Annotated in this window: 57 protein-coding genes and 4 pseudogenes; 33 read left to right on the top strand and 28 right to left on the bottom strand. The window is 59.9% G+C overall.

Going from position 1 to position 55680, the window contains the following annotated elements:
- Nucleotides 1-372 precede the first annotated feature (372 nt).
- Nucleotides 373-693 carry a UvrD-helicase domain-containing protein gene (locus tag PAF18_RS17520; protein ID WP_353620700.1) on the bottom strand — a complete coding sequence of 107 codons (321 nt, stop codon included), beginning with the start codon at nt 691-693 and terminating at the stop codon, nt 373-375.
- Nucleotides 694-813: 120 nt separating this feature from the next.
- Between PAF18_RS17520 and PAF18_RS15880 the strand changes: the two genes are divergently transcribed.
- The 4 genes from PAF18_RS15880 (at nt 814) to PAF18_RS15865 (ending at nt 9531) form a co-directional block, all read left to right on the top strand.
- Nucleotides 814-1389 carry an IS110 family transposase gene (locus tag PAF18_RS15880; RefSeq protein WP_271118223.1) on the top strand — a complete coding sequence of 192 codons (576 nt, stop codon included), beginning with the start codon at nt 814-816 and terminating at the stop codon, nt 1387-1389.
- Nucleotides 1390-1455: 66 nt separating this feature from the next.
- Nucleotides 1456-5061: a YobI family P-loop NTPase gene (locus PAF18_RS15875; RefSeq protein WP_271118222.1), complete on the top strand. Its 3606-nt coding sequence runs from the start codon at nt 1456-1458 to the stop codon at nt 5059-5061.
- A gap of 507 nt (nt 5062-5568) precedes the next feature.
- Nucleotides 5569-7986, top strand: coding sequence for a hypothetical protein (locus PAF18_RS15870; RefSeq protein ID WP_271118221.1), 2418 nt, complete (start codon nt 5569-5571; stop codon nt 7984-7986).
- Between the two features lie 864 nt (nt 7987-8850).
- Nucleotides 8851-9531: an SOS response-associated peptidase gene (locus PAF18_RS15865; protein WP_271118220.1), complete on the top strand. Its 681-nt coding sequence runs from the start codon at nt 8851-8853 to the stop codon at nt 9529-9531.
- Here the strand turns inward: PAF18_RS15865 and PAF18_RS15860 are convergent.
- Entirely contained in the window at nt 9525-10721 is a 1197-nt protein-coding gene (locus tag PAF18_RS15860) for a DUF1173 family protein (protein ID WP_271118219.1), read from the bottom strand. The genes PAF18_RS15865 and PAF18_RS15860 overlap by 7 nt on opposite strands.
- A 72-nt stretch (nt 10722-10793) precedes the next feature.
- On the opposite strand from PAF18_RS15860, the gene PAF18_RS15855 reads away from it, so the two are divergent.
- From PAF18_RS15855 to PAF18_RS15820, 8 genes are all read left to right on the top strand, one after another.
- Complete coding sequence (locus tag PAF18_RS15855; protein WP_245727362.1) at nt 10794-11096, top strand: type II toxin-antitoxin system VapB family antitoxin; 303 nt, start codon at nt 10794-10796, stop codon at nt 11094-11096.
- Nucleotides 11096-11515, top strand: a complete 420-nt coding sequence (locus PAF18_RS15850) for a type II toxin-antitoxin system VapC family toxin (protein ID WP_271118218.1) — start codon at nt 11096-11098, stop codon at nt 11513-11515. The genes PAF18_RS15855 and PAF18_RS15850 overlap by 1 nt, the downstream gene beginning before the upstream one ends.
- A gap of 50 nt (nt 11516-11565) precedes the next feature.
- Entirely contained in the window at nt 11566-11727 is a 162-nt protein-coding gene (locus PAF18_RS15845; protein ID WP_271118217.1) for a hypothetical protein, read from the top strand.
- Nucleotides 11727-11924 carry a hypothetical protein gene (locus tag PAF18_RS15840; protein ID WP_271118216.1) on the top strand — a complete coding sequence of 66 codons (198 nt, stop codon included), beginning with the start codon at nt 11727-11729 and terminating at the stop codon, nt 11922-11924. The genes PAF18_RS15845 and PAF18_RS15840 overlap by 1 nt, the downstream gene beginning before the upstream one ends.
- A gap of 343 nt (nt 11925-12267) precedes the next feature.
- A complete protein-coding gene (locus PAF18_RS15835) occupies nt 12268-13929 on the top strand; it encodes a TnsB C-terminal domain-containing protein (RefSeq protein WP_078543004.1) in 1662 nt (553 codons plus the stop codon).
- 5 nt (nt 13930-13934) lie between these two features.
- On the top strand, nt 13935-14831 hold the full coding sequence (locus PAF18_RS15830) for a TniB family NTP-binding protein (RefSeq protein WP_091846272.1): 897 nt from the start codon (nt 13935-13937) through the stop codon (nt 14829-14831).
- Complete coding sequence (locus tag PAF18_RS15825) at nt 14828-15118, top strand: TniQ family protein (RefSeq protein WP_271118215.1); 291 nt, start codon at nt 14828-14830, stop codon at nt 15116-15118. Before PAF18_RS15830 ends, PAF18_RS15825 begins: the two co-directional genes overlap by 4 nt.
- A gap of 176 nt (nt 15119-15294) precedes the next feature.
- Nucleotides 15295-15867, top strand: coding sequence for a recombinase family protein (locus PAF18_RS15820; protein ID WP_047998169.1), 573 nt, complete (start codon nt 15295-15297; stop codon nt 15865-15867).
- Between the two features lie 113 nt (nt 15868-15980).
- Here PAF18_RS15820 and PAF18_RS15815 read toward each other — a convergent pair whose 3' ends face one another.
- The 6 genes from PAF18_RS15815 to PAF18_RS15790 are packed head-to-tail and all read right to left on the bottom strand — an operon-like array spanning nt 15981 to nt 20380.
- Nucleotides 15981-16574, bottom strand: coding sequence for a class I SAM-dependent methyltransferase (locus PAF18_RS15815; RefSeq protein WP_271118214.1), 594 nt, complete (start codon nt 16572-16574; stop codon nt 15981-15983).
- Between the two features lie 10 nt (nt 16575-16584).
- Entirely contained in the window at nt 16585-16740 is a 156-nt protein-coding gene (locus PAF18_RS15810) for a hypothetical protein (protein WP_271118213.1), read from the bottom strand.
- Nucleotides 16740-17771, bottom strand: coding sequence for a cytochrome d ubiquinol oxidase subunit II (gene cydB / locus PAF18_RS15805; RefSeq protein ID WP_271118212.1), 1032 nt, complete (start codon nt 17769-17771; stop codon nt 16740-16742). The genes PAF18_RS15810 and cydB overlap by 1 nt, the downstream gene beginning before the upstream one ends.
- Before the next feature lie 5 nt (nt 17772-17776).
- Nucleotides 17777-19225: a cytochrome ubiquinol oxidase subunit I gene (locus PAF18_RS15800; protein ID WP_271118211.1), complete on the bottom strand. Its 1449-nt coding sequence runs from the start codon at nt 19223-19225 to the stop codon at nt 17777-17779.
- Between the two features lie 57 nt (nt 19226-19282).
- The gene (locus tag PAF18_RS15795) at nt 19283-19714 is read right to left on the bottom strand and encodes a DsrE family protein (protein ID WP_271118210.1); all 432 of its coding nucleotides are present in this window, start codon (nt 19712-19714) and stop codon (nt 19283-19285) included.
- A 33-nt stretch (nt 19715-19747) separates the two neighbouring features.
- The gene (locus PAF18_RS15790) at nt 19748-20380 is read right to left on the bottom strand and encodes a peroxiredoxin (protein ID WP_271118241.1); all 633 of its coding nucleotides are present in this window, start codon (nt 20378-20380) and stop codon (nt 19748-19750) included.
- A 120-nt stretch (nt 20381-20500) separates the two neighbouring features.
- Between PAF18_RS15790 and PAF18_RS15785 the strand changes: the two genes are divergently transcribed.
- The 14 genes and pseudogenes from PAF18_RS15785 (at nt 20501) to prpB (ending at nt 31846) form a co-directional block, all read left to right on the top strand.
- Complete coding sequence (locus tag PAF18_RS15785; RefSeq protein WP_271118209.1) at nt 20501-20971, top strand: Rrf2 family transcriptional regulator; 471 nt, start codon at nt 20501-20503, stop codon at nt 20969-20971.
- The gene (locus tag PAF18_RS15780) at nt 20968-21633 is read left to right on the top strand and encodes a Crp/Fnr family transcriptional regulator (RefSeq protein ID WP_238373322.1); all 666 of its coding nucleotides are present in this window, start codon (nt 20968-20970) and stop codon (nt 21631-21633) included. The genes PAF18_RS15785 and PAF18_RS15780 overlap by 4 nt, the downstream gene beginning before the upstream one ends.
- Before the next feature lie 98 nt (nt 21634-21731).
- On the top strand, nt 21732-21947 hold the full coding sequence (locus tag PAF18_RS15775; protein WP_238373321.1) for a YgaP family membrane protein: 216 nt from the start codon (nt 21732-21734) through the stop codon (nt 21945-21947).
- A gap of 1 nt (nt 21948) precedes the next feature.
- Nucleotides 21949-22380, top strand: coding sequence for a YeeE/YedE family protein (locus PAF18_RS15770; protein ID WP_238373320.1), 432 nt, complete (start codon nt 21949-21951; stop codon nt 22378-22380).
- A 3-nt stretch (nt 22381-22383) separates the two neighbouring features.
- Complete coding sequence (locus PAF18_RS15765) at nt 22384-22815, top strand: DUF6691 family protein (protein ID WP_238373319.1); 432 nt, start codon at nt 22384-22386, stop codon at nt 22813-22815.
- A gap of 29 nt (nt 22816-22844) precedes the next feature.
- Nucleotides 22845-23726 (top strand): MBL fold metallo-hydrolase, encoded by an 882-nt coding sequence (locus PAF18_RS15760; protein ID WP_271118208.1) that lies wholly within the window; start codon nt 22845-22847, stop codon nt 23724-23726.
- A gap of 35 nt (nt 23727-23761) precedes the next feature.
- A complete protein-coding gene (locus PAF18_RS15755) occupies nt 23762-24253 on the top strand; it encodes a bacterioferritin (protein ID WP_147101616.1) in 492 nt (163 codons plus the stop codon).
- 79 nt (nt 24254-24332) lie between these two features.
- The gene (locus tag PAF18_RS15750; protein WP_271118207.1) at nt 24333-26012 is read left to right on the top strand and encodes a bifunctional protein tyrosine phosphatase family protein/NAD(P)/FAD-dependent oxidoreductase; all 1680 of its coding nucleotides are present in this window, start codon (nt 24333-24335) and stop codon (nt 26010-26012) included.
- A gap of 93 nt (nt 26013-26105) precedes the next feature.
- Complete coding sequence (locus PAF18_RS15745; RefSeq protein ID WP_271118206.1) at nt 26106-27848, top strand: SulP family inorganic anion transporter; 1743 nt, start codon at nt 26106-26108, stop codon at nt 27846-27848.
- A gap of 19 nt (nt 27849-27867) precedes the next feature.
- Nucleotides 27868-28767, top strand: coding sequence for an MBL fold metallo-hydrolase (locus PAF18_RS15740; protein WP_271118205.1), 900 nt, complete (start codon nt 27868-27870; stop codon nt 28765-28767).
- A 2-nt stretch (nt 28768-28769) separates the two neighbouring features.
- A complete protein-coding gene (locus tag PAF18_RS15735; protein ID WP_271118204.1) occupies nt 28770-29129 on the top strand; it encodes a rhodanese-like domain-containing protein in 360 nt (119 codons plus the stop codon).
- Between the two features lie 561 nt (nt 29130-29690).
- Nucleotides 29691-30275 (top strand): annotated as a pseudogene (locus PAF18_RS17590) (transposase); the annotation flags it as partial.
- A 328-nt stretch (nt 30276-30603) separates the two neighbouring features.
- Nucleotides 30604-30930, top strand: a pseudogene (locus tag PAF18_RS15725) (citrate/2-methylcitrate synthase); the annotation flags it as partial.
- A gap of 4 nt (nt 30931-30934) precedes the next feature.
- Complete coding sequence (gene prpB, locus PAF18_RS15720; protein WP_090525255.1) at nt 30935-31846, top strand: methylisocitrate lyase; 912 nt, start codon at nt 30935-30937, stop codon at nt 31844-31846.
- Between the two features lie 64 nt (nt 31847-31910).
- On the opposite strand, the gene PAF18_RS15715 is transcribed toward prpB, so the two are convergent.
- The 4 genes from PAF18_RS15715 to PAF18_RS15700 all read right to left on the bottom strand — a co-directional run bounded on the left by PAF18_RS15715 (nt 31911) and on the right by PAF18_RS15700 (nt 35450).
- A complete protein-coding gene (locus tag PAF18_RS15715) occupies nt 31911-32405 on the bottom strand; it encodes a flavin reductase family protein (protein ID WP_090525257.1) in 495 nt (164 codons plus the stop codon).
- Complete coding sequence (locus PAF18_RS15710) at nt 32402-33442, bottom strand: methionine synthase (protein ID WP_271118203.1); 1041 nt, start codon at nt 33440-33442, stop codon at nt 32402-32404. The genes PAF18_RS15715 and PAF18_RS15710 overlap by 4 nt, the downstream gene beginning before the upstream one ends.
- A 25-nt stretch (nt 33443-33467) precedes the next feature.
- Nucleotides 33468-34445 carry a DUF1852 domain-containing protein gene (locus PAF18_RS15705; protein ID WP_090525261.1) on the bottom strand — a complete coding sequence of 326 codons (978 nt, stop codon included), beginning with the start codon at nt 34443-34445 and terminating at the stop codon, nt 33468-33470.
- A gap of 132 nt (nt 34446-34577) precedes the next feature.
- Entirely contained in the window at nt 34578-35450 is an 873-nt protein-coding gene (locus PAF18_RS15700; RefSeq protein ID WP_090525264.1) for a LysR family transcriptional regulator, read from the bottom strand.
- A gap of 696 nt (nt 35451-36146) precedes the next feature.
- Here PAF18_RS15700 and PAF18_RS15695 point away from each other — a divergent pair.
- Nucleotides 36147-37343 (top strand): IS256 family transposase, encoded by a 1197-nt coding sequence (locus PAF18_RS15695; protein WP_271115968.1) that lies wholly within the window; start codon nt 36147-36149, stop codon nt 37341-37343.
- A 449-nt stretch (nt 37344-37792) separates the two neighbouring features.
- Here the strand turns inward: PAF18_RS15695 and PAF18_RS15690 are convergent, their stop codons facing one another.
- Both PAF18_RS15690 and PAF18_RS15685 read right to left on the bottom strand, forming a co-directional pair.
- Nucleotides 37793-37981, bottom strand: coding sequence for a multicopper oxidase domain-containing protein (locus tag PAF18_RS15690; RefSeq protein ID WP_353620699.1), 189 nt, complete (start codon nt 37979-37981; stop codon nt 37793-37795).
- Nucleotides 37978-38322, bottom strand: coding sequence for an ArsR/SmtB family transcription factor (locus PAF18_RS15685; protein ID WP_035714448.1), 345 nt, complete (start codon nt 38320-38322; stop codon nt 37978-37980). The genes PAF18_RS15690 and PAF18_RS15685 overlap by 4 nt, the downstream gene beginning before the upstream one ends.
- A gap of 56 nt (nt 38323-38378) precedes the next feature.
- Here PAF18_RS15685 and PAF18_RS15680 point away from each other — a divergent pair, with 56 nt between their 5' ends.
- The 3 genes from PAF18_RS15680 to PAF18_RS15670 are packed head-to-tail and all read left to right on the top strand — an operon-like array spanning nt 38379 to nt 40981.
- Nucleotides 38379-39233, top strand: a complete 855-nt coding sequence (locus tag PAF18_RS15680; RefSeq protein ID WP_271118202.1) for a cation efflux transmembrane domain-containing protein — start codon at nt 38379-38381, stop codon at nt 39231-39233.
- Entirely contained in the window at nt 39230-39730 is a 501-nt protein-coding gene (gene lspA, locus PAF18_RS15675) for a signal peptidase II (protein WP_035714444.1), read from the top strand. Before PAF18_RS15680 ends, lspA begins: the two co-directional genes overlap by 4 nt.
- Nucleotides 39731-39733: 3 nt before the next feature.
- Entirely contained in the window at nt 39734-40981 is a 1248-nt protein-coding gene (locus tag PAF18_RS15670; protein WP_271118201.1) for a cytochrome P450, read from the top strand.
- Here the strand turns inward: PAF18_RS15670 and PAF18_RS15665 are convergent.
- The 8 genes from PAF18_RS15665 to PAF18_RS15630 all read right to left on the bottom strand — a co-directional run bounded on the left by PAF18_RS15665 (nt 40965) and on the right by PAF18_RS15630 (nt 47696).
- Nucleotides 40965-41624, bottom strand: a complete 660-nt coding sequence (locus tag PAF18_RS15665) for a cation diffusion facilitator family transporter (RefSeq protein ID WP_082849320.1) — start codon at nt 41622-41624, stop codon at nt 40965-40967. The two genes, PAF18_RS15670 and PAF18_RS15665, sit on opposite strands and share 17 nt — an antisense overlap.
- Before the next feature lie 111 nt (nt 41625-41735).
- Complete coding sequence (locus PAF18_RS15660; protein ID WP_067631010.1) at nt 41736-42350, bottom strand: class I SAM-dependent methyltransferase; 615 nt, start codon at nt 42348-42350, stop codon at nt 41736-41738.
- Nucleotides 42351-42354: 4 nt separating this feature from the next.
- Nucleotides 42355-43056 (bottom strand): cytochrome c biogenesis CcdA family protein, encoded by a 702-nt coding sequence (locus tag PAF18_RS15655; RefSeq protein WP_434802273.1) that lies wholly within the window; start codon nt 43054-43056, stop codon nt 42355-42357.
- Between the two features lie 115 nt (nt 43057-43171).
- Nucleotides 43172-43693: a TlpA family protein disulfide reductase gene (locus PAF18_RS15650; protein ID WP_067631003.1), complete on the bottom strand. Its 522-nt coding sequence runs from the start codon at nt 43691-43693 to the stop codon at nt 43172-43174.
- A complete protein-coding gene (locus PAF18_RS15645) occupies nt 43690-44268 on the bottom strand; it encodes a DsbE family thiol:disulfide interchange protein (RefSeq protein WP_236737094.1) in 579 nt (192 codons plus the stop codon). The genes PAF18_RS15650 and PAF18_RS15645 overlap by 4 nt, the downstream gene beginning before the upstream one ends.
- Nucleotides 44269-44587: 319 nt before the next feature.
- Nucleotides 44588-46102: an MFS transporter gene (locus PAF18_RS15640; protein WP_271118200.1), complete on the bottom strand. Its 1515-nt coding sequence runs from the start codon at nt 46100-46102 to the stop codon at nt 44588-44590.
- Complete coding sequence (locus tag PAF18_RS15635) at nt 46099-46641, bottom strand: TetR/AcrR family transcriptional regulator (protein WP_271118199.1); 543 nt, start codon at nt 46639-46641, stop codon at nt 46099-46101. Before PAF18_RS15635 ends, PAF18_RS15640 begins: the two co-directional genes overlap by 4 nt.
- Before the next feature lie 203 nt (nt 46642-46844).
- Nucleotides 46845-47696 carry an arginase family protein gene (locus PAF18_RS15630; RefSeq protein ID WP_271118198.1) on the bottom strand — a complete coding sequence of 284 codons (852 nt, stop codon included), beginning with the start codon at nt 47694-47696 and terminating at the stop codon, nt 46845-46847.
- 303 nt (nt 47697-47999) lie between these two features.
- Between PAF18_RS15630 and PAF18_RS15625 the strand changes: the two genes are divergently transcribed.
- The 3 genes from PAF18_RS15625 (at nt 48000) to PAF18_RS15615 (ending at nt 50789) form a co-directional block, all read left to right on the top strand.
- Nucleotides 48000-49190 carry an Aq_097 family APC-type transporter gene (locus PAF18_RS15625; RefSeq protein WP_271118197.1) on the top strand — a complete coding sequence of 397 codons (1191 nt, stop codon included), beginning with the start codon at nt 48000-48002 and terminating at the stop codon, nt 49188-49190.
- Nucleotides 49191-49389: 199 nt separating this feature from the next.
- Nucleotides 49390-49929, top strand: coding sequence for a recombinase family protein (locus PAF18_RS15620; RefSeq protein WP_090525268.1), 540 nt, complete (start codon nt 49390-49392; stop codon nt 49927-49929).
- Between the two features lie 119 nt (nt 49930-50048).
- Nucleotides 50049-50789, top strand: coding sequence for an AAA family ATPase (locus PAF18_RS15615; protein ID WP_090525270.1), 741 nt, complete (start codon nt 50049-50051; stop codon nt 50787-50789).
- Nucleotides 50790-50825: 36 nt separating this feature from the next.
- Here PAF18_RS15615 and PAF18_RS15610 read toward each other — a convergent pair.
- From PAF18_RS15610 to PAF18_RS15585, 6 genes and pseudogenes are all read right to left on the bottom strand, one after another.
- Nucleotides 50826-51224 (bottom strand): annotated as a pseudogene (locus PAF18_RS15610) (IS6 family transposase); the annotation flags it as partial.
- A 22-nt stretch (nt 51225-51246) separates the two neighbouring features.
- Entirely contained in the window at nt 51247-51378 is a 132-nt protein-coding gene (locus PAF18_RS15605) for a hypothetical protein (protein ID WP_353620698.1), read from the bottom strand.
- A pseudogene (locus tag PAF18_RS15600) lies at nt 51375-51590 on the bottom strand (type II toxin-antitoxin system ParD family antitoxin). Before PAF18_RS15600 ends, PAF18_RS15605 begins: the two are co-directional and overlap by 4 nt.
- A 97-nt stretch (nt 51591-51687) precedes the next feature.
- Entirely contained in the window at nt 51688-52968 is a 1281-nt protein-coding gene (gene repC, locus PAF18_RS15595) for a plasmid replication protein RepC (RefSeq protein ID WP_090525741.1), read from the bottom strand.
- A 219-nt stretch (nt 52969-53187) separates the two neighbouring features.
- Nucleotides 53188-54204 (bottom strand): ParB N-terminal domain-containing protein, encoded by a 1017-nt coding sequence (locus PAF18_RS15590; RefSeq protein WP_090525740.1) that lies wholly within the window; start codon nt 54202-54204, stop codon nt 53188-53190.
- Complete coding sequence (locus PAF18_RS15585) at nt 54201-55559, bottom strand: ParA family protein (RefSeq protein ID WP_176805220.1); 1359 nt, start codon at nt 55557-55559, stop codon at nt 54201-54203. Before PAF18_RS15585 ends, PAF18_RS15590 begins: the two co-directional genes overlap by 4 nt.
- Nucleotides 55560-55680: the final 121 nt, after the last annotated feature.

Raw genomic sequence — 55680 nt, 5'->3', positions numbered from 1 at the left:
GTCGGGGTGCCCATGATGGGCGAAGGTTTCAGGCGAGAAGCGCGCAGCGCGCCCTCTCCTGAAGCCTTGCCAGGTGGCGAACCGGGTCGGTGAATTTCCAAGGGCGGCGCAGCCGGGACCGGAGCCACGCGCAGCTGCACGGAACCGAAGCCGCCAGGCGCAGGTGGAGGAAGCGAGCATGGCGAGGACCCGCCCCTTGGAAAGAGGGCCGGAACAGGCCCTCAGTCCAGGACGCGGCGCGCGTCAGCGCGACGTGGCCCAGACAAAGCCGGGGCGTTCGGCCCTGGCCGAATCCCCCGGCCGACAGAAGCCCGCGCATCGGCGCGGGCTTCAACATCCTGATCGGCGATAATCGTGGGGTGCGGCGGTGAATCAATTGACCCCGCGCCAGTGACCGTCACCCGGATGGGCCGAGACGGGCAGGGCAGGGCGACTAGGACCGGCGCGCGAGGATCTGGCTCGGGACGAGACAGACCGCAGAAGCCGCAGCCAGTCGCATCGCCCTGACTGGCTGGGGGCGCAGGCCGGCTTGCCGGACAAGCCTAGGGCACGGTCCCCGGACAAAGGACGGGGAGACGCCGGGTGCATGGAAGCCATCAAACGGGCCGATATACGCTCTCTTAATTCAGCGGCGGAGGCTTCCGTGAAGGTAACGGCCAGAATGCGCTCCGGGCGCACGATGCCCCGCTTTATCCAATCTGTAACCCATTAAGCAGGACACAAGACATGGTGTGATTGCGGCGGTCGCTCTCCGGGGGCGAACGAGGTCCGGTATGTTGGCCTCATGGATATAAGCCGTGAGGAGAACGACCTATGGAATACTATGTCGGTTTGGATGTGTCGCTGAAAGAGATTTCGATCTGCGTTGTAGACAGGGATGGCAAGACTGTAGCGCGTGGCGTCTGTCCCGCTGATCCCGAGGGGGTCGCGGGCTGGTTTCGCAACCGCGAACTTACGCCGCGACGGATCGTGCATGAAAGCGGAATGCTATCGATCTGGTTGCAGCGCGGCCTCGCAGGTCTCGGCCTGCCTGCGACCTGCATTGATGCCCGGAAGGCACACAAGAGCTTGTCGGCGCGGCTCAACAAGTCGGATGCCGCCGACGCCGAAGGTCTGGCACAGCTTGCGCGCACCGGTTGGTTCACACCGGTTCACATCCGCAGCGAGGAGGCGGACCGGCTTCGCAGCTTGGTAGGCGCGCGGGAACGGTTGATCCGGTTGCGCAAGGACCTCGAAGGTCACATTCGTGGCGTCCTCAAAACCTTCGGCATCCGTATGATCGGCATTGGCCAGGGACGGCAGCGGCACCTATCTGAGATAGCGGCCATCCACCCTGCCGCAGCGAAACCCTGGCAAGCATTCGATGCACAGCGGACCTTTCGCCCTTAACGCGAATGGTCGAGTAAATTATACATTCAGCTGGGACAAGATTTCGAACATGGTGGTCAGCCCTTTATGAGTAATGGTGTTACTAAAATCGGTCGCTGGATCTCCGACAAGTTCATCGAGATAGCGGAAGCGCTGCGCCTACGATCCGCTTCGTCGGTAAAGCCAGCGAAATTCGTCGATCTCGCCCCAACCGATGAGGCTGACCAAGGAGGGGTGTATTCAGCCGCATTGAAATTCGCGACCGACAGTCCGAACGTATCCAACATCGCGCTCACAGGGCCTTATGGCTCGGGCAAAAGCAGTATCATTCGATCGTTCCTGAAGTCCTATAACGGCCAAGCCTTACCCATCTCTCTCGCCGCCTTCTTACCGGAAGCCGTCGATGAGCGGCCACCGGTGAACAAACAGGAGATCGAGCGTAGTATCCTCCAGCAACTGCTCTACGGGGCGGATGCAGACAAACTGCCCCTCTCGCGCTTCAAGCGCATCCAAACGCCAGGATTCTGGTCAATCTTTCGATCACTCTACATTCTCACCGGACTGCTGGCTCTCTGGCATATGTTCGACAAACGCGCAGCGATCTTTGATGGATCGTATTTCAAACCGTTCGACCTCACGAACGGGCTCGACATCTCCGTAGCCGCTTTCGCACTGATCTTTCTTTGGTCTGCGATTCATCACTTCTACGTCGCCAGCTTCGGCGTTTCGCTCAAGAGCGTTTCGTTGAAGGACATTCAGATACGACCGTCTTCGGAAGACCAGGATTCTATCCTTAACCGTCACCTCGACGAGATCATCTATTTCTTCCAGTCGACGCGTTACGACCTCGTCATTGTGGAGGATCTTGATCGCTTCGACGATTCCGATATCTTCGTCACCCTTCGCGAGATCAACAGCCTCGTGAATGGCAATGTGGGCGTGAGACGCCGGATCAGATTCCTCTACGCGCTGCGCGACGACATGTTCGTCAACACCGACCGGACAAAGTTCTTCGAGTTCATTATACCCGTCATTCCGATTATCAACAGCTCGAACTCGATTGATATGGTGCTGGCGCAGGGCAAGCGGCTGGAGCTGGACGGAAGGCTCGATAAGCAGTTCCTGCGCGAAGTGTCCCGCTACCTAAGCGATCTCCGGCTGATCCACAACATCTTCAACGAGTACGCGATCTATGTCGCCAATCTGGAAGCAGATGGTGAGAACATCCTCGATCCCACGAAGCTTCTTGCCGTGCTGATATATAAGAATGTTTATCCTAGGGATTTCGAGCGATTGCATCGACGCGAAGGGTATCTCGCTGGAATTTTGGAGCGTAAAGACGAGCTCATCGCCGCGCGTGAACAGAGCTGTCGATCCGAGATCGCCGACCTCGAACGCGATATCGAAGCGGCCGAAAAGCAGATTCCGAAGGATTTGCGCGAGCTCCGGCGCATCTACGCGATGGCTCTGCTCGAAACGCTGCCAACCAATATCGCAGGGTTGAGCCTGACCGGACAGGCATATGTCGGGCCCACCCAATTATCCGAGCACAAAGATTTCGAACAATTCGTCACTGTTCAAACTATTTACTACAACACTTCCAATGGTTTTCGGTATCAGCATAATAACGCTGCTTTTCAGGGAAGCGTCGACCCCGAAGCAAGTTATGCCGAACGAGTGAGACGCATCGAACACAAGGCGGACACCCATAAGAAAACTGCGCATCGGAGGATCGCCCATTTAAGAAACGAGATCAAATCGATCCGGACGAGCAAGTTCAGCGTCCTGCTGCGGTCTAGCACGCAAGAAGTCGAAGACCTCTTCAAGGGTCTCGGCGACGGCGGCGATCTCGCCCGTTTCCTGCTCCTGGAGGGCCATCTCGACGACAGCTACTATCAGTACACCTCCCTGTTCCACTCTGGACGGCTTTCGCCGAACGACAACAAGTTCCTGATACAAATCAGGGCTTTCAACACACCTGAGCCCATCTTCCCGATTGACAATCCCAGCGAAGTCATCGCGGGAATGAGGGAGGACGATTTCAGTCTAGATTATGCGCTGAACGTCCGGCTTGTAGACGCGCTCCTGGCAAGCGATGAGCATAAGGAGCGGCTCGGGAGAGTCTTCGCGCATCTTTCGAACGAGTTTCTGAACCAGCAGGAGTTCTTCGAAGCCTATTATGCGACGGGATCGCACGTTGCCGATTTTTTGAGGCAGTTCGTTGACGCGTGGCGCGGTTTCGTACCGGTGGCCCTTGAGAGCCCCTCCGCAGTCTTGCATATCGCGAGCCTCATCGAACATCTTCCGCCGGTTTTGCTGGCTCGCGAACGCAAGGAGCACCCCGAGATTCGGTCATTCGCGGCCGACAACCTCCGCGACATTCTTGACCTGTTGGAGGGCGTGGATCCGGTCAAGCTCGAAGAGTTGCAGATCGAGACGAAGGATCTCGCCGCCATTGATGGATATCCGAACATTGCTCGCAAGCTTTATGAGGTCGGCCATTACCGCCTGAACGATGCGAACTTCGACTACATTTTTGGCTCTATCCTCGGCAAAGAAATCGGCCCGGCCTTGCGTAAGCGGCATTACACGGCGGTTCGAAAATCCGGAGCCGAACCGCTCCTCGACCGGGTGGAAAATGATTTTGAAGCGTATTTTGCAAACGTGCTGCTAGTTATGGACGATGATGATGTGGAGGATATTGACGCGATTCTAGCTGTGATGTCCCACGATACGCTTGATGCCGAAGAGGTAGAAACCTTCGTCCTACGCCAAACTAAGCTACTGCCGGCATTCGAAGAAGTGCCCGTGCGCTTTCAGGCCATGGTGTTCCGCAGGACCCGCATCGTTCCTAGGTGGTCCAACTGTCTTGCCTTCATTCAGTCTGAAAATTTCGAAACCGAAGCTCTTATCGCCTTCCTCAATGATGAGGTGGTCCGCGCAGCTCTTCTGGACACGCCGATCCCGGACACGGAGGAAGCGTTACCTCTCCGACAGTTTCTATTCAATGCAGTTGTTCTCACGGATGAGGCATATCGTGCATATGTCCGGGCGCTACCAAAGGAGTTCAAGAAATTTCCAGATGCCGTAAGCGCCAACAAGCGCCAGATACTGATCGATGAGCAACGCGTCACGTTCAATGCCGAGAATCTAGCGGCACTTGATGGCGAGGTTGATCTTCAAACGGCATTCGTCGCCCAGAACATCGCCTCCTATCTTCGCGACCCCAGCTCTTTCTCGGTCGACGATGATTTCCGGGAGCGATTGCTTGCCACCGATATCTCGGACGACGAGAAGCGTGCGATCATTGGTTTGATGGACTTGAGCGGTCTTCCCAGCCTTCCCGACCGTGCGGGTATCGTCGGGCCAATCCTGTTGCGGACTAATTGCACGCTGCCTTCGCTCACGACTGATATCGTCAAGGCAATTATCGTGAACGCAAAGCCAGTAGGCACACAGATACGGCTGCTAAACCTCCTTCACGAAAAGCTCGATAAGAACGAGGTTCGTGAGGTCTTGGGGCAGCTTCCGGACCCATATTCGAAGATCCAAACGGGATATTCACGTCCGGCGCTCAGAAGGACGAATGAAAACAGCGAACTGGTCAGGTGGTTGGATGAGCGCGACATCATCTCTTCGGTAGGATCGTCGCTTTGGTCGACGGACATCATCGTTCATCTGTATCGGTCATAAGGTCATTACCCATGACGTTTCAAAATGCTGCAAACCGCACCAACGGCGGTTCTGGTGAATGCTGCAGGGCAGCGCGGCACCCTCACGAACGGCGGCAAAGGGCCGGTCGTGTCATCCGGCCCCGATGGAGTGGCCAGGCGGCACGCCGCAGTGCCGCATGACCGGTTCGAGCCCTTACTGACTGCGACAGCGGCGCCCTCGTTGGCAGATGCAGGGAGGCGGGCATCGTCGTAGCCGGCCCTTTGCGGACCTTTGTGCGAGGTGTAGCTGATGACTGGAGCCAGCCCATTTCTGCCGATCACAGCTGAAGCGGCAACGTAGAGAGCCAGGCTGGTCGCGGTATCTGTCCATGATGGGCACGACTGCAGTATGCTATCAGATCAACCTGACCAGACTACGACCGATTGACACCGATGGTTGACAGATGGCACTCAAACACGCTGTTCTTTTCCGCGGACGGATAAGGGGACTTAGAAATTGCATTCCAAACATGAACTCGCCGATGGATTGCGGCAGATCAAGGAGATCTCTGAGGAGTTTCCCGAAAGCAGCAAGCATTGGAATGAGGCGCAAAATAGATTCCAATTCATTGATCGTTTGCTTTTGGAGTGCCTGGGCTGGGACCATATCTATCTGGAAGTTGAGAGCACAGACGAATCTGGCGGCAGGGCTGACTATATTCTCGGGAAGCCCCCACGGGCCGTACTAGAAGCGAAGCGCGAAGCCAAAATATGGAACATACCTCCCGGCGGAAGCCCGAACCGACCTCGCGACCTTAGATCGTTAATCGAAGCCTGCAAGAACTTTGCAGATATTGTACGTCAAGTCATTCCATACTGCTCCTACCGTGGGATCCCCGTAGCTGTTGTATCGAACGGTCGACAACTTGCTGTATTTCAGGCGATAACCGTTGGGGAGCCACCCACACATGGACAGTGTTTTTTGTTCAACGGACTAAAGGATCTCGTTGGAAGTTTCCCGCTGCTTTGGGAGCTCCTTTCCCCAGAAGGAATATCAGAGAGCCGAGCATTTCAAAGGCTTTCGCAATTGAGAAGCCCTAGAATGCCCGCGAAAGCTTCGAGCTCAATACCTGAGCCGTTCAAGCACAGGTATAGAGATGATATGCAGGAGAGTCTTCAGCTTATCGGCTCTCTTTTGCTTGAGGAGATCGAAGATAATCCGCGGACAAAAGAGGACTTCTATTCTGAGTGTTACGTCTCTCTGGAAGCAAACAACAGGCACCTTCTTCTAAGCAAGAACATTATTGAAAGAAGGTATAAAAGATCAGGAGAAGAAGCTTCATCTCCCGCACCGCTTACGGCTCCTTCGGTAAGTGATTTGCTGGAACGCGCGGCCCCTCGGATCGGCTCCCGTCCCATAGTAGTCCTAGGTGACGTTGGTGTGGGAAAATCTTCATTTTTTGAAAACCTGGAGATCAATACCGCAAAAACTTCATCGTCTAGCATCTATATAAAAATCGATCTGGGGAAAAAGGCCAATCTAACAGAAAGCGTCAAATCGTTTGTCCTCGCTGAGATTCCTCGTGTTCTTTCTGGAGGTTATGGAATTGATATTTTCGAGAGAGATTTCGTGGGAAGCATATATCATAAACGGTTGGCTGAATTTGACCGCAGCACGGCGGGCGCGTTGAAGGCAATTGACCCTCAGGCATACGAGATAGAGAAAATAAAGTTCACTCAGGGCTTAGTCGAAGCTAGAGATTCCCATCTTCATGCAAGCCTCTCCTTCCTCTCTGGAGGTCAGGCAAAGCAAATCACGCTTGTCATAGATAATGCAGACCAGCGTAGCTATCCTGTTCAACAAGAGGCGTTTCTCATAGCTCAGGAGTTGGCTGCAACAAGGAACCTCGTTGTATTCGTTGCTTTGAGGCCAAGCACTTTCCTGACATCAAAAACGACAGGTGCCCTATCTGCCTATCAAAATAAAATTCTTTCGATTTCCCCTCCCCCCATTGATGAGGTTGTCGTCAAGCGGCTAACTTTCGCCTTGAGGGTTGCTGAAGGAAAGGCTGCTCCGGCAGCACTCGACGGAATCAGACTCAACCTTAACAACGTCGCGACATTCCTCAAGGCTACGCTTCGATCAGTGAAGTCCAACGATGATATCCGCCAGTTCTTGAGCAACATCAGCGGCGGCAATACTCGCGCAGTTATTGAGATGATCACCGGATTTTGCGGCAGCTCGAACGTAGATTGCAGGAAGATAATCCAGATCGAAGAAAGGTACGGGAACTACAAAGTTCCGCTTCATGAGTTCACAAAGCACGCCCTGCTTGGGGAATATTCGTATTACAACCCGAGATCATCTCAGCTGGCGACAAATATCTTCGATATCCACTCAGCGGATTCTCGAGAGCACTTCTTGATGCCTCTAATCGTGGCCTTCCTATCCTCAAATCAGGGCGTGAGAGACAATGATGGGTTCTTCTTTGGGGAGGATATAAGAGCCGAGCTTTCTAGGAACGGCTTCGCAGATGAGCAGATTGCAGAGTCTTTGCGTCGCGCTGCTGAGGGCCGCATAATTGAGACGCCGCACTCTCATTTTCGCGAGATTCCAGTAAGCGAAGGCGTCTCACCGTTTTCGTTCAGCTATAGATCAACGTCGGTTGGATTGTATCACATCAGACATTGGTGCGGAAGCTTTCCATATCTGGACGCGACATCCACCGACACTCCAATTCTTGAGCCAGAAGCCAGGAGACTGGTCTTTGATCTCGCATCTTCATTCAATATTAATGATCGCTTCCGAAAGGCGAATGCCTTCAAGCATTACCTTTTGGAAACTTGGAACACGTCTGCCTTTCCTGTGAATTACTATGATTTCCGGGGGGTTCTAGAGGCTAACAACAAAGATTTCCTTGTGATCGAACGCCTGCAGGGAAAACCAAGAACAGGATGGCGGTAGGCTTTAGTCCTCACTTATGAGCGTGATGTCGCACACATTCCAAGAACGCGAACCACCTGCGTTTACCGTGCGATACTTGAGGAAGCCATCGGAGGTCGTGAACGCGGTGAAACAGGGAGTTCATCTATGTTTTCGCATCATGGTTCATCAAGATTCTGTTGCGAGGCATGTGGACCAGGTGCGCATCTCTGTCGTTCGTCCACGACGCAGCGAACGACCGCTCCCCGCCCGACATGTTGATCGCAGCACAACCGCGAAGGCAAGAATCGCTGCGATATTTGAGGTCTTCGCGCTTCCCGCCTTCGCTACCACTGCAGTCGCGATCTCTTTTGTCGGTGCCGAAGGGCGTGCACGTGGGTGCCGAAGCTTAATGCAAGCGGGTGCCGATCTGAGTGAGAACCAGCACCAGGGGATATGCAGCACAATTCAAGAACGGTGGTGGCCCGTTGAACTGACACAGAAAGCCTGGTCAGCAGCGCCATGGGCGGGGTGTCGCTCCGAAATGCGCCGTTGCGACTCGGCGGATGTTCGCAATATGTTCCATCAATGCCCGCCCGATCACCTTCAGGTAATCCGTTCCGAAACCCGCGCCTTAGCGATCAGGCGAGGAGCGGGATGCTGCTGACGGTGAAGTGTACGCGCTGCGGGCGCGTTGCTCGGTTTTGGGCGAAGGACCTGATTGAGGTGATCGGGCCCGACCACCAGGCCCATATCCCGCCGTTTCCCTGCGCGCGCTGCCGGACGAAGGAATGGATCAATTGGTCCTGGTCCGTCCCGTCAGCAACAGAACTGGCCGCAGGCTTGACCATAAGGCGTCCGGTCAGGAAGGTGACGCGGTGGATCTGGCGAAACGAGGACGCGTGAATGTGCAATCTGTACGCGAATACGACGGCGCAGGAGGCAATGCGGGGACTGTTCAAGGTCGCGACAGAGCGCGACCGACTCGGCAATGAACAGCCTCGCCCAGCTATCTGGCCGAAATATGATGCGCCGGTCGTGCGCATTGACGGAGACGGTGAACGTGAGCTGGTGCTGATGAAATGGGGCTTTCTGACGCCGAAGACCTCGGCGAAGACGGGAAAGCCCCTGAAGCCGGACGCCTGGAACAATGCCCGAGACGACAAGGTGGCCAGCTCGGGCCTGTGGAAGTCGTCATTTGCTGGCCGGCGGTGCCTGGTGCCGGTTTCGGCGTTCCGCGAGGCCAAGGGCAGAAATCCAGCAACGGATTTCTGGTTCGGCCTCGCAGCCGAAGCCGATGACGACCGCCCGCCCTTCGCCTTCGCTGGTCTCTGGCGCGACGGCCAGCCAGGCGTCGACGGCGAAGAGGGTGACTGGCTGACCCATACGGTTGTGACGACGGTGGCAAACGAGCTTGTCAAGCCAGTCCACCCGACGCGGATGCCGGTGATCCTCGATCCCGGCGATTACGATGCCTGGCTCGACGGATCCGAATCCGAGGCCGGAAAACTGCTTCGACCCTATCCAGCCGAAAAAATGCGGATCGTGCGACAGGGCGTCGGCATTACATCTGACAAGGATCAGTGACCGCCGCCAGCCGGGGCCGGCAAGGCGGGCATCTCGATTTCATCGGCCGGCCAGAACCACGGCTGATAAACGCCGTCCTCGGCAATATCATGCAGGGTTTCCTCGTCGTCGGCCGACAGCCCGTCTGGCGGGACATAGAGCGCGATTGGCGCGCCGGTGTCGAGCAAGAGGGCATTCGCGACCGGCGCCGACGATTGAAGATTGTATTTCAGCGACTTGGCATAGGCGCGGTCCTTCAGTGCCTCAACAAGCTGATGCTCGCGGTCGCCGTCGAACGGGATCCAGTGTTCATTGACCGTCATGCCGGCAATCTCCCGGATCTCGGCATAGTTATTGCGGATGCTGAACGTCGCAATCAGGATCAGATGCCCGTCGCCTGCAGCTTCTATGGCATGGATCTTGTCCGCAAAAAGCCTGTCGAAGCGCGCCGCCAGGTCATCGTCCATAAAAAAGGCAAAATCCGGCAGATGCTTCATCTTCAGCTTTCGGCCATATTGTGACGGCTCGATCGACTTGAACTCTGCGACGACAATACCAAGCGGGACAGGCTTGCCGCGCTGCGGGGCCAGCCCGCGCAACCAGCTGCGCCGCTCCAGGGCCAGTTCATCTCGGCGTTCGTGATTGTAGACTGGCGGCACCATAAGGACCGACGCGAAGGGCTGCGCCTTGGTCCCGGTATTCTGTGCCACCCCGGTCAACTCGCGATGGATAATCCACCAGTTCCGGCGCTGCCATTGCGGACGCCACTTTGTGAGGCCGGCGGCATCCCAGAGATAGTGAAGCGTGCCGAGCAAAGAGAGTTTCTTGGGGTTGGCGACGGCAGAGGATGCCTCAGTGTCACCGCCGGGCGCCGGTACGCTGCTGCCGCCACGCATGGATAGCGAGAAATCCAGCCGCAGCGTTGTGTCGCCGGCGTCGTCGGTGACGATTGCGGCCCCGGCGACGTGTCCGAGTCCGGACAGCTCGGGCGGCGGATCGAACGACGCGCAGCCAGGGTCGTGGGCATGGCCGGTTCCTGGCATCCGCTTCAGGTAATATTCGCCGCCAATCAGGGCGACATACATTTTCGGATGGGCAGGGCTGCACAGACAAGCAGGGCGAAGCTTCTGGCTGTGTGCCCGTTCGAGAATGGTCTGAAAGTTCGGAGCGTCTGCAGAAAATTCAAAGTCGTTAATGCGATACGATGACACTTTGTGGGTTCCTCCGGCGGCCTGTTGCCGCCGTTGTAATCAATCATCAAGCAAGTCCTGGTTGACATTCTAATGTCTGGATATACATTAAAGAATATCGGGATATACCACAAGAGATATACACCAATGCCGGGACTTTTCATCAGGGATGAAGCGGTTAACGCGCTTGCTGTGGAGGCTATGAAGCTGACCGGCGCAGATAATAAAACAGAGGCTGTTCGATCTGCTTTGAAGGCTGCCATCAACGCGGCAAAGGATCAAGTTCCTTTGCTGGAACGTCTTGAATCTGCGAGAGCTATTGCCGACAAGATCGGACCAGTAAACCCTGACTACGATGCGAAGGCAGATGCTGACGCCATGTGGGGCGAATACTGATGTTCATAGATGCGTCAGCGGTGGTGGCGATACTGAACCGCGAGCCTGGATCCGACGAATTGGCAAAACGGCTTGCTGCCAGTGACAAGCCTCCGCTGTTTTCTCCGCTCGCGCGATATGAGGCGGTTGTAAGCCTGGCCAGGTCGCGTTCAGGAAAGCACAAGGCACCCGACAGCGACCAGTTCGAGGCAGCAAAGGCTGCTGTCGATCTGTTTTTTCAGGAAGCCCGCGCTAAAAGCGTGATGATCTCAGATACCCTCGGTGTAGGCGCGCTTGCGGCTGCGCAATCCTACGGCAAGGCCGTTGGGCACGAGGCCGATCTGAATTTCGGAGACTGCTTCTCCTACGCCTGTGCAAAAGGTTATCGGGTCGCGCTTCTCTACAAAGGCAATGATTTTTCAAAGACAGATCTGGCCTGAAAGGACCATGCGGCGATGAAATCTCAACCGACTGATAGCGCTGCTTCAGAATGATCGCAGATGAGGCAACGAAACGGGATCAGGGCGCCGCAGATCAAGCGGAACTGTGGGCCAACTGGTACGGCTTCGACAGCGCGTCCGAGATGAAGAAATGGGACGATCAGGCTGAGCGCGAAAGGTTGGCAGATCTCGCCGGTAAGAGGGATGAATAATGAGTGAACTGACGCCACATATCAAATGCGATGTCGAACTGAGCGTGTCTGGGCCGGCCGAGAGGACAGTAGCCTCATGGACGGCAGCGGCCTTGCGCCGGATCGCCGACAAACTGGAGCAGTGCGAGTACGAAGACGGCCATCACGAAGTAACTGATGGATCTCGCCGCCCGATTGGCAGCTGTCGTTTTTCATAAATAGGTTCAGCACTGTCTGTTGTTTTCATTGACACGCGCTTGTCATAAAAGACTTCAATACTGCTCACCAGGCAGTTCAGTGTGTTGCAAGGCTGTCAGAGAACAGTTCAGCGCGTTGCAGGAGACAGGATCGGTCATGGACCTGGAATCCGTTCCGAAAGACGTATGGCAGAAGGCCGAGGAACGGGCGGCTGTCGTTTTTCATAAATAGGTTCAGCACTGGCCATTGTTTTCATTGACACGCGCTTGTCACAAAAGACTTCAATACTGATCGCCAAACAGTTCGGTGCGTTGCAAAACTGTCAGACACCGGTTCAGCGCGTTGCAGGAGGCAGGATCGGTCATGGACCTGGAATCCGTTCCGAAAGGCGTGTGGCAGAAGGCCGAGGAACGGGCGGCCTTGCTTCGACCACTTGCCGCGCTCCATGAAGCACCAGCGCATCTTGTCCGCGCTGCAGCGATTGATCTGAAAATTTCCGAACGTTGGGCCTACAGGCTGATCCGCCGGCTCCGTGAAGAAAACGGCGCGGTCACCGCGCTCTTGCCGCGCGATGGCCGCGGTGCTCCGCGCAAGACGCGGATCGCGGGGGATCGGGAAGCGATCATCGGTCATGTCATCGAAGGCCACTATCTCAAACGGCAGAAGGCGCGCCCCTCGGAAATCGTGAGGGCGGTTCAGGTCGAGTGCCGCAAGGCGGGGATTTCGTCTCCTAGCGAAGCCACGATCAGGCGACGGGTTAACCTGATCGACAAGGGTGTCGCGTCACGGCTTCGCGAAGATGATCCGGACACAAAGCCGATCCTCGGCGCGACCCCGATCCCGAAATACCCGCTCGACGTCGTGCAAATCGATCACACGCCGGTCGATGTCATTTTGGTCGATCCGTTCGAGCGTCTGCCAATCGGGCGGCCATATCTGACGGTTGCGATTGACGTGATGAGCCGGATGATCGCGGGCTTCCATCTTAGCCTTGATCCCCCTTCCGCCGCGAGCGTCGGCCTGTGCCTCGCCCACGTCGCTGACGATAAGAAAACCTGGATGACAGCGCGCGGCGTTACGGATGTGGAGTGGCCGATTGCGGGAAAGCCAAAGAAGATCGGCGTAGACAATGCCGGCGAGTTCCACTCGCAGGCTTTCGAGCGCGGGTGCGCGCAACATAATATCGAGATCGAATGGCGACCGCCGGGGCAACCTCAGTTCGGTGGCATTGTAGAGCGTGTGATCGGCACCCTCATGCGGCGCATTCACAAGTTGCCGGGCACGACATTTTCCAACACGGCGCAGCGCGGCGCATACGACAGCGAAAGACAGGCCTGCCTGACCCTTGAAGAACTGGAACGCTGGCTGACGGTTGCGATTTGCAAGGATTATCACCTGTCCGGGCATCGTGGGTTGGACGGGGCCACACCTCTTGCCCGGCTGAAGGAAGGTCTCGTATCCTTGAGCCGATCTGGCGGCAGCATCGCTATCCCGCGTGACATGCGCAGCTATCTGATCGACTTCCTTCCGGTTCTGCGTAGAACGTTGCAACGCGACGGATTCACCGTAGATCATATTCGCTATTTCTCGAATGCCCTGAAACCGTGGATCGTCTCGCGCGACGTCCGGACGGAGGGACATCTGATCCTGCGCCGCGACCCACGAGACCTTTCGCGTGTTTATGTTCTCGACCCTTTCGACGGTTCCTGGCTCGAAGTGCCGTATCGCACACTCTCCCGACCGTCGATCACGCTCTGGGAACATCGGGCAGCGCGACGACGTGCCCAAGAACGCAATGCGGCGACCGTGGACGAGGACAGCATTTTCACCGCCTTCGCGGAAATGCAGGAGATCGAGCGCAACGCGGCCCGGCTCTCCAAGGGTGCCCGCCGCCGTCGGTCGCGACCGGTGCTGGATCGACAATCTCCTTTGGCGAAGCAACCGGAGGCTCTCGGCCTGGGCGAGCTCGCGCAAGATCAACCGGACGCTCCACCGCAACCATTCACCGACATTGAAGAGTGGTAGGGCAGATGGACCATCTTCGACCCGAAGCCCGACGCATCGCGGAAAAGCCTGCTATCGAACGGCTCGATTGTTTCGCAACCGACCGCTGGATCGGCTATTCCCGCGCGCAGGATGCCCTGAAACGCATGGACATGCTGTTGGCGACGCAACCCGGCCGTGTTCGACCGCAGAACATGCTGGTTGTCGGGCCGAGCAACAACGGCAAATCGACCATCGCCGAGAAATTCCAGCGCCAGCACCCCCGAAGAAGTTCGGAAGAAAGGGACCGACATATCTTTCCGGTCCTGTCGGTCCAGATGATGCCGGACGTGACCGCGCCCCGTTTCTACGCACAGTTGCTTGACGCATTGGGATCACCTCTCGGGAACATCCGAAAGACCGACCGGCGCAATGCACTGACACTGAATCTCATGCGGGCATGCGGGGTGCGGCTGCTCGTCATTGACGAGTTGCACAACCTGCTTTGCGGCCCATCATCGCGGCAGCGCGAAATTTTGGGGCTCATCCGGTATCTGGGCAACGAGCTGCGTATCCCGATTGTCGCGCTTGGGACCAAGGATGCATGGCTGGCTCTCCGGTTGGACGACCAACTCGAAAACCGCTTCCAGCCCTTTTTGCTATCGATGTGGGGTGACGATGCCGAGACCGGGCGGCTGCTGGCCAGCTTCGAGACAGTGATCCCCCTGCGCGGGCGGTCCGGTCTCGGTCTGCCTGCGTTGCGCAAGGTGATTGTGGAGCGCTCGGAGGGCCTGATCGGAGAAATGCACCAGCTTCTTTCGAGCGCAGCAGCGCATGCCCTGACGGAAGGACGGGAACGCATCGAGAGAGAAGACCTGCTGGGCTGCCCTTTCCAGGCACCCTCCTACCGGCGGCAGATGATGGAACGGGAACTTCGGGCATGACGGGGGAACCCGCATGGCCGCTGCACCCGCCCCCCAAGGAGATCGAGACTTTACGGCAATATGTGCAAAGCCTAGCCCGTCTCTATGGCGTCACCTTCGAAAGCTTCTGCTATCATGCTCTCAAGATTGCGCATGCGGATGAAGAGGCCCGCTCCTTCACGCAACCCACAGAGGATGTCTTGGAGCGCCTCGCTGTCGGGCTTGGTATTCCAATCGATGAATTGCGCGGTTTCGAGGCGCGCCGTCGCCGCAATGTCGCACGCCTATACGCGGAACTCGAAGCATGAATAGCCACGCCCGAGGGCCGACAAAGATATGAGTGGGCTTTCCCGCCAAAATCGTAACATTTGGGCACACCCGTGAGGGACGCATGAATGTGACAGCAGAAAATGTCACAAATGAGTGGCGCAACAGGCATTGTGACAGTATCAGGAATATAGCCACCCTAAAGTGACATTTCTACATGCCCAAGATCGGTTACGCCCGCGTCAGCTCAACAAGTCAGGATCTCGAAATCCAGAAAGCCAAACTGAAGGCGGCAGGCTGTGAAATTGTCCGCGCCGAAACCGGCTCTGGAGCATCCCGTGACGGTCGCACCGAACTGGCAACCGTCCTGGAGTTTTTGCGTGCAGGTGACGAGCTGGTCGTGCATCGCCTCGACCGCCTTGGGCGGTCAACCCGAGACGTTCTGAATCTGGTGCATGAGTTGGATGCGAAGGGCGCGTCGTTGCGTATCCTTGAACCCGAGGTGACGACGGCCGGCGACATGGGGCGCATGGTGATCACTGTCCTCGGCATGGTCGCTGACATGGAGCTGAAGTTCATTCGCGACCGCCAACGCGCAGGGATCAACGCCGCAAAGGGCAAGGGGATCTACAAGGGGCGGCAGAAGAAGGTCGATGACGCTGAAATTCAGAGACTGGCTGCAGCGGGCACATCCAAAGCCCAGATTGCCCGAGACCTGGGGGTTTCGCGCATGACCGTATATAGAGCGCTGGATACAGGAAGTGCCAAAGCGGACGCAGACCCGGATTAGGTCCGCTGGCTGCTATGCGGACAGAGCGTGAGTTCGCTGCGGTATAAATGAACGGCCGCTTTTACCGCTTGGCTATACGCATCTGGAACATCGGTTAGAAACACGCCCGCGAGTCAGCGCTTCACCGCAACGAGATCAATCAGCGCCGACATCCCGGCATGCCCCTTCCCTTCCTCGATCTCGCAGTCGTAGGCAGCGAGGTGCAGGATCCGCATGTCGCCAAACCCTTCTCGCAGCATTTCCTCGGTGTACATGTTTTCCGCGTGGGGCGGCCCGCCGGTGCCGTAGGTGATCTGCTCGGGGCGATAGCCGTGCAGCATCAGCATGCCGCCCGGCTTGAGGGTCCGCTTTATGCCCTCGAAGATGCGCGCGCGCATCGGCGGCGGCGCGAACTGGATGAAGACCGCGACGACGGCGTCGTAGGCATTTGGCGCCCAGTCCCAGCCATCGACGTTCGAGACCTCGAAACGGACCGGAACATCACGTCCCTTGGCGAGTGCCCGCGCCTTCTCGACTGCGACGTGGGAGGCGTCGAACGCCATGACGTCGAAGCCGCGCGCGGCGAGGAAGACCGAATTCCGGCCCTCACCGTCCGCCACGACGAGGACGCGGCCCCGCTCCGGCAGATGCACCGCCTGGTCCACCAAGAAGCGGGCGGGCTCCGTTCCGAAGAGGTAGCCCGGCGCGGCGTAGCGTTCGTCCCACATTGTCAGCCCCTCATCCCAGGCCCAGCCACAGGCGGATGCCGTAGGCGACCGCGATCAGGGTTGCCACGGAGGCGATCCACAGGACGCCGAACCACATAAGCCGGGTTGTGAGGCGCCGGGGCGCCTCGTGTTCGGTCCGATGCTCGGAACGGTTCAGCTGCCGCATCAGTGATACCCCGCTTCAGGATCGACCTTCCCCCGGAATACCCAGTAAGCATAGGCCGTGTAGGCAAGGATGATCGGGATCAGGATGCCCGCACCGATGATCATGAAGAGTTGAGCTCTGTACGGGGCGGCCGCTTCCCAAAGCGTGACTTCGGTTGGCACGATGTAGGGGAACATGCAGATTCCGAGGCCCACGAAGCACAGCCCGAACATCGCCAAGGCGAGCAGGAAGGGCCAGTAGTCGTGACGATGCACGTGAAGAGCACGGAACATCAGGAATGCGAGGGCAAGAACTGCAGCTCCCACCAGCCCGGCAAGCAAGATTCGGGTGCCAGCGAACCAGCGCACGAAGTATCCTTCCTGCAGGAACGGAGTCCATAGGCTGACCACGCCGATGAATGCCACTGTAGCGACTCCCAGGATCCAGGCGCGGCTGCGCATCCGATCCTGAAGCTCGCCATCGGTCTTCATGACGAGCCAAGTCGCTCCGAGGAGCATGTAACCAACCATGACGGCCAACCCGACCGTCACCGAGAAGGGCGTCAGCCAGTCCCACCAGCCGCCCGCATAGGCGCGCGCGGTCTTGTCGATGGTGATGCCCTGGAGAAGCCCGCCGAGTGCGATGCCCTGGCTGAGTGCGGCCACCGCGGAGCCGCCGATGAAGGCGACGTCCCAGACACCGCGCCAACGCTCGGTGCGCCAGCGAAACTCGAAGGCGACCCCTCGAAAGATAAGCGCCAGCAGCATGGCGATAATTGGCGCATAGAGCGCTGGTAGGATCAGCGCGTAGGCCAGCGGGAACGCCGCAAAGAGACCTCCGCCCCCAAGAACGAGCCACGTCTCGTTCCCGTCCCAGACGGGGGCAACCGAGTTCATCATCACATCGCGATGCCGGCGATCGGGCTCTACGGCGAACAGCATCCCGAGCCCGAGGTCGAATCCGTCGAGAACCACGTAGATGAGCACGGCGAGGGCGATCAGGAAGCCCCAGACAAAGGTGAGGTCGAATGCGACCCCTTCTGCGATCGGCATTGTTCTCACTCCCCCGGCTGGACGGCGTTCGGGCGCCGCATGGTTTCCTCGATGGCCGGCGTGATGCCGGCCGTGCGAATGGGGCCCTTGGTGGCATCCTTCAGACGTGGTTCGTCGAAGACGGGCGGACGGCTCATCAGACGCAGGATGTAGAAGGTGCCAGCGCCAAACACGGCGAAGTAGACCACGATGAACGCGATGAGCGAGGTGCCGACGGCGGCTGCGTCAAGCGGCGCCGCGCTCTCAGCGGTTCGTAGCATACCGTAAACCGTATATGGTTGGCGTCCGACCTCAGTTGTGATCCATCCGGCCAAGACCGCGATCAGGCCTGAGGGTGCCATAGCCAGAGCGGCACGGTGCAGCCAAGGCGCCTCGAAAAGATGGCCTCGCCAACGCGCCCAGAGAGACCACGCCCCGATGCCCAGCATAGCAAAGCCCAAAGCGACCATCACACGGAAGGACCAGAAGACGATGCCCACCGGCGGCTGTTCGTCGTCTGGAATCGTGTCGAGCCCGTCTATCGGAGCGTTGAGATCGTGCTTGAGGATCAGCGACGACAGCTTCGGTATGCCGACGGCGTAGTCGAGGGTTTGCGCTTCGTCATTGGGGATCCCGAACAGATAGAGCGGCGCGCCCTCCGGATGGCTCTCGAAATGGCCCTCCATGGCCATGACCTTGGCGGGCTGGTGTTCCAGCGTGTTGATTCCGTGGAGATCCCCGAGGAAAATCTGTATCGGCGCCACGATGGCTGCCATCCACATCGCCATGGAGAACATTGTTCTCGTGGCTTCGGACGCCACCTCGCCCCGCCTCCGGCGACGCAAAAGGTGGAAAGCCGCCACGCCACCCACGATGAATGCCGTTGTCAGATAGGCGGCCGTCACCGTGTGCATGAGGCGATAGGGGAACGAGGGATTGAAGATGATTTCCCAGAAGTTCTCCGGCAAAAACTGGCCCGTGTCCGGGTCGATGGAGAAGCCTGCGGGCGTCTGCATCCAGCTGTTCACGCTGAGAATCCAGAAGGCCGAGAAAAACGTACCGAAGGCCACGGCCGCCGTGGCGGTCATGTGCAGGCCCGGCCCCACGCGCTCGCGCCCGAAGAGCATGATCCCGAGGAAGCCGGCCTCCAGGAAAAAGGCCGAGAGTACCTCGTAGGCCATTGGTGCGCCGATGACCGGCCCGGCCTTGTCGGAGAACACCGACCAATTTGTGCCGAACTGGTAGGACATCACGATGCCCGACACGACGCCCATGGCGAAAGCCAGCGCGAAGATCTTCACCCAGTAGCGGAAGAGATCGAGATACTTGTGGTCCTTCGTCCAGAGCCACAGCCCGTTGAGCACCGCGAGGTAGCTCGCGAGGCCGACGGTGAAGGCCGGAAAGAGAAAGTGGAAGCTCACCGTGAAGGCGAACTGAATGCGGGCCAATAGGACTGCGTCGAAGGAGGCGAGCATGAGGTGGTCTCCGGGGTTGCGGTAGGACGGGCGGCGCGGCCGCCCGCTGGGCGCGGCTTAGAAGGACAAGATGCGCGCGTTCGGCGTCAGCAGCCGCGCGGCCATTGCCGCAGGGTCAGCGGGGGTGATTCCGTCGAGCAAGACCTCGGGACCTGCGCCCTTGTTCGGCAGGTAGATCGCGCAGACCTCGACCTGGGTGCCGGTTTCCATGATCTTCTGCATCAGCCCTTGGGGGCTCATGCCCTGCGGCTCCTGCGGGGCCGTAGCCGAAGGGGGCGCGTCCCTCAAGGCCAGGTCGCCGGCCGGGCCGCAGAGCAGGATGTGTGCGTCGGCACCTTGCTGAACCGCCTGCATGGTCAAAACCATACCCATCAGCTGAGTTTGCGCGTCCTCTGAGGCGAGGACCGTCACCAACTCCGGCGCTTCCTGCGCCTGCGCGGCTCCGGCGAGACCCACCAAGGCCAGCGCCGCCAATGCGATACGTCTCATGTCGTCTCTCTCCTCTTCATCCGTGAACAATAATCAGTCTTGCACAAGCGTGGTCCGCAGGTAAGGGCGGTGTGTCGTCCAACCCTGCGGGAACAGACCCTTCGCCGCGACGTCGTCGATCGAGGGCGGGATGATGACCTCGTCGCCGGGTCGCCAGTCGGCAGGCGTGGCAATCTGGTGCCTGTCGCCCGCCTGCAGGGCATCGACTGCGCGCAGAATTTCATCGAAGTTGCGCCCGACGCTCATCGGATAGGTCATCGTCAGGCGCAGCTTCTTCTTGTTGTCGATGATGAAGACCGAGCGTACGGCAGCCGTTTCAGACTCGGCGGGATGGATCATGTCGTAGAGGCGCGCGATCTTCAGCTCGGGATCAGCGACGATCGGAAACCGCAGCGTCGTGTTCTGGGTATCGTTCACGTCGTCGATCCACTTCAGATGCTCGTCGACGGAGTCGGTGCTGAGCCCGATCGGTTTGACGCCACGCTTGTCGAATTCTGCGCTGAGCTGCGAGGTCCGGCCCATCTCGGTGGTGCAAACCGGTGTGAAGTCGCCCGGATGGCTAAAAAAGAAGGCCCAGTCGTCGCCGATCCAGTCATGAAACGAGATGGGGCCGGTCGTCGTGTCAGCGGTGAAGTCCGGGACGACGTCTCCGAGAAGCAGAGGCATGGTGTTTCCTTTCAATGAGTTTGGCCACCAATTACCGTGGAGGGGGCGCGGGCTCAGTGACATTGTCACCCAGCCTGCAAAAAGTTATACACCGAGTAGAACTTTCACCGGGAGACATAGATGAAGCTCACGGCATATTCGAATTACGCGTTCCGATCGCTTCAGCTTGCCGCGCTCAGGTCACCCGAACTTGTCCGCGTGGATGACGTGGTCAGGGTGCATGGGCTGGCCCGACCGCATATAGTGAAGATCGTGCACGAACTGGGACAGGCTGGACTTGTGGAAACAAGGCGGGGAAGAGGCGGCGGATTCAGGCTGGCACGTCCTGCGGAAGAAATCGTCGTGGGGAATGTCATCCGGCTGACCGAAGGACCGCTCGATGTGGTCGAATGCTTCAACCCTGAAAAAAACACCTGTCCGTTGATCGGCATCTGCAAGCTATCGCGGGCACTGAGCGAGGCGACGAAGGCATTCATGGCGGTGCTCGACGACCTGACGCTTGCGGATATTGCGTCGAACAAGAGCGAGCTGTTGTCCCGCATCACGCCAATAGAAGAGGGCATCGTTTGGCCATCGCGGAGGGCGCGATGAGCACTGGAGACTGGACCGAACGATTTCAGGGGACCAGAGCCCTACCGCGCGGTGTGCGGGATCGGCTGCTAAAGGTCGCGCAGATCCGCAATTATCCCAAAGGTCAGGAAGTATTCGGTCCGCGCAACATTCCCGATAGCCTGTTGTTCCTGCTGGAGGGGACGATCCGCGTCTCGCAGACTTCCGAGAACGGACGTGACATCGTGCTATACCGCGTCGATGCGGGCGAAAGCTGCGTGCTGACGACGGCCTGCATGCTGGCGGAAGAGGCTTACAACGCTGAGGGTCTGGCGGAGTCCGAGATCAGCGTCGTCGTCCTTCCGAGACCTGCCTTCGACGCCCTCGTTGCCGATGAAGCGGCCTTTCGCAATTTCGTGTTCGCAGCCTATTCGCGGCGGCTGATCGACCTTCTGCGCGTTGTGGACGATGTCGCGTTCGGCCGGATCGACGTTCGGCTCGCCGAGCGCCTCCTCGCCCTGGTAGGCGGCGACAGGGAGATCGCGGCGACCCATGCGCAGATCGCAACCGAACTGGGAACGGCGCGAGAAGTCATCTCGCGCGTGCTGCACGATTTCCAGAAGCGCGGCTTCATCGCCCAATCGCGCGGACGAATCGAGCTCACCAACAAGCCGGCCCTGCGGGAGCTTGCCGACAGCGCATAGCTGATCGCCGAAGAAAAATCATCGCTGGGTGACAATATCACTGAAGCGGTGCCGCCAAACTTATAAGTCATGGTCAACTTTCAAGTCCGGAGGACGCCATGACGACCAATGTCGGAACCCTCGACCGTATCCTGCGCGCCGCGCTGGGGCTGGTCCTGCTCTATCTCGCCTTCTTCAGCGGTCTGCAGCTCTTCGCCGAGCCTCTGTTCAAATATGGTGCGGCCGTCGTCGGCGTCGTCATGCTCGCGACGTCGCTGATGAAGATGTGCCCGCTCTATTCCATGCTCGGCCTCAAGACCTGCCGGGACTGCTGAGATGGAGACTGTGTTCACTCCGATCACATCGTTCGGCGGCGGTCTGCTGATCGGCCTTGGCGCGGTCCTTCTGATGCTCGGGCTCGGCCGGATCTTCGGCGCAACCGGCGTCCTGTCGGGCGCGATCTTTGCGGAGAGCCGGGAAGAGATGACCTGGCGGCTCGCGCTGATCGCCGGAATGGTCGTCGCACCCGTGCTCATCTTCGCGGTGACCGGCACGATGCCGGTCCTGACGGTTCCGGTCAGCCCGGCGATGATCGCCGTAGGCGGCGTCATCGTGGGGCTCGGCGCCAGCCTCGGCTCCGGCTGCACGTCGGGACACGGGGTCTGCGGATTGTCGCGTCTGTCGGTCCGGTCGCTGGTCGCCGTGCCCACCTTCATGGCAACGGCCGCGATCACAGTCTTTCTCATCCGCCATGTTTTCGGAGGCTGATCAATGAAGCTTGTCTTTGCACTTTTCACGGGTGTCGTCTTTGGCACCGGCATCGCCCTCTCGGGCATGATGGACCCGGCCAAGGTCCTGAACTTCTTCGACCTCGCGGGCAGTTGGGACGCGAGCTTGGCCTTCGTCATGGGCGGAGCGCTGCTCGTGGCGGCGATCGGCTACCGACTGGCATGGCGGCGCAATGCTCCGCTCTTCGGCGGTCGTTTCCAGGTTCCCACCGGAACCGACATCGACATGAAGCTCGTCGGTGGGTCGGCCTTGTTCGGCATCGGCTGGGGCATCGCCGGCTTCTGCCCGGGCGCGGCCATTCCGGCCCTCGGAACCGGGCGCTGGGAAGTTGCCCTGTTCCTGGCCGCAGTCATAGTCGGTTTCTGGCTGCGCCGCGTCTTCGCGTCGCTGGGGCAACCGCGCGTCGCATCCTGAGGCACCGCACCATTCAAGGAGAGAAAACCATGACATACCCCGTGGACATGACCATCAAACCCGAGGTCCAGGCCTTCTTCGACGAGGCCACGAACACGATCAGCTATATCGTCAAGGACCCGTCCTCGTCGGCCTGCGCTATCGTCGATAGCGTCATGGACATCGACTACGCCGCCGGGCGGATAACCTACGACCATGCGGACGAACTGATCCGGCAGGTGCAGTCGCAGGGGCTGAAGCTGGAGTGGATCATCGAGACCCACGTCCACGCCGATCACCTTTCAGCCGCTCCCTACATCCAGCAGAAGCTTGGTGGAAAAATCGGTATCGGCGCGAAGATCATGGTCGTGCAGGAGACCTTTGGAAAGGTCTTCAACGAAGGCACCGAGTTCCAGCGCGACGGCAGCCAGTTCGACCGCCTGTTCGACGACGGCAACACCTACATGGTCGGAAACATGCCCGCCTTCGCCATGTACACGCCCGGTCACACGCCCGCCTGTATGGTACACGTCATGGGGAATGCGGCCTTCGTGGGTGACACTCTGTTCATGCCCGATGGCGGGTCGGCGCGTGCCGATTTCCCGGGCGGAGATGCGGCGACACTCTACGACTCGATCCAGAAAGTCCTGGCCCTGCCGGACGAGATGCGGCTGTTCATGTGCCACGACTACGGGCCGAACGGGCGCGACATCCAGTGGGAGACCACGGTGGGTGACGAGAAGGCGCACAACATCCATGTCGGCGATGGCAAGACAAAGGAGGATTTCGTCAAGTTCCGCAACGAACGCGACGCGACCCTCGCCATGCCCAAGCTGATCATCCCGTCGCTGCAGGTGAATATGCGCGCAGGCGAGGTGCCGACCGACAAGGATGGCAATCCGATGCTCAAGGTGCCCCTGAACGGTCTTTGAGAGATACTGCGCTTACACATCGAAAGGAGAAGACAATGTCGAACAACGCAACGGTGGAGAACCTGAACAAGGCGCTTCAAATGGAAATGAGCGCCGCGCATCAGTATCAATTGCACGCGCATGTCCTCGACGATTGGGGCCTCAATTTGCTGGCAGACAAGATGCGTGAGGAACAGGCAGAGGAAATCGGACACTCCGACCTGTTCATCGAGCGCATCATGTTCCTGAAAGGAACGCCCGAGATTGCTTTCGCAAAATCGCCCAAGCGCGCGGAAACCCTGCCGGATATGTTCAAGGCCGACCTTGCCGATGAAGAGGAGGCCATTGAATTCTATCTCAGCGCGGCCCGACAAGCCTATGAGGCCAACGATGTCGGATCGCGCATGCTCTTCGAAAGGATCGCCATGGATGAAGAAGGCCATAAGGCCTGGTTGGAGCTGCAACTGGAGTTGATCGAACGCATCGGCGACCGGGCGTACAGCGCGAAAATGGTGTCAATCATTCAAGACGAAGACCCATCCACTTGAAGCGGTCATCGGGGCCTATGGCGGCGCATCGGCGCTGCTGTGTGATCCCTGATTGAAACCAATAGGGAGGAATACGCCGATGGAACTGAAAAAGATTTCGCCGAAAGCTACGGTGTCCCCGCAGATCGCAGCCATGGACATGGCCGCGATCAAGGCTGCAGGCTATCGTGCGATCATCTGCAATCGCCCCGATGGGGAAGGCGCTGACCAGCCAAGCTTCGAAGAGATCGAGGCCGCTGCCAAGGCCGAGGGAATCGAGACGCGCTACGTCCCGGTTGAGTCGGGGATGGTGACCGATCAGGACGTTGCTGCCTTCGGCCAGGCGCTGGCAGAGGTGCAACGCCCGGTCCTGGCCTACTGCCGGACCGGCACACGCTCGGCGACACTCTGGTCGCTGCACGAGGCGAAAAGGCGACCCGTCTCCGAGATCCTCGCCATGACGAAGGCGGCAGGCTATGACATGAACGGTGTCGCGCGCCGCGTCGCCAACGGCGGCAAGACCCCGACCGATACCGGCGATGCGCACTACAAAGTGGTCATCGTCGGCGCGGGTGCCGGCGGCATCGCAGTCGCGGCAAGCCTCAAGTCGCGCAAGCCCGGCCTCGAGATCGCGATCATCGATCCCGCCGAAATTCACTATTACCAGCCCGGCTGGACGATGGTCGGCGGCGGCATATTCGAGGCACAGGAAACCGCCAAGACAATGGGCAGCCTGATCCCGAAAGGGGTCAAGTGGATCAAGGCCGCGGTCGCGGCCTTCGAGCCGCAGAACAACGCGATCATCCTCGATGGTTGCCGTGTCGTGAAATACGATCGTCTCGTCGTCTGTCCCGGTCTCAAGCTCGACTGGGGCAAGGTCGAAGGCCTTGTCGATACGCTCGGCCGAAACGGGGTGACCTCGAACTATCGCTACGACCTGGCGCCCTACACCTGGCAACTGGTGCAGGAGATGCGCGGCGGCACCGCGCTCTTCACCCAGCCGCCGATGCCAATCAAATGCGCCGGCGCGCCGCAGAAGGCGATGTATCTCTCGGCCGACCACTGGCATCGGTCCGGTCGTCTCAAGGACATCGACATCCACTTCTGCAACGCGGGCGGCGTGCTCTTTGGCGTGAAGGACTACGTGCCGGCACTGATGGAATACGTGAAGAAGTACGACGCGACGCTGGACTTCTTCCACAATCTCGTGGCGGTCGACGGGCCGGCGAAGACGGCCACCTTCGAGGTCAAGGAGGCCGAGAGGGAGCCCCGCCGCGTCGAGTTGGCGTTCGACATGATGCATGTCTGCCCGCCGCAGACAGCGCCGGACTTCATTCGCGTCTCGCCGCTGGCCGATCCGGCGGGCTGGGTCGACGTTGACCAGGCGACGCTGCGCCACAAGAGCTTCGACAACATCTGGGCGCTTGGCGACGTGATGAACGCACCCAATGCCAAGACTGCGGCAGCGGCGCGGAAACAGGCGCCGACCGTTGCCGAGAACATCGTCGCCGACATCGCCGGACACTCGGCCGTGGCGCAATACGACGGCTATGGCTCGTGCCCGCTGACGGTCGAGCGCGGCAAGATCGTGCTCGCGGAGTTTGGGTACGGAGGGGCGGTGAAGCCGAGTTTCCCGTCCTTCGTGATCGACGGAACGAAGCCAAGCCGCGCCGCGTGGTTCCTCAAGGAAAAGATGCTGCCGCCGATCTACTGGCAGGCGATGCTCCGGGGCCGCGAATGGATGGCAAAGCCCGAAAAGCTCGAGACCGCGGCCAAATAACTGAACGGCGCGCCGGCATCTCCTCCCGCCCACCGCGCGTTCGCGAGCGGGGCGCACAGGTTGCGCCCCGTTCCCCAATCCTGAGAGAACTCGATGAAGCTACGATTTGCCCGTTATCTGCCGGTCCTTACATGGGGCCGACAGTATGATCGATCCGCGCTGACGAACGATCTCGTCGCGGCGGTGATCGTGACGATCATGCTGATCCCGCAGTCGCTCGCCTATGCGCTTCTGGCAGGCTTGCCGCCAGAGGCGGGAATCTACGCCTCGATCGCACCGATCCTCCTCTACGCGGTCTTCGGCACCTCACGCGCGCTCGCGGTTGGGCCTGTGGCAGTGGTCTCGCTTCTGACAGCCTCCGCCGTCGGTCAGGTCGCCGAGCAGGGCACGGCGGGCTATGCCGTCGCCGCGCTGACGCTTGCGGGGCTTTCCGGGGGCTTCCTGTTGCTGCTCGGCGTCTTCCGCTTGGGGTTTCTGGCCAATTTCCTCAGCCACCCGGTGATCGCGGGATTCATCACCGCGTCCGGCATCCTGATCGCGACGAGTCAGCTCAAGCATATCCTCGGGATCGAGGCGGGCGGCCATACGCTGATCGAGATGGTCGGCGCGCTTCTGTCACATCTGGGGCAGATCAACCCGATAACGGTGGTCATAGGCGTCACGGCGACGGCATTTCTTTTCTGGGTGCGCAAGGGACTGAAGCCGCTCCTGCGCAGGATGGGCGCAGGTCCGCTTCTGGCCGACATCGTCACCAAGGCTGGCCCCGTGGCGGCGGTCGTGGTGACGACGCTCGCGGTATGGGTCCTTGATCTTGAAGGCCGAGGCGTCTCCATCGTCGGCGAGGTGCCGCAGGCCCTGCCGCCGCTGACCCTTCCGGGTTTCGCGCCCGACCTGATCCGTCAACTGGCGATCCCGGCAATCCTGATCTCCATCATCGGCTTCGTGGAATCCATTTCCGTCGCGCAGACGCTCGCCGCCAAGAAACGCCAGCGCATCGACCCGAACCAGGAACTCATCGGCCTCGGCGCCGCCAACCTCGGTGCGGCCTTCACCGGCGGCTATCCTGTCACCGGTGGCTTCGCGCGTTCGGTCGTGAACTTCGATGCGGGCGCCGAGACACCGGCCGCCGGCGCTTTCACGGCGATCGGCCTCGCGATTGCGGCGCTCGCCCTGACGCCGCTGGTCTATTACCTGCCCAACGCGACGTTGGCCGCAACAATCGTCGTCGCCGTGCTCAGCCTCGTCGATTTCTCTATTCTGAAGAGGACTTGGTCCTATTCGCGCGCCGACTTCACAGCGGTCGCGGCAACGATCTTCCTGACCCTGACCCTGGGCGTCGAGATTGGCGTTGCCTCAGGTGTGATCCTGTCCATCGCGCTACACCTTTACAAGACGTCGAAGCCCCATGTCGCCGAGGTCGGGCTCGTTCCCGGCACGAACCACTTCCGCAATATCAACCGGCACGAGGTCGAGACCGATGCGCATGTCCTCACCCTGCGCGTGGACGAGAGCCTCTACTTCGTAAATGCCCGGTTTCTCGAGGATCTGATCCAGGATCGCGTGGTCGACGGCGGCGCTCTGCGCCACGTGATCCTCATGTGCTCCGCGGTGAACGAGATCGATTACTCGGCCCTCGAGAGCCTGGAGGCGATCAATCACCGGCTCACGGATCTGGGGGTCGGACTGCACCTCTCGGAAGTGAAGGGTCCGGTGATGGACCGCCTCAAGACCACACACTTCCTCGACCAGCTCAACGGACGCGTCTTCCTGTCCCAGCACGACGCCTGGAAGGCGCTTGCCCAACCACTGGCCGACCCGGCCAAAGCCGCAGAATGACCGAAAAGGAAAGGACTGCATGACAATCCCATATTCGAAAAGTTCATCCCGTGGGCCTGGAAGCCCGGATGTCGTTGGTTTCTACGACGAAGCTTCAGGAAGTTGCCAATATATCTGCATCGACCCGGCAACGAAAAAATGCGCACTGATCGACGTGGTTCTCGACTTCAACCCGGCCCGCGCCCGCACCTCGACCGAGTCTGCCGACTGGGCGCTCGACTGGATTGAGCGCGAGGGTCTGACGCTCGAATGGATCCTCGACACGCACCCTCATGCCGACCACCTGATGGCCGCGGCGTATCTCAAGCAGAAGACCGGCGCGCCGAACGCCATAGGCGAGAAGGTTCGGGAAATCGCGGGGCTCTGGCGCGACTTCTACAACACGCCGGGCGCATTCGACCCGGAGGCCGATTTCGACCGGCTTCTTGCCGACGGCGACACGTTCCGCATCGGCGATCTTGACCTGCACGTGATGCTCTCGCCAGGCCACACGCTGGGATCGATCACTTATGTGGTCGGCGATGCTGTCTTCGCCCATGATACGTTCATGCAGCCCGACAGCGGCACCGCGCGCGCAGACTTCCCCGGCGGATCGGCGGCCATGCTCTACGACTCGCTGATGGCGATCCTGGCGCTGCCCGATGAGTTCCGGATCTTCATCGGACACGACTACGGCGCGGAAGGCCGCGACGACCCGGCGTGGGAAAGCACGGTGGCCGAGCAGAAAGCCTCGAACAAACATCTGGGCGGCGGCGTCGAAAAGGACGACTACGTCAAGGTGCGCGAGGAACGCGACGCGACGCTCAACCTGCCCGACAGGATGCTCCACGCGCTCCAAGTCAACCTTCGAGGCGGTCGACTACCGGAACCGGAGGCTGATGGAAACAGCTACTTCAAGATACCAGCGAACAGGTTCTGATCATGGCACAACTCGAAAACTGGACTCCCGAAAAGGTAAAGGCGGTGCTCGACGCGCAGGAGATCGTGTTGATCGATGTGCGCACCCCGCCCGAATACATAATGGAGCATATTGATGGGGCGCTGTTGATGCCCATGGCGTTCTTCCGTCCCGAGGCGCTGCCCACGCAGGACGGAAAGCGTATCGTTCTACACTGCGGTTCGGGCGCCCGGTCCGGCAAGATGGCCGAGATTACCCTGAAAGCCGGACTGTCGCCACTCGCGCATATGGAGGGCGGCTTCGGCGCATGGAAGCAGGCCGGTCTGCCCTACACCGGCACCGACATGGCCACGGGCGCGCCGAAGGAGATGAAGGCGAACTGAGTTCCGCATGGTGCGCTCTTGCAGAACGACCAATTGGAACGGTTCGGCCGTTGCAACAGCGTCCTTACCGGTTTTTGGAACGTACCGGCCTGCGGGTCTAGGACTATAGGAAACACCATGCTGCGAACGCGGCGCTATCACTGAACCCGACATTCGTTTATTGCGCAGCATCGGTCAAAGTGGGCTCCCTCAAGCCGTTCGCTGCGATCTGCGCGAACGGCTGCTTCGACGCTGCGGCCGTTCACTGAACCGTCTGTGACAGGCTGCTGAACTTATTTGTGAAAAACGACAGCGGCCTTGCTTCGGCCACTTGCCGCGCTCGATGAAGCACCAGCGCATCTCGTCCGCGCTGCAGCGATTGATCTGAAAATTTCCGAACGTTGGGCTTACAGGCTGATCCGCCGGCTTCGTGAGGAAAACGGCGCGGTCACGGCGCTCTTGCCGCGCGATGGCCGCGGTGCTCCGCGCAAGACGCGGATTGCGGGGGATCGGGAAGCGATCATCGGTCATGTCATCGAAGGCCGCTATCTCAAACGGCAGAAAGCGCGCCCCTCGGAAATCGTGAGGGTGGTTCAGGTCGAGTGCCGCAAGGCGGGCATTTCGCCTCCGAGCGAAGCCACGATCAGGCGACGGGTTAACCGGATCGACAAGGGTGTCGCGTCACGGCTCCGCGAAAGTGATCCGGGAACAAAGCCGATCCTCGGCGCGACCCCGATCCCGAAATACCCGCTCGACGTCGTGCAGATCGATCACACGCCGGTCGATGTCATTCTGGTCGATCCGTTTGAGCGTCTGCCAATCGGGCGGCCATATCTGACGGTTGCGATCGACGTGATGAGCCGGATGATCGCGGGCTTCCATCTTAGCCTTGATCCCCCTTCCGCCGCGAGCGTCGGCCTGTGCCTCGCCCACGTCGCCGACGATAAGAAAGCCTGGATGACAGCGCGCGGCGTTACGGATGTGGAGTGGCCGATTGCGGGAAAGCCAAAGAAGATCGGCGTGGACAATGCGGGCGAGTTCCACTCGCAGGCTTTCGAGCGCGGGTGCGCGCAACATGGCATCGAGATCGACTGGCGACCGCCGGGGCAACCTCAGTTCGGTGGCATTGTAGAGCGTGTGATCGGCACCCTCATGCGGCGTATTCACCAGTTGCCGGGCACGACATTTTCCAACACGGCGCAGCGCGGCGCATACGACAGCGAAAGACGGGCCTGCCTGACCCTTGAAGAACTGGAACGCTGGCTGACGGTTGCGATTTGCAAGGACTATCACCTGTGCGGGCAACGCGCTCTGGACGGGGCCACACCTCTTGCGCGGCTGGAGGAAGGTCTCGTGACCCTGAGCCGATCTGGCGGCAGCATCGCCATCCCGCGTGACATGCGCAGCTATCTGATCGACTTCCTCCCGGTTCTGCGTAGGACGTTGCAACGCGACGGATTCACCGTAGATCATATCCGCTATTTCTCGAACGCCCTTGGCGAAACAGCTCTCGCAGGGGGCCGGGTCGATGAAGATGTTCGCCATCGCGGAACGGATCGAGGCGGTGATGATGGACGCGAAGAAGATGTTCCCCAACCTCGATTGGTATTCCGCCGTCTCCTACCACCTGCTGGGCGTGCCGACGGCCATGTTCACCCCGATCTTCGTGATCGCGCGCACCGCCGGCTGGGGGGCGCATGTGATCGAACAGCGGCAGGACAACAAGATCATCCGCCCTTCGGCCAACTACACCGGCCCCGAGAACCGGGCCTTCGTGCCGCTCGCCAAGCGCGGGTTCACCCCTTTGGCGGCGGCGGAGTAAGCGCATGACCTATCTGATCGCAGACGACTTGCCGACCGCCACGGCGGGCCAACGCTTCCGCGCCTTGCTGGACCGTCCCGGCATCCTGCGCCTGCCCGGCGCCCACAACGGGCAGGCCGCCTTGCAGGCAAAGGCGGCCGGGTTCGACGGGCTCTACCTATCGGGCGCAGCGATGACCGCCTCCATGGGTCTGCCGGACCTTGGTATCATCACGGTGGACGAGGTCTGTTTCTTCATCCGCCAGATCGCACGTGCCTCTGGGCTACCGCTGCTGGTGGATGGCGATACCGGCTATGGCGAGGCGCTGAACGTCATGCACATGGTGCGCTGCTTCGAGGAGGCAGGCGCCGGGGCGGTCCATCTGGAGGACCAGTTCCTGCCAAAGAAATGCGGCCATCTGAACGACAAGCGGCTGGTCGCGCCGCAGGATATGGCGGTCAAGGTCGCGGCGGCGGCAAAGGCGTCGCGTGACCTCGTGGTGATCGCCCGCACCGATGCGGCCGCGTCAGAGGGGATCGAGGGCGCCGTGGCGCGTGCGAAGCTCTACGTCGAGGCTGGGGCCGATGCGATCTTCCCCGAAGCGCTGACCAGCGTCGAGATGTTCCGCGAGATGCGCGCCGCCCTGCCGGGCGTCAAGCTGCTGGCCAACATGACCGAATTCGGCCGCACCCCCGCGCTGACGGCGGAGGAGTTTGAAGAACTTGGCTATGACATGGTGATCTGGCCCGTCTCCTCCCTGCGGGTGGCGAACAAGGCGCAGGAACGGCTTTATGCCGCGCTGGCCCGTGACGGGGCGACCACCGCGATGCTGGACCAGATGCAGACCCGGAAGGAGCTATACGACACCATCCGTCTCAATGACTTCGAGGCGCTGGACCAGAGCATAATCGCCTCGGTCGCGCCGGAACCTGTCTGAGCGTCTCTATCAAAGCTATCGGGGCCTGCACCATGGCAGGCCCCGATCTTGATCTACACCCAGTTCAGGCAACAGCGGCACTGACGCCGCTGAATTGCCCTGCGTGATGCAGCAGCGGCCTCGCGACGGGTTCATGTTCGATATGCCGGACTTTGCCGATCAGCAGCACATGGTCTCCGGCCTCGATGGTCTGGACCACATCCGTCACCAGAACCGCCGCAGCCCCGCGCAGGACAGGCAGGCCGTGCCGGTCTTCGAACAGATCGCGCAGGCCCGGATCGGGCCGTCCGGCGAAATGCAGGGCGTGGGGGCGCATGTCCTCGGCCAGGATGTTGACCGCATAGTGGCCCGAGGCGCGTAGTCTGGGCAGCATCCGCGCCCCGCATCCCACGGAGATGCACACCAGCGCCGGGTCGAGCGAGACCGACATGAAGGCGCTGATGGTCATGCCGTGATCGCCCTCGGGCGTGCGGGTCGTCACGACCGCCATGCCGGTGGCGAAACGGCTGCAACAGGCGCGCAGCGCATCAGGGTCGAACTCCGGGAGCGTCGAGGTCATGCCGCCACAGAGGCCCCCAGCTCGCGCCGGATGACCTCGGCGCCCGCACTCAGGGCCTCCAGCTTGCCGCGTGCGACCTGCCGCGACAGGGGCGTCATCCCGCAGTTGGTGCAGGGATAGAGCTTGTCCGCATCGACGAATTGCAGCGCCTTGCGCAGGGTGGCGGCGACCTCCTCGGGCGTCTCGACCTTGTTCGTCGCGACGTCGATGGCGCCCACCATCACCTTCTTGCCCCGGATCAGCTCGATCAGGTCCATTGGGACATGACTGTTCTGACATTCCAGCGACACCAGATCGACGCCGGATTTCTGGATCGCCGGGAAGATCATCTCATACTGCCGCCATTCCGAACCGAGCGTCGCCTTCCAGTCTGTATTCGCCTTGATGCCGTAGCCATAGCAGATGTGGACGGCCTTCTGACATTTCAGCCCCTCCATGGCGCGCTCCAGCGTTGCCATGCCCCAGTCGTTCACCTCGTCGAAGAAGACGTTGAAGGCGGGCTCATCGAACTGGACGATGTCGACGCCGACGGCCTCAAGTTCCTTCGCCTCTTCGTTCAGAAGCGTGGCGAATTCCCAGGCCAGCTTTTCGCGGCTGCGGTAATGCGCGTCATACAGCGTGTCGATCATGGTCATCGGCCCGGGCAGTGCCCATTTGATCGGTGCATCGGTCTGGGCGCGCAGGAACTTCGCATCCTCGACAAAGACCGAACGGGGCCGGGACACGGCGCTGACCACCGTCGGCACGCTGGCGTCATAGCGATCACGGATGCGCACCGTTTCGCGCTTTTCGAAGTCGACGCCCTCCAGCCCCTCGATGAAGGTGGTGACGAAATGCTGGCGCGTCTGTTCGCCGTCGCTCACGATGTCGATGCCGGCGCCGCGCTGTTCGGCAAGCGTCACGCGCAGGGCGTCCTGCTTGGCCTGCGCCAGTGCCTCGCCTTCCACCTTCCAGGGCGACCAGAGTTTTTCGGGCTCGGCCAGCCAGGAGGGTTTCGGCAGGCTGCCGGCGGTGGAGGTGCGGAGCAGTTTGGTCATGGTCATGTCTTTCTTGGTCGTGGGGTCAGGCGGCGGACCGGGCGGCCCATTCGGCTAACCGCGCGCGATACGGCTTGATGAAGGTTTCCTCGGCAAATCGGCCCTGTTCGGTCGCCAGACGGCTGCGCTCCTCACGGTCATAGACCACGCGGGTCGGCGAGTAGTCCTGGTGACTAAGGCTGGGCCGATAGGTCTGCCCGGCCACGGAATTGGCGTTGTAGATCTCGGGGCGATAGATTTTCTGGAAGGCTTCCATCGTGCTGATGGTGCCGATCAGCTCGAGATTGGTGTAATCGTTCAGCAGGTCGCCCACGTGGTAAAAGGCCAACGGAGCCACGCTTTTGGGTGGCATGAAGTAGCGCACCCCGAGGCCCATCTTGCCGAAATACTGTTCGGTCAGCGAGGCACCGCTTGGCACATATTCTACCCCCAGCACGGGATGGATGTTGGCGGTGCGCTCATAGCTTTTGGTCTCCGACACGCTCAGGCAGATCACCGGCGGCTTGGGGAATTGCGCCCGGTAGGTCTCCGACGCAACGAATGCCTTGAAGATGCGGCCGTGCAGCGCGCCGAACCCTTCAGGCAACGAGAAGCCATCGCGGCCCTTGTTATGTTCGGGCAGCACCACGCTAAAATCGTAATCACGCACATAGGAGGAGAAGTTGTTGCCTACGAGCCCAGGGAGGCGCGCGCCGGTCCTGCGGTCGAGGATCGTGGTCTGCAGCACCTCGATTGCTGGGAAAGCCGTGCCGCTGCCGTCAAGGTCCAGATCGACCGAGACGATGTCCAACTCGACCGCGTAGCGATCGGCGTGGCGGTTGTCCCAGCTGGCCAGATCGTTGAACCGGTTGTCGATCATCCGCAGCGCGTTTGCCAGGTTCTGCTTCCGGTGCGCGCCGCGCGCGAGGTTGGCGAAATTGGTGGTCAACCTCGTGCCGGCCTCTGGCGTGTAGCCCTCGTCAAACCGAAGGCGCTTGATCTGGAATGCGAAGGGCTCGGTCATGGCGATCCGGTCTCCTGTCAGAGGTCATGAGGCCTTCTGCCGGATATGATACATGAAGAAAAATGACTTCTTATCGAAACTGAATGACATGAAGTCATGCGATTCTGTTGACCCCGTGCCTGGACCAGGCCGTCAGATCTCGACGGTTTCCGCAAGTTGGATGAAGCTTTCGAGATAGTTTGGCAAAGTCCCGGCCCGATAGCCCAGATGGATGGACTTGGGGATCCCGGCGCCGATGCGCACGCCTGTAACGCCCTTTACCCCCTGCAGCAGCCAGTCGGGCGTGGCGCTGACCGAGCGGCCCGAGGCGACCAGCCGCAGCATCAGATCGGTGGTTTCGACCGTTCGATGGCGGCGCGGCAGGGCGTGGGCAGGCACGAGGAACTGCGTGTAGATATCCAGCCTTTCGCGCGCGACCGGGTAGGTGATCAGCGTCTCGCGGGCCATGTCGGCGGGCGCGATCTGTCGCTTCCGGGCCAGCGGGTGATCGTCGGCGACAGCCAGGACCAATTCGTAGTTGAACACCGGCCGGTATTCGAGCCCCGGACGCTCGACCGGATCGGGGGTGACCAGCAGATCGATCTCATGCCCAAGCAGGGCGGCGAGCCCCCCGAACTGGAAGGCCGAGGTGACGTCCAGATCGACATCCGGCCATGCGGCAAGAAACGGATCCACGATCCGCATCAGCCAGTTCTGGCAGGGGTGGCATTCCATGCCCACCCGGATCGCCCCGCGCCGCCCGCGGGCATAGTCCTCCAGCACTGAAGCGCCGTGTTCGAGCTGCGGCAAGACCCGTGCGGCCAGCCCCAGCAGATATTCCCCCGTCGGCGTGAGCCGCAGCTTGCGCCCCTCACGCTCCCACAGTTTGACGCCGTGCCGCTCCTCAAACCGGCGGATGGCATGGCTGACGGCCGACTGGGTCAGGTGCAGGCGATCCGCAGCGTCGGTCAGACTACCGGTCCGGTCGATTTCGCGCAGGATGGCGAGAGGCTGGATATCGATCATGAAACTTGACTCGCTTTCATTCGATCAACCTGTAGCCGAGGTCAAATGTCATGAGCAAGATCGCCACTCTCACAAGCCAAACGGGATTTCTCCCTCAGGCGAGTTTGGCTGGCGGCGAGAGTGAAGAGCGGTGATATGGAGACGGCATCCATCTTGGGGTTCTACACCAGATAGACAGCCCGAAGCCCTACTGGGGCCTTCGCGCGGCAAACGAATAGCCGATTGGCCTTCAGACGGCATGGCGGCATGTCCGCTTCTGTTGGCGAGCGGGGTGCTATGGCGCTAACGCCTGTGGCAACTGTTGGATCTCCTCCTCCTGGCCTTCGCAGTTGCAGCATTAAACAAGCACGTGCGGCAACCGTCAGGAAGGTCCGCTTGGGCGGCCATGGTAGCTCTAAATGAAGGGCAAGCTCGTGATCATCGCAAATGCTTTGTGCTAAACGCGGCGGGAATGGGAGCCCCGCCAGCCTTGGAAGATACGGTTGCTATGAGGTTGCGTAGCATTGGACACGAAGGGCTCCTTCAGGCCGTTCGCGAAGGACCGCGCAAACGGTAGTGCCCCACCGGTTGGTGTAGGAGGCCGCGCGCGGAGCCCCTGGCGTAGCGCAGCGCGCGGCCGGGTGTGACGCTGGCGGCCATCGTCGATCTTCGGGCAGGTTCGGGTTGCGAGACCTTGAACCAAGAACGGAGATGACGATGACCGACGACAGAATGACGCTGATCGAGCTGGTTGAGAAGCAGGCTGACGGCGACCTCGTCCGCGAGATGCTGGCCTTCGCGGCCGAGCGGATCATGGAAGCGGAGGTAGAAGAGCGAACCGGCGCCGCGAAGGGCGCACGTTCGCCCCTGCGGGAGGTTCAGCGGAACGGCTACCGGGACCGGGACTGGGACACCCGTGCCGGGCGGATCGCGCTGGAGATCCCGAAACTGAGAAAAGGGAGCTACCTGCCCAGCTTCCTGGAGCCGCGCCGCACAGCCGAGAAGGCGCTCGTGGCGGTGATTCAGGAGGCCTACGTCCAAGGTGTTTCCACGCGCTCCGTGGACGATCTGGTGAAGGCCATGGGCGCGGGCGGCATGTCGAAGAGCCAGGTCAGTCGCCTCTGCGTCGAAATCGACGAGCGGGTGAACGCCTTCCTCTCTCGCCCGCTGGAAGGAGCCTGGCCGTATCTCTGGCTCGACGCGACCTACGTGAAGGTGCGTGAGGGCGGACGGATCGTCAGCCGCGCTGTGATAATCGCCGTCGCGGTCAACGAGGACGGCAAGCGCGAGGTTCTCGGCGTCGCCACCGGTCCTTCCGAAGCAGAAACGTTCTGGACCGACTTCCTGCGCTCTCTCGCAGACCGTGGCCTGCGCGGTGTGAAGCTGGTCGTAGCCGATGACCACAAGGGGCTGCGGGCTGCTGCGCGGCGAGTGTTCGATGCAACGCACCAGCGCTGTCGCGTTCACTGGATGCGCAACGCGCTCGCCCATGCTCCGACCAAGCAGCGCACGGCTGTGGCAGCCATGCTGAAGACGATCTTCGCCCAGGAAAACAAGGCGGATGCCGAAGCCCAATGGGAGGTCGTCGCGGACGCACTGCGCGAGAAGCAGGCGAGGCTCGGCACCCTCATGGACGTCTCGCGCGACGACGTGCTCGCCTACATGGATTTTCCCCGCGAGCACTGGGCTCAGATCGCGTCGACAAATCCACTGGAGCGGGTGAACCGGGAGATCAAGCGCAGGTCTGACGTCATCGGCATCTTCCCGAACGACGAGGCAATCATCCGGCTCGTCGGCGCGCTGATGCTTGAAACCAATGACGAATGGACGGTTGCGCGGAGATATATGTCTCTTGAAAGCCTCGCGCGCGTCACCGACAATCCCGACATCAGGCTGTCCGCCGTGGCGACCTGATCAGCTTTGGACCTCTCCGAAGGTCGGCGCTCTTACACCATCCCCCGGGGCACTACCGCGCAAACGGCTGTTTCGACGCTGCTGCTGTTCACTGAACCGCCTATGACAGGCTGCTGCACTTGATCTTGAAAAACTACACCCGCAGACCGGACATAAACTCCCTGCCAGAACCCATGCGCCAAAAACGGTGGTAAGCGCCGGTGACAAAAACGTACGGGTTTGGGCCCATACTGCGCTGCGGAGAACGTCCGGAAGGAGCCCTTTTTGACGAATGCTGCCGAGCGACTGGACGGCCGCTTCGGCGGACCCGCAGCTTAGCGAGGTGTTCTCCGTTCGGGTCTAGACATACTCCGTAATGCGTTTCAACAAGGCGACACCGGCACCTGATAGAACGCCGCAAGAAGACGTAAGCTCTTGACGACGCCCGGTGTCGAGCGGGTGGGGTCCTGTTATGTGACCGTAAGCTGCCCCATCATGCCCGCATCCTCGTGTTCGAGGATGTGGCAGTGATACATGAATGGTGTCTCTTCCGAAGCCAGCTTGTCGAACCTCAGCAGGATTCCGGTCGGACCCTGCACACGGACAACATCTTTCCAACCGATCTGCGCCGAGTCGACCGGCCGTCCGTTCTGACTCACGCCTCACGATAATTGTCACACGCCTCAACGCCCTCTGCGACCACGTCGAGAAGTGCGTCCACATCGCTCAGAAGAACCGTGATGCGCGGGCTGCTGATACGGTAGCGGATGAAACGCCCATCGCGATCGCTGGCGACAAGCCCGCACTCCAGCAGGCACCTCAGATGGTTGGAGACGTTGGGTTGCGAAAGTTCCGTCCGCTCGACGAGCTCGTGAACGGCCAATGGCTCGTTGCAAAGTGCACCGAGGATGGCCAGGCGGCTCGGGTCCGCGAAGCCGCGGAACAGCTTCGCCCGTCGCTCGATGGTTGCGCTCTTGCGGTCATCGACCAATTGCGCCATATCACTCCTCGCTGATATGTTGTTCTTCGATTCATCCTAGCAGGAATAGCGCGACCATGGCCAACACCGAAAATGCCGGATCGACGGCAGATGTCCCGCCCGTCCGTTACCGGGTTTCCGGTATGGATTGCGCCAAGGATGCCGCGCAGATCGAGCGGGCGGCACAGGCAGCCGGGGTCGCGCCCGGCGATGTGAAAGTGTCGGCCGCGACGCACATCATGACACTGACTGCACCCGAAGTGCGCCTGCCGGACATCGAAAAGGCAGTCGCGGTGACAGGCTATGGCTTCGACCGGATCGAGGGCGATGAAGACATTCCGCCGAATCCTGCCCATCAGGACCCGGCCTACCGCCGTGCCCTCTGGATCGTCGTGATCCTGAACGTGGGATACGGGGTCCTCGAAATGATCGGCGGTTTCATTTCCGGATCGCAGGCCGTGAAGGCCGATGCGCTCGATTTCATCGGCGATGGCGCGATCACCTTCCTCGGCGTGCTGGCCATCGGCTGGAGCCTCGCTTGGCGGGCACGGTCGGCTCTGATCCAGGGCATCTTCCTCGGGCTCCTCGGTCTTGGCGTCCTCGGCACGACCATCGTCCGGGTCTTCGAACAGACGACGCCGGATGCAGGTCTCATGGGCCTGCTCGGTATGATCGCCCTTGTCGTGAACGTCGTCTCCGTTCTGCCGCTGCTGCGATTCCGCAAGGGCGACGCGAACATGCGGGCTGTCTGGCTGTTCTCGCGCAACGACGCTATCGGCAATGCGGCGGTCGTCATCGCCGCCGGTCTCGTGGCGTGGCTGGGCAGCGCGTGGCCCGACCTTATCGTCGCCTTCGGTATCGCCGGACTGTTCCTGCACTCCGCTTGGGCCATCATCCGCGACGCGCGGGGCGATCTGAAGGCGACGGCATGAACGGTCGCGTTCTCGGTGGGCTCTGCGCAATCGCAGCGCTCGGTCTCGATCAGGGCACCAAGGCGCTCGCCCTGACCACACCGGCGCTCGAGAGCGGGGTCGAGGTTTTACCCTTTCTTAACCTCGTGCGGGTTCTGAACGATGGGGTCAGCTTCGGTATGCTCGGCGGGTTCGTACCGTGGTGGGGTCTCATCGCGCTTGCTGGCGTGATCGTGGCATGGCTATTGATCTGGTTATGGCGCGCGCCGGACAGGCTGACAGCTGCCGCTCTCGGTCTGATCATCGGCGGCGCACTCGGCAATATTCTTGACCGCGTACGCTATCAGGCCGTTCCTGACTTTCTCGACTTCCATTACGGATCATACCACTGGCCGTCCTTCAATCTCGCGGACGTAACGATTTTCTGCGGCGCAGCCCTGCTGTTCTGGGACAGCTTCCGCTCTGCGAAGGACAAGCCTGGTCAGAGTGAACGCAAGGAAAACACAACGGGGGTGTAACCCATGTTCGGCATACCATCTGCGAAAGGCTTTGACAGCACACTCGCCCTGCTGCGCAACCCATATGGGTTCATCTCGGAGACCTGCCGCGCACTCGACACAGACCTGTTCGAAACCCGCATCCTCCTTCAAGAGACGATCTGCATGACCGGCGCGGCGGCAGCGGAAGTTTTCTATTCCGAGGATAAACTGATCCGCGCGGGCTCGATGCCGGGCCGCATACAGAAGACCCTGCTGGGCGAAGGCGGCGTTCAGGGATTGGACGGCGCTGCCCACCAGCACCGCAAGAAGATGTTCATGTCACTCATGGGGACCGAGCGGATCGCCGCGCTTCAGGGCACGTCGCTTCACATGTTGGACAAATATGCGCCGGACTGGGAGGCGAGGAACGAGGTCGTCCTCTATGACGAAGTGCGCGAAATGCTCACAAGAGCTGTCTGCGCCTGGGCCAGGGTGCCGCTTGATGAAGCTGAGGTGGCGACCCGAAGGGCGCAGCTTACAGCGCTTTTTCAGGACGCCGGGGCCCTTGGCCCCAAACACTGGCGCGCGCGTCTGGCGCGCCACCGCCTGGAAAAATGGGCAGCACGGATAATCCAACAGGTCCGCGATGGTGAGCTTCAGCCGACGCAGGAAAGTGCCCTTCATATCATCGCGACATGGCGCGATCTCGATGGGGAGTTGTTGACCCCCAGGGTGGCCGCCGTAGAGCTGTTGAATGTCCTGCGCCCGACCGTCGCGGTATCCGTGTTCATAGTTCAGGCGGCGCATGCTTTACATCGGCATCCCGAGTGGCGGCAAAAGCTGAAGGACGACGAGGGACAGCTCGAACCTTTCGTGCAAGAGGTCCGCCGTCTGTATCCGTTCTTTCCCGCGGTTGCGGCACGGGTGAAGAGCGATTTCGAGTGGCGCGGATATCGCTTTCCCAAAGGGTACAGGGTTCTGCTCGACCTCTACGGCACGAATACCGACGCTCGTTCGTGGGACGCGCCGCAAGAGTTCCGGCCCGAGCGGTTTCACGATCGGGAGGTCACTCCCTACGAGTTCATTCCGCAGGGCGGTGGCGATCACCACAGGAACCACCGTTGTCCGGGCGAGTGGATCGCGATCAGCCAGATGAAGGCGTTTTGCAGTTTCTTCGTGAACGCCATCGACTACGAAGTGCCGGATCAGGATCTGGATCTGGAAACCGGAGAACTGCCGCCCATGCCCAAATCTCGGTTCATCATGCGTAACGTCAGGCCTCGGCAGTAGCTTCGCCCTCGTCCGGATCGACCGACCGCGCATCCTTCGTGGCCTCGAACGCCTCCCATGCAACGTAGGGCACGATCAGAAGCGCCGCCACCGGGTCGGCCCACCACCAGCCCATCCATTGCGTCAGACCGATCCCGGCCAACACCACGATCGTCTGATACTGGCAGATCATGGTGTCCTTGGCATCGTACTTCAGGGCGGGCGCATCGAGCCGCTTGCCGTAGCGATACTTGCCCCAGGCGAGGAACGGGTTGGCCACGAGCGAAGCACCCAGAATCGCGATACCCCACCAGTTGAAGCCCGGCGCCTTCTGCGAAATGAAGGCGGAGACCGCCTCGTAGAGGATCGCCGCGACGACGATCCAGAAGGCACAGGCAACCACGTAGAGCGCGACCTTCTTGCGGTGCAGGACCGTGCGCTTGTCGGCACCGTCCACCTCACTCTTCAAGCGCCAGATCAGAGTCGCAGCCGAGGTGGCCTCGACCGTACTGTCGAGGCCCCAACTCACCAGCGCTGCGCTGCCGGTCAGAAGTCCCACGGTGACGGATACGACGACCTCGATGATGTTGTAGACGAGGCTGGCGATCTCGACCCGGATGCCGCGCGTCAGATTGGCCTGCCGGTTATCTTGATGACTGCTCATAACACCTCATCACCGCAAAATTTTCGGCGAAAGTTCGAGGCGAGAATTGGCTACCTTGCCATCAGTTGCGCCACGGATCGAAAGCCGAGATTGTCCTGTTTCCAAGCTTCCTCAGTAGAGGCGAGCTTGTCCCTCATACATGAAAACCAAGGGCTTCGGACCTGTCGCGTAACCGGTGTTGAGCCGCTCCATGCGGAAGCCGCTTGTCTCGATCAAGTCGGCCGTCGGGCGGTCAAGATGGCAGTTCCCGGCGCAGTGTTTCCAGACAGGCGTCAGCCAGCGTTGCCAGCGCCGGATACGGGGTCCGGGCGCCAGGCCATGCTCGACGAAGCGGAAGACGCCATCCGGCTTGAGAACGCGCCGGATCTCGGCGAGAGCCTTCTCCGGTTCCGAAACGCTGCAGAGTGTCCAGGTGGCGACGACGCAATCGACGCTGCGATCTTCGAGCGGCAATGCTTCGGCCACGCCCTCGATCATCTCGGCCGCGGGCATCAGTCCATGGGAGGTTTGCGCGGCCCGAGAGAGGAGTTCGGGCGACGGATCAATACCGATGATCTGGCGCACGGCCTCGGGGTAGAGCGCAATGTTCAGGCCCGAGCCGATTCCGATCTCCAGCACACGCCCATGCAGCCCGGAGATGGCGCGGCGCCGGTAGGGAAGAAGTTGATCCTGGCCCATCGCCAGATGCGTCAGCCGAGGGAGGATATGTTTCTCGTACAGTCGCATCTGTTCACCCGATCCGCGCAAGGACAGGGAAGGTGTCCAGCAGCCAGTAGGCCAGTGCGCTCAACCGCCCGGTCATCATCGCCAGGCCCATCAGGATCATGACGCCGCCCGCAGCCTGATGCAGGCGGCGACCCCAACGACCGATGCCGCGCAGCCTGCCGGCAATACTGTCGGTGAACCCCGCGACGACCAGAAACGGGATCCCAAGGCCGGCCGAGTAGACGGCAAGCAATGCGACGCCCTCGCCAATCGTCGCGCTTGTCGCGCTGGCGGTTAGGATGGCACCGAGGATCGGCCCGATGCACGGTGTCCAGCCGAAACCGAAGGCGAGTCCGAGCACGTAGGAGGCGACCGGTTGCCCGCCCGGCAGGTCGAGATGGAAACGCAGGTCGCGCTCCATGGCCGACAGGCGCGCTGCCCCGATCATGAACAGACCGAACAGGATCACGATCGCGCCGCCGACGAGGTTGAGTTCGTAGCGCCACTGCAGCAGCGTCTGACCGAGCGCGGTGGCAGAGGCCCCAAGCGCGATGAATATCGTGGAGAAGCCAAGGACGAAACAGAAGCTGAGCCAGACGGCCCGCCCCTTCGAAGGAACTGCACTGCCGGTGACCGTACGTCCGGCAACGTAGGATACGTAGCCGGGCACGAGCGGCAGCACGCAGGGCGACAGAAAGGAAACGGCACCGGCCAGCAATGCCGCCATTAGTCCAAGAACGGAAAGTTCAATCAAATCCACATCTCCAAACTGATCGGTAGACCGCCACCACGTGTGCGCACGGAGCGGAACGGCTGGCGCGGTCGTCGTGCTTTTCCATGTCCTATTGCTTACGTTCGTCAATAAGAGCGCTTATCTGCGCAACGGCTTCGGGGCTGTTCCATTCGGCCGGGCCTGCGAGGCGCCCCCGCTCGCGCCCAATGCGGTCGATCAGAATCGTTGTCGGCAGACCCACCACGGCCAAGGCCAGCATCGCGCGCGTATCCTCCGCGATATAGAGATCGAGGTTGCGAATGCCGGTCTCTCGGTAGAAGCGGCGCACAGGTTCGAGACCGGCCCGATCGATCGACAGCGGCAGAACATGAAAATCCGATCCGCCGAGGCGCGCTTGCAGCGCGTCGAGCGTCGGCATCTCCTCGCGACAAGGCGGGCACCAAGTCGCCCAAATGTTCAGAAGCACGACACGTCCCTCGAAGTCCGCCAGCGTCAGATCCCGTCCATCTCCATCCACGAAAGGCGGCGACAGGAGATCACGCGGAGTCCCGTGATTAGGGATCGGTGGTCGGGCGGAGGCAGGGCTTGCCGCAAGCGCCAAGACTCCGGCAAGGACGTCACGTCGCCTCACGGGTCGCTCTCAGCCTGCAACCGGCGCACGACCGGCAGAATGTCCTCCTCAAGCGAGGCCTGATCAAAGGGGCCGACATGCTTGTATGCAATGCGCCCCTCGGCGTCGATTATGTATGTTTCCGGCACTCCATAGACGCCCCAGTCTATCGCAACGCGGCCTGATCGGTCCGCGCCGATGCGGGTGAAGGGATCGCCGAGCTCTTCGAGGAAACCCAGCGCCTCCTCGGCATTGTCCTTGTAGTTGATACCGTAGATCGGAACGGTGCCCGCTTCGGCAAGATCGACGAGAAGCGGGTTCTCCGTGCGGCAGGGGACGCACCACGACGCCCAGACGTTGACGAGAGAAACCTGGTCTAGCAGGTTCGCCGAGGCTAGGCCGTCCTGCCGCCCTTCGATGGGCGGGAGCGCGAATTCCGGGATTGGTCTTCCGATCAGCGTCGAGGGCAACCGGTCGTCGTTGTTCCAGAGGCCCCAGTAGAAGACTACGCCCAGCAACCCAAACAGAAGAATAGGCAAAATCATGAGCGGCCGTCCGCTCCGGCGCCGCTGTTCTTGGTTATCCTTCGAACTCATAGCCTGCCATCAATGCTTGGAAGGAATAAGGTATCAGCAACCGCTGATATGAAGCAAACCGTCGCCGATCACAATGCCGAACGATGGGGGAGGCTTGGCCGCGGCTTCGCAGACCCGAGCCATACTTACTGTCTAGATTCTTAAGAAATCAGCGAAAGGTCGGTATCTGAAGAGGCCGTTGAATTCAGACCTCTGAACGGCCCCTTCGTCCGCACACCGGACATAAACCTCCTGCCAGAAGGTGTGCGTCAAAAACGGTCGTTTCGTCCGGTGACAAAAACGTCGGCCTTTTGTCCAGTAGTTGCTGTAGTGGCTCCGACTACAATCCGATGACCCGAGTGGTCTTCCTGCGAACCATCAGCAGCGCGCAGAACAGCAACAAGATGACAACAGAGGCCAACGTAAGGCTCGCGGAAACGCCATCCAGGTAGGCCGTTCGTCCGGCATCCGCAACCTGCTCGGTCAAGTCGGGGGACAGGTCTTGGGCGGATGCGATCGCCTGCTCCAGGCTCGCCCAGGACTCCGGCGGTAAATCAGCCTCGGCTGGCGGAGAGAAGCTGCGCGCGTAGACGCTGCCCAGCACGCTACCCAGTATGGCGACCCCCATGGTGCCACCCAGCTCGTATGAAATCGATTCAATCGAACCGGCCATACCGGCCTGCTCTTCGGGAGCGCTGATCATGATCGCGGTCGAAGCCACGGCCATGGCTCCACCAGCTCCAAAGCCGATGAGGGCGAGAACCGTCAACTCAAGCCCTATCGGGGCCAGGTGGCCGGTGAACCTATAGGCGACGAAGCCGATGGCAGTCGCCGCCACAGTGAGGGACATCATCCGACCGATCCCGACACCCAGCATGTAGCGCCCTGCAACCAATCCGCTGACGAACGAGGCGATGGCAAGGGGAAGAGCGAACAGCCCGGCAGCGAGCGGCGACAAGCCGCGAACCAGTTGAAGTTCTTGACTTATAACATATTGCAGGCCCATCACGCCGAAGGTTGCGACAAAGGCAATGCCGACCCCGGCGGAGAACCGCGGGTTGCGGAAAAGTCCAAAGTCGACCAGAGGCGACGGTTGCAGGCTCTGCCGACGCAGAAACAGCCAGCCGAACACAAGCCCGGCACCGAGGGCTATCGCAACTTCAATCCAGTGAGTGTCCACCTTCAAGACGCCCTTGAGCGCGTAAAGCAGGCCGATCAGGGACACCGTCAGAAACGCCGAGGTCACGAAGTCCCAGTGCTGGGCCGCGTTGCCGGGCAGATGCGGAATGAAGCGAAGCGTCAGCATGAACGTGACGATCACGAGGGGGACGTTGATGAGAAACACCGAGCCCCACCAGAACTGGGAGAGAAGCAGGCCTCCGAGGATGGGACCCAAGGCCGCAGAGCCGGACCATACCCCGCCCCAGATACCGATGGCTGTGGCCCGTTCCTGATCCTCAAGAAACACCAGTCGGACAATCGAGATCGTCGCAGGCAACATCATCGCTGCGCCGATTGCGAGCACCCCCCTCGCGACGATGAGAACGCCGGGATTCGGGGAAAACGCGGCTACGAGAGATGAGAGCCCAAAGACTGACATGCCGACAAGCAAGATCGTGCGATGGCCGATCTTGTCCGCCAGAGCACCGAAGCCGGGAAGCAGGCCCGCCATGACGAGGCTGTATGCGTTGACCATCCAGAGCTTGTCCGCATTGGTCGCGCCCAGCTCCTGTGTCAGTCGCGGCAAGGCGACGTTCAGCACCGTCATGTCGATGCCGATCGGCAAGAGGGCGCATGAAATGATCGCGAGCACCAGCCACGGGTTATCCGAGGCTCCGGCCTTGGGTGAACTCATGGGTAGGTCATCCTCAGGAGAAGGCTGTTGAGGGCGTTGTCCGGGGTGTGCGTTCCGGCAAGCTGGGCCAGCCAGATGCCATCGGCAGCCATGCGCACGGCCTGGAGCTCAGGGGTGCATTCCCGCTCCAGGACAGACGCGAACTGGCGGCCGAACCACTCGTGCCAAACAGAGCGAAGCGCGTCGTCAGCGATCATGGAGACCCAGACCGAGAGCCAACGGCTTTCCTGGGCATCGCTTTCCGTGACCAGATTCAGATAGGCTCGGGTGAAGCGGCCGTGCCCAACAGGGTCTCGTGACATGCCTTCTGCAAGCTCTTGCTCGAACTCCGACAGCATGTCGCTGAAGACTGCATCAACTAGGTCTTGCTTGTTCGTAAAGTGATGGAAAAAGGCACCCTTAGTCACGCCCGCCGCAGCTGAGAGTTGCTGGATGCTGACTGCGGTCAACCCCTTTTCAGATGCGAGGCGGCACGCGTTATCGACCAGCATCTGGCGGACGCGTTCCGGGTTCTTTTCTCGGCGATGAGCTTCTGACATATATAATACCTACCGGTATGTATCTTTATTGTCAATCTTGTATCGAGATAAGCAGGCAAGACAACAACGGTCGATTCCGCCGGTGACAGAAACGGTTGAGTTTTGGCACATCCTGCGTCGCAGAGAAGGTCCGGAAGGAGCCCTCTTTGACAAATGCTGCGCTCGCGATGAATGGCTAATTTTGGAGAGCGACTGGTACTGTTCTAGCCGCGGTGAGCCATAACCCGATTGATCACCTCAATTGCGATCTCGCCAATTCTGTCGGCTCCCGCTTGGCTCGGATCGTAAGACGCCACGGTCAAACCAAGCGCCCCAGACCGAGCCAGGATTTTGTCGAGGCACGCCAAAAGGTCCTTCTCCGTAAGTCCGCCAGGCTCGGCATATTGGTTTGCCATCCCCTCTGATGGATCAATACAATCCATGTCCAGATGAATCAGCACCTTGTCCACACGTGTCGGTAGCAGCCGATCGAGTGCGTCGGCGAAAGGTTCTGATCTGTTTGCACCGCCCTCAACCATAGACACGCCAGTTGCTGAAAGGCGTTCCAGAAGGCCAGGTTCCAGATGGCGTGATCCACAGTAGATCAGACGATGCGGGTCCAAGGGGGTGAACCCCGGAACCGTCTTTGCAAGACGCTGCCAACACTGCCCCGTGAGAGTTGCAGCGCCCATGCTGTCGAAGTAGCCATGGTCAATGTCGTCTGGCGTATAGAAATCGGTGTGACCGTCGAACCAGATCAACGGCACATCGGGACTTCCGAGACCGGCATATGTACCAACCTCGGCGTTGCAGTTTCCGGAGAGGACGAGTGGGAAATGACCGGCGGCTACGGCTCTAGAGACAGCGTCTGCCACCCGTCGTTTGACCTCGAATGCCCGACCCACCTCGCCCTCGCATTCAGGTATGTCACCGAGATCAGAAACATGGGTTTCAACGCAGGAGTGCTTTAGGGCTTCTTTCAGACCCATCTCCATCAGGCGGATCGGCCCCGCTCCAACCCGATCCTCCCGTAAGCCACCGTGGTACGGCGCAAGTATGATTTCGACTGATTTCACGCCGCGACGATGACATCTGTCTATTCAATGATCAATTGCCAGAGCCGCCGTTCGCGCAACGGCAGCGAAAGCCCGGATTGTCCCGCACACCGGACATAAACCCCGTGACAGAACTTATGCGCCTAAATGCGCCTAAAACGGTGGTTATCGCCGATGACAGAAACGGCTGAGTTTTGGCACATTTTGCGTTGCGGAAAAGGTCCGGATCGAGCCCTTTTGGCTAATGCCGCACGTCCAAGGAAGGTCTGCTTCAAGACATCAGGCTAAGTTGCCGAGCCGACTTCGCTTTGATCTTATCGGGGCATGATGAACATAGCGATTCTGTCAGCCGCGGTCCTTGTCGGCGCCCTGTTGATTTGGCCCCGCCTCTCCAACGCGCCGGTTTGGAGAGCGACGATTACGCCTCTGGCCTCAATCATCGGGAGCGGGTTTCTTGTTCTAGGGCCGATCCTTGATGTCAGCTACGGCGGATATGCGCCGCTGGTCATGCTTGGCTTGTGTGCGATCGCTTATTCGTTCGGAGCCGCTATCAGGTTCAACATTGGGGACATCGATGCACGCCCTGCGCCGTCTCGTCTGCTCTTAGGGCTTGAACGGGCGTCTTCCGTTGTTCTGGCCTTCGCTTTCATCGTTTCCGTGGCCTATTATCTCAATCTCTTCGGCGCGTTTGGCGTGAGCCTGACAACGCTGGACGACGCATACTACGCCAACTTGCTGACCACCGCCGTTTTCCTGCTGATCCTATTCACGGGGATGACGCGCGGGTTTAGCGCGCTCGAACGTATGGAACAGGTCTCGGTCGGACTGAAGCTATCCATCATCGCGGGGCTGTTGCTTGGGCTCGCAGTGCATTTCGGGCAGGTCACGGGCCAAGGCGCACTAAAGTTCGATCCGCCGCAGGTCACCGGGTGGGCAGGAGTGACACTAATGGCCGGTCTGATCGTGACGGTTCAGGGTTTCGAGACTTCACGGTATCTTAGGCAAGCCTATGACGCGCCCTTGCGGATCAAGTCCATGCGGCTCGCTCAGTGGATATCCACCGCAATTTACTGCCTCTATATCGGATTGCTGACCTACGCTTTTGATGCCGATCCACTGTCTTTGGACGAAACAGCAATCATTGAATTGATGCAGGTTGTTGCCCCGATCCTGCCTCTGCTTTTGGTCGTTGCAGCCCTTAGCGCCCAATTCAGCGCCGCAATCGCGGACACAAACGGCTCGGGCGGCTTGATAGCCGAGACGACCAGAGGCGTCGTCACGGAAAAGTCGGCCTATGTGCTGTTGGTTGGCATCGGGATTCTGCTGACGTGGATGGCCAACATCTTCGAAATCATCAGCTATGCTTCGCGAGCCTTTGCCCTCTATTACGCCCTTCAATCGGGCATAGCCGCGATCCGGGCATCGCAACGCCTGCATTCATGGCAAACAGTGGGCTTCGCAATCCTGGCGCTTCTTGGTGCCGCAGTCGCTGTGTTCGGAACGCCCGTCGAATGAAAAGCAGACATCCTTTGTCTTTGCGTTGACGGCAGCAAAGTCCCGCACATCGGACACAACCCCCCTGACAGAACCCATACGGCAAAAACGGTCGTTTCTGTCCCTTCCTAGACACACATGGCGGACCAACGAGTTACGCGGGACTAAAACTCCGGACAAAACCGTTGCCGTTTTGGGAGGTTTTTGTCATGATTCAGGCATGATTTTAGGTTACGCCCGTGTCTCAACCGAAGACCAGAAGCTCGACGCCCAGACCGACGCCCTGACGGCGGCCGGCGCGGAGCGCATCTTCACCGAGCGCAGCAGCGGGTCTGTCCGCAACCGCCCCGAGCTGGACCGCCTGCTCGACCAGCTGCGCGCCGGTGATGTCATCGTGGTGACGAAATATGACCGCTTGGCGCGGTCGCTTCGTAACCTGCTGGAAATCGTGGAAGCCATTGCCGAACGCGGGGCCGGTTTCCGGTCGCTGGCCGAGGACATCGACACGACGACACCGGCCGGCTGGCTCATCTTCCACGTCTTCGCCTCCATCGCTCAGTTTGAGCGTGAGCGTATCTCAGAACGCACCCGCGAGGGGCTAGCAGCGGCGAAGAAGCGCGGCCGCACTGGTGGCAGGCCCCCTGCCCTCACCGAAGATCAGAAGATTGAGGTGCGTCGTATGCGCGACGTGGAACGCCGGCCCTTGCCCGACATTGCTGCCCTGTTCCGCGTGAGCACCAAGACCGTGCGGCGGGCTTAGACCCGCTGTGTCAGGGGGCTTCAGGCATTGGATAGATGGATTGAAGGATAAAATAGTTAAAAGTAACTTTAGAGTTAGAGATATAATTAAGGTTGACTTTATCTTTAAATTCCTCTTACATGGTCCGCAGGTATGTCATTACCTTCGCAAACCCGATGGGCGGTTCGGGGAAAACGACGTCCGGCATGCTTCTGGCTGAGCAAATCGCTCTTTCGGGCGGACGGGTTTCTATTCTCGACCTAGACCCGAACGCCAACATCCTTGCGTGGTCAGAAAGCAGGAAAGCGGACGGGCGCGACGTGCCCTTTTCGGTTTATGCGCGCCCTCAGGCCGAGGACACCGTTGAGCTGATCGATCAGCTTTCTGGTGAGACGGATTACCTGATCATCGACTTGGAAGGGTCGAAGGATCAGATCGTCACCTTCGCGCTTTCTAGGACAGACCTTTGCATCATTCCGCTCGATGGCTCGCCCATGGAGGCGAGGCAGGCGGCGGCGGCGGCCGTCCGGCTCGTACAAACCACATCGAGCATGATCCGTGCGCCCATTGCATACTCGCTACTGTTCACGAGGACCAACGCGGCCTTCCAGACCACGGATGAGCGCGACGTGCGGCAGGAGATGGAGATCAACAACATCCCGACGCTGCCGACCCGCATTGCAAAACGCGCACCCTATACCCGCATTTTCCGTGATGGCGTGCTTCTTTCGGAGTTGCCGGGCATCGTCACGGACGAACACGAAGGCAAGACAGCCTCTGTTACGGACAAGGCCATGAAACAGGTGGTCGCGGCTATCGAGAACGCCCGTGATTACGCTCAGGCTGTCATTCATGCACTCACGAAAGAGAGGGCTGCATGAGCAAGTATGGATTTGGTGGCGGGATTGAGCTCCCAAAGGCCGCCCGAAACGCGCGATGAGCCTTGCCAGAAAGCGCTTTGCCGCCTTGGCATTCCTGCGGGTTTGCACGAGGATGTCGAGCGTGTCGCCATTGGCGTCAACCGCCCGCCAGAGCCAGTGCTTCCTGCCACGAATTGGAATGACGACCTCGTCCAGATGCCACTTGTCCGACGGCGCGGGCCTGTCACGCCGGATACAATTGGCGAAATGCGCGCCAAACCGGTTGACCCACAGCCGGACGGTTTTGCGGCTGACGATCACGCCGCGCTCTGCCAGAAGGTCCTCGACGTCGGCCGAGCTCAGAGCGAAGCGATGATAGGCCCAGACGGCATAAGCGATGATCTCGCGGGGAAAGCGGAAGCCCTTAAGGCGCGCCAGGGATGATGGCATTTTCATTCGAAATCCTGTAGCAGGGGCTTCACGACACAACAACTTGGCAATGCCTCTCATAGAGTTCAGCCTGCTTGAGCCGGAATTTTTCGATCGTCCACTTGGCGATTTCGACGAGGCTCGCCTCAGCGCGGCGCGTCAGCCGAAGAGATCGGTTCATGAAGTTGCGCGCGCTTGTCGAAAGGCCCGCCGGATTACGTCTTCTCCGCTGCCTTCGGCGAATTCACCCGCCTTTGCTTGCGTCAATCCCTCGAATAAGCCCTGCCGGATACCGGCGAGCAGCGCTTCTTACTGCTCCAGCAGACGAAGCCCCGCGCGCATCGCTTCGCTGACGTTCTGGTAACGCCCAGACGCCACCAATGCCTGCACCAGCTAGTCCTGGGTTTCGGTCAGAACAACATTGCGCGTAACCATCTATCGGCTCTCCTTTGCTGGCAATGTATGCCAATGATCCCTGTTGAGCAACAACTCATGCGGCTTGGCCACTGAGCCTGCCATAGAAGCTGCGTTCGAGGTGCAGCTCCCCTGCCCCGGCCTTTTCGACCATGCCACGCAGATAGCCGCCCGGCGAGGAAACTTCGCCGGCGCAATGCTTCTCGAAGACAAGCGCGAGCGCCGCTGTCGCCACCTGTTTGCCCAAACGGTCCTGCGCCACGTTCCAGGCATGTTCAGAAATGCCGATCATCGGCCTGAGTTGACCAGCGACTCGGTGCAGATCGCCCCAATCCTTCAGGAACCCGCCCAAATTGCGCGCCCAGGATGCGAATTCCGGGCAGGCCTGTATCACAGTCGGAAGATCCAGCGCGGCGCGCTTCTTGCGCACCTCGGCAACCCACTCTTCCAGCTCCCTGTCAACCTGATCCTCGGTCTGAGCATTGGGCACCACGGCCGCGACTTCCTCTTTTTCCGAGGAATTACGAGTTACAGGATTAAGTTGGTTTGTAATTAGTATATGAGGGTCAAAAATGGCCTCCCTGGGGTTCATTTCTTGAATTTTCTTAGAACCTTGTTCCTTGGTTTCAGGGGTGTTTTCCACAGGCTGAACGACCTCGGTTGCCTTGAGATAGGCCGCTTCGACGCGCTCCTGAAGCCCCTTGAACCAGATTAGCAGCCGCTCAAGCTGTTCTGAAGCTTCATGGCGGCGAGGAAGCCGGTTCAGAAGCTCCTCGAAGAGACCTATGAATTGCGTCCAGGGTCCTCGCAGCGCGCTGCTGACGGCCGCTTCAATCCGAGCGCGGATCATACGGCGTGCAACCGTGATCTGGCGCTTCAGGCGCTGACAGAGCTCGCGCTCGGCTTGCAATTCGGCATGAAGCTCCTCGAACTCCTCGACGCGCGCCGACAGCGGCGACAGATCGAAGCCATAGGCCTCGACGATGCGCCCCTCGGCGTCCCTGCGGCCCCACCGCTTGCCGTTCGGGCTGTCCTGGAAGGAAATCACGCCGATCTCGGCCAGCCGCCGTGCATGGCGCTTGAGCGTAGAGAGCGAGAAACCCGTCTGCTCCATCAGATAGGCATTCGATGCCCAGACGATCGGACGCTGCCCCCCCTCCCAATCCAGGGCCTGTGTAAAGGCCCCGAGCGTATCGAGGAGCATCATATCTCCTGCCTTGAGGCCAATGTAGGCCCCCACCCGCTTCACAGCCACGAAGGCCCGCGCTTTGGGTACAGCTACCTGTTCACCGGCTTGGGCAAGTTGCTCTGCAATGCCAAGACCCGGTGTCGGCTTGCGCCAACCTGTATGTTTCATGCCTGTTTCTCACCTCCAGTTGTGTGGAGGCAAAAGAAAGCCGTTCGCTCAGAAGCGTTCTTGTTGACAGTGATTCGAGAGAGACTTATCTTCAAGGCGACCAAACCAATAAGATCAGCTCTCAGGCCCTCAGCTTGGGGGCTTTTCTTTTGCCTTTAGATCACATTCTTCCTTCTTGCTCGTGGCCTCAATGTATGGAGATGCACCGGTATTCAGGCTCTAGCCCGTCGGTGGAACCTCCTTATTCTTTGCCAAGAAGTCCGCGATCAGATCGCTCAACTCCTCAAGCTTCTCTTGGCTCAGCGGTACGCTTGCTGCTTTGATCGAGAGATTGCCGTTCGCTGACGTGAGCGAGAGATTACGACCCCCTACCTTGCGCTTGGCGGTGATCTTCTGAGCGGACTTTCTGACTTTCTTCTTCGGCTTGCCCTCAAGGCTGGCCAGCGCTTTTTGCAGATCCTGGAAGCTCATGTCGTAAGCGTTCTTGAACGCGTTCAAGATTTGATCTCGAGCCCCGAAAACTGCGCGAGCGCGCGACACGATACTCTCGTGGACTCCAATACGTGCTGCAAACGCTACCGCAGTCGTCTTCTCGCCAGACTCACGAAGCGTCTCGTACATCTCTCCGATAGCCAGTAGGCGCTCGAATGCGCCAAGGTTCTCCCTTTCCTCGTTTTCCCGGAAACGGAGGAACAGCATCTCGAACTGCGCGTTCTCCGCGCCTCGCTTCTCTGGGGACGCCAAGATTGCTCGAAGCTTAAGCCCCAAGGTTTTCGCTGCAGCATGACGACGTCTGCCGGTCAGCATGATAAAGCGAGCATCCGCGACATCTGTTGGGCTCAACGGGTCGGGCTTCCATTTCGGATCCTCTGGCCAAACAAGGATGGGCGTGTCTTGGCCGTTGGTTTCGATGCTCTTAACAAGCGTTTGAAAGGCCTCTTGTGCCAGCCAGTCATCACGACGATCTGAACCTAACGGATCCTGCACTTGTTCCGGTGAAATCTGAAGTTCGTGACGGCCGTTCAGAATGTCATCGACGAGCTGCGTACGTCCCTGCTCTATCGCTGCCTGCGATTGGGCAAGTGCGCCGGCCTTCCATGCACTACCCGCTCCCTTGAAAGGTGCAGTAGTAGAAGACGGTGCAGTGTCGACTTTTGCCTCGTCGCCATTGCCACTCGGCTCAGCTGATTGGTTCAACGCTTTCGAAACCAGCGACCTCGGGATAGTTCGCTTCATGCTGCGGTCTCCCCGTCATCGTCATCATAGAACGTGTCCATCCAAGCATTCGCATAACCACGTTCGAGGCCTGGCCACAGACGGCTGACGATTGCATCGTTCACCGCGTCTGCGTTCTCAATAAATCTGTTGATACCTTTTCGCTTGCCAGGCGTGTCAGGCTCGTATTCGTAGACCGACTGATAAACGTCTGAAGCGTTCGAAATCGCGTCTGACCGAAGATAGAATACGGGCAAGATCTCCGTGGGGCAGTGCTCGAGAAGATTGCCGATGTGGTTGAGATCCTGACCGTTGGAACGCTGCACAATGGCTGGCAAAAGCATGTTGGCACCCGAGCCAATATCGATACGCTCATGTGCTAAGATGTGCTGCAGCATACTTAGCAGGCCGGTGACAAAGGTCGACAGAGTTGCGATGTCGAACCCCTTCATGGTCTGAGGAATGACGAGGGATGAAGAGGCTATCACATTGTTGAGCTGGAAAAGCGTCAGCGCCGGTTGATAATCAATAATGATGCAATCCAGCGTTTCGTTCAGCGCATGCTCAAGTCGGACAGGATCGACCTTTCCATCCGTAACAAGTTCATTGGGAGCAGTTGCCGGAGGGTGCGCTTCTTTCCAGCGATCAATCGCGTCCCGAAGGTAGCGGTAGAAACTCTTGCCTGCAGGAGCTTCGCGAACCAAGCGGGCGATCTGAATTTCGCCCTCAGAGGTCTCTCCGTGCGCTGGAACCAATCGAAGCCCTGGCCAAGAAGTCTTCAAAAAGAAGCTATCCAGCGTCTCCGCGGAGTGATCCGTGTACGGCGCCTCCTCAGACTGGAAGAGGCCCGCGAAGTCCACCATCGATGGCGTTTCTTCAGTAGGCATTTGAGACAACCCCTCACCGCCTACAAAGTAAAGTGTGATCGTGCTCTGCGGGTCCGCATCCATCACGCCAACACGCATTCCGTAATGTAGGCTCAGGTACTGTGCGAAATGTGCAGCGCTAAGACTCTTGGCCGTGCCGCCCTTTTGGCTGGCGAATGAAATGACTGGAAGCGGATCGCCGGGCTTGCGCCACGCAAGATAGTCAAAAGGACGCTTTGCAGACGCCGCCATCAAAGCGCGCATATGCATCAGTTCATGAAGGTTGAAGACACGCTCGCGTCCAACGTACTCACCCTTTGGAAAGTCGTCGTTACCATTCGCGAACTTGGTCAAGTATTGGCTGCTGACGTTCAAGAAGCGAGCGCACTGTCGCATCGACCAAGTGCGCTTGATACGATGGCGCAGCGTCAACTCTTTGTTGACGGCGACCATTGTGCGCTCCAAGCCTCGTGACAGGTCGGTCAAAAACTGTTCTAGACTTCCGCTCATATCGCTGCCCCGACTTCGGTTGACTCCGAGTTCGACTCGTTTCGCCACTCATAGTAGCACTATTATGGGCGCAATTGGAAGATACCACGCGCCTATCTGAATTTAGGAGTATGATTAAAGG

This window comes from Paracoccus sediminicola (assembly GCF_027912835.1).
Taxonomy (GTDB): Bacteria; Pseudomonadota; Alphaproteobacteria; order Rhodobacterales; family Rhodobacteraceae; genus Paracoccus; species Paracoccus sediminicola.
This window is presented reverse-complemented; position numbering and strand designations above follow the sequence as displayed.

Excerpts from the sequence above, each read along its gene's own strand:
- PAF18_RS15620 (WP_090525268.1), top strand. The coding sequence starts at position 49,390 with ATGATTTTAGGTTACGCCCGTGTCTCAACCGAAGACCAGAAGCTCGAC.
- prpB (WP_090525255.1), top strand. The coding sequence starts at position 30,935 with ATGACCTATCTGATCGCAGACGACTTGCCGACCGCCACGGCGGGCCAA.
- PAF18_RS15680 (WP_271118202.1), top strand. The coding sequence starts at position 38,379 with ATGGCCAACACCGAAAATGCCGGATCGACGGCAGATGTCCCGCCCGTC.
- PAF18_RS15865 (WP_271118220.1), top strand. The coding sequence starts at position 8,851 with ATGTGCAATCTGTACGCGAATACGACGGCGCAGGAGGCAATGCGGGGA.
- PAF18_RS15665 (WP_082849320.1), bottom strand. The coding sequence starts at position 41,624 with ATGAGCAGTCATCAAGATAACCGGCAGGCCAATCTGACGCGCGGCATC.
- PAF18_RS15755 (WP_147101616.1), top strand. The coding sequence starts at position 23,762 with ATGTCGAACAACGCAACGGTGGAGAACCTGAACAAGGCGCTTCAAATG.
- PAF18_RS15790 (WP_271118241.1), bottom strand. The coding sequence starts at position 20,380 with ATGCCTCTGCTTCTCGGAGACGTCGTCCCGGACTTCACCGCTGACACG.
- PAF18_RS15780 (WP_238373322.1), top strand. The coding sequence starts at position 20,968 with ATGAGCACTGGAGACTGGACCGAACGATTTCAGGGGACCAGAGCCCTA.
- PAF18_RS15830 (WP_091846272.1), top strand. The coding sequence starts at position 13,935 with ATGGACCATCTTCGACCCGAAGCCCGACGCATCGCGGAAAAGCCTGCT.
- PAF18_RS15765 (WP_238373319.1), top strand. The coding sequence starts at position 22,384 with ATGAAGCTTGTCTTTGCACTTTTCACGGGTGTCGTCTTTGGCACCGGC.
- PAF18_RS15875 (WP_271118222.1), top strand. The coding sequence starts at position 1,456 with ATGAGTAATGGTGTTACTAAAATCGGTCGCTGGATCTCCGACAAGTTC.
- PAF18_RS15825 (WP_271118215.1), top strand. The coding sequence starts at position 14,828 with ATGACGGGGGAACCCGCATGGCCGCTGCACCCGCCCCCCAAGGAGATC.
- PAF18_RS15760 (WP_271118208.1), top strand. The coding sequence starts at position 22,845 with ATGACATACCCCGTGGACATGACCATCAAACCCGAGGTCCAGGCCTTC.
- repC (WP_090525741.1), bottom strand. The coding sequence starts at position 52,968 with ATGAAACATACAGGTTGGCGCAAGCCGACACCGGGTCTTGGCATTGCA.
- PAF18_RS15835 (WP_078543004.1), top strand. The coding sequence starts at position 12,268 with ATGGACCTGGAATCCGTTCCGAAAGGCGTGTGGCAGAAGGCCGAGGAA.
- PAF18_RS15590 (WP_090525740.1), bottom strand. The coding sequence starts at position 54,204 with ATGAAGCGAACTATCCCGAGGTCGCTGGTTTCGAAAGCGTTGAACCAA.
- PAF18_RS15685 (WP_035714448.1), bottom strand. The coding sequence starts at position 38,322 with ATGGCGCAATTGGTCGATGACCGCAAGAGCGCAACCATCGAGCGACGG.
- PAF18_RS15655 (WP_434802273.1), bottom strand. The coding sequence starts at position 43,056 with ATGGCGGCATTGCTGGCCGGTGCCGTTTCCTTTCTGTCGCCCTGCGTG.
- PAF18_RS15695 (WP_271115968.1), top strand. The coding sequence starts at position 36,147 with ATGACCGACGACAGAATGACGCTGATCGAGCTGGTTGAGAAGCAGGCT.
- PAF18_RS15810 (WP_271118213.1), bottom strand. The coding sequence starts at position 16,740 with ATGCGGCAGCTGAACCGTTCCGAGCATCGGACCGAACACGAGGCGCCC.
- PAF18_RS15670 (WP_271118201.1), top strand. The coding sequence starts at position 39,734 with ATGTTCGGCATACCATCTGCGAAAGGCTTTGACAGCACACTCGCCCTG.
- cydB (WP_271118212.1), bottom strand. The coding sequence starts at position 17,771 with ATGCCGATCGCAGAAGGGGTCGCATTCGACCTCACCTTTGTCTGGGGC.
- lspA (WP_035714444.1), top strand. The coding sequence starts at position 39,230 with ATGAACGGTCGCGTTCTCGGTGGGCTCTGCGCAATCGCAGCGCTCGGT.
- PAF18_RS15800 (WP_271118211.1), bottom strand. The coding sequence starts at position 19,225 with ATGCTCGCCTCCTTCGACGCAGTCCTATTGGCCCGCATTCAGTTCGCC.
- PAF18_RS15715 (WP_090525257.1), bottom strand. The coding sequence starts at position 32,405 with ATGACCTCGACGCTCCCGGAGTTCGACCCTGATGCGCTGCGCGCCTGT.
- PAF18_RS15605 (WP_353620698.1), bottom strand. The coding sequence starts at position 51,378 with ATGAACCGATCTCTTCGGCTGACGCGCCGCGCTGAGGCGAGCCTCGTC.
- PAF18_RS15635 (WP_271118199.1), bottom strand. The coding sequence starts at position 46,641 with ATGTCAGAAGCTCATCGCCGAGAAAAGAACCCGGAACGCGTCCGCCAG.
- PAF18_RS15845 (WP_271118217.1), top strand. The coding sequence starts at position 11,566 with ATGATCGCAGATGAGGCAACGAAACGGGATCAGGGCGCCGCAGATCAA.
- PAF18_RS15815 (WP_271118214.1), bottom strand. The coding sequence starts at position 16,574 with ATGTGGGACGAACGCTACGCCGCGCCGGGCTACCTCTTCGGAACGGAG.
- PAF18_RS15615 (WP_090525270.1), top strand. The coding sequence starts at position 50,049 with ATGGTCCGCAGGTATGTCATTACCTTCGCAAACCCGATGGGCGGTTCG.
- PAF18_RS15850 (WP_271118218.1), top strand. The coding sequence starts at position 11,096 with ATGTTCATAGATGCGTCAGCGGTGGTGGCGATACTGAACCGCGAGCCT.
- PAF18_RS15705 (WP_090525261.1), bottom strand. The coding sequence starts at position 34,445 with ATGACCGAGCCCTTCGCATTCCAGATCAAGCGCCTTCGGTTTGACGAG.
- PAF18_RS15735 (WP_271118204.1), top strand. The coding sequence starts at position 28,770 with ATGGCACAACTCGAAAACTGGACTCCCGAAAAGGTAAAGGCGGTGCTC.
- PAF18_RS15710 (WP_271118203.1), bottom strand. The coding sequence starts at position 33,442 with ATGACCAAACTGCTCCGCACCTCCACCGCCGGCAGCCTGCCGAAACCC.
- PAF18_RS15750 (WP_271118207.1), top strand. The coding sequence starts at position 24,333 with ATGGAACTGAAAAAGATTTCGCCGAAAGCTACGGTGTCCCCGCAGATC.
- PAF18_RS15775 (WP_238373321.1), top strand. The coding sequence starts at position 21,732 with ATGACGACCAATGTCGGAACCCTCGACCGTATCCTGCGCGCCGCGCTG.
- PAF18_RS15660 (WP_067631010.1), bottom strand. The coding sequence starts at position 42,350 with ATGCGACTGTACGAGAAACATATCCTCCCTCGGCTGACGCATCTGGCG.
- PAF18_RS15585 (WP_176805220.1), bottom strand. The coding sequence starts at position 55,559 with ATGAGCGGAAGTCTAGAACAGTTTTTGACCGACCTGTCACGAGGCTTG.
- PAF18_RS15795 (WP_271118210.1), bottom strand. The coding sequence starts at position 19,714 with ATGAGACGTATCGCATTGGCGGCGCTGGCCTTGGTGGGTCTCGCCGGA.
- PAF18_RS15645 (WP_236737094.1), bottom strand. The coding sequence starts at position 44,268 with ATGAGTTCGAAGGATAACCAAGAACAGCGGCGCCGGAGCGGACGGCCG.
- PAF18_RS15785 (WP_271118209.1), top strand. The coding sequence starts at position 20,501 with ATGAAGCTCACGGCATATTCGAATTACGCGTTCCGATCGCTTCAGCTT.
- PAF18_RS15640 (WP_271118200.1), bottom strand. The coding sequence starts at position 46,102 with ATGAGTTCACCCAAGGCCGGAGCCTCGGATAACCCGTGGCTGGTGCTC.
- PAF18_RS15700 (WP_090525264.1), bottom strand. The coding sequence starts at position 35,450 with ATGATCGATATCCAGCCTCTCGCCATCCTGCGCGAAATCGACCGGACC.
- PAF18_RS15625 (WP_271118197.1), top strand. The coding sequence starts at position 48,000 with ATGATGAACATAGCGATTCTGTCAGCCGCGGTCCTTGTCGGCGCCCTG.
- PAF18_RS15855 (WP_245727362.1), top strand. The coding sequence starts at position 10,794 with ATGTCTGGATATACATTAAAGAATATCGGGATATACCACAAGAGATAT.
- PAF18_RS15770 (WP_238373320.1), top strand. The coding sequence starts at position 21,949 with ATGGAGACTGTGTTCACTCCGATCACATCGTTCGGCGGCGGTCTGCTG.
- PAF18_RS15745 (WP_271118206.1), top strand. The coding sequence starts at position 26,106 with ATGAAGCTACGATTTGCCCGTTATCTGCCGGTCCTTACATGGGGCCGA.
- PAF18_RS15840 (WP_271118216.1), top strand. The coding sequence starts at position 11,727 with ATGAGTGAACTGACGCCACATATCAAATGCGATGTCGAACTGAGCGTG.
- PAF18_RS15880 (WP_271118223.1), top strand. The coding sequence starts at position 814 with ATGGAATACTATGTCGGTTTGGATGTGTCGCTGAAAGAGATTTCGATC.
- PAF18_RS15740 (WP_271118205.1), top strand. The coding sequence starts at position 27,868 with ATGACAATCCCATATTCGAAAAGTTCATCCCGTGGGCCTGGAAGCCCG.
- PAF18_RS15820 (WP_047998169.1), top strand. The coding sequence starts at position 15,295 with ATGCCCAAGATCGGTTACGCCCGCGTCAGCTCAACAAGTCAGGATCTC.